Origin of the sequence: Amycolatopsis sp. NBRC 101858 (assembly GCF_030269325.1) — a bacterium.
In the GTDB taxonomy this organism is placed as follows: Bacteria; Actinomycetota; Actinomycetes; order Mycobacteriales; family Pseudonocardiaceae; genus Amycolatopsis; species Amycolatopsis ponsaeliensis.
This window is the reverse complement of record NZ_BSTD01000001.1, coordinates 912,939-968,053: the sequence shown is the minus strand read 5'-3', so window position 1 is coordinate 968,053 and position 55,115 is coordinate 912,939. Positions and strand designations below refer to the sequence as shown.

Annotated in this window: 56 protein-coding genes (1 of these 56 only partly in view); 30 read left to right on the top strand and 26 right to left on the bottom strand. The window is 71.5% G+C overall.

Translation table 11 applies throughout. The features are described from left to right. Window positions 1–5: 5 nt before the first annotated feature. From QSK39_RS04600 to QSK39_RS04585, 4 genes are read left to right on the top strand one after another with little or no spacing between them, the layout of a single operon-like run. Window positions 6–764, top strand: a complete 759-nt coding sequence (locus QSK39_RS04600; RefSeq protein ID WP_285476406.1) for an SOS response-associated peptidase — start codon at window positions 6–8, stop codon at window positions 762–764. Then, window positions 761–1,369, top strand: coding sequence for an alpha/beta hydrolase family protein (locus QSK39_RS04595; RefSeq protein WP_284744387.1), 609 nt, complete (start codon window positions 761–763; stop codon window positions 1,367–1,369). Before QSK39_RS04600 ends, QSK39_RS04595 begins: the two co-directional genes overlap by 4 nt. Window positions 1,370–1,379: 10 nt before the next feature. Continuing rightward, complete coding sequence (locus QSK39_RS04590) at window positions 1,380–2,141, top strand: phosphotransferase (protein ID WP_285476405.1); 762 nt, start codon at window positions 1,380–1,382, stop codon at window positions 2,139–2,141. A gap of 25 nt (window positions 2,142–2,166) precedes the next feature. Then, complete coding sequence (locus tag QSK39_RS04585; RefSeq protein ID WP_285476404.1) at window positions 2,167–2,655, top strand: Pycsar system effector family protein; 489 nt, start codon at window positions 2,167–2,169, stop codon at window positions 2,653–2,655. Between the two features lie 8 nt (window positions 2,656–2,663). On the opposite strand, the gene ybaK is transcribed toward QSK39_RS04585, so the two are convergent. Next, complete coding sequence (gene ybaK, locus QSK39_RS04580) at window positions 2,664–3,140, bottom strand: Cys-tRNA(Pro) deacylase (RefSeq protein ID WP_285476403.1); 477 nt, start codon at window positions 3,138–3,140, stop codon at window positions 2,664–2,666. Window positions 3,141–3,333: 193 nt separating this feature from the next. Between ybaK and QSK39_RS04575 the strand changes: the two genes are divergently transcribed. Both QSK39_RS04575 and rsrA read left to right on the top strand, forming a co-directional pair. Beyond that, window positions 3,334–3,957: a sigma-70 family RNA polymerase sigma factor gene (locus QSK39_RS04575; RefSeq protein WP_350310699.1), complete on the top strand. Its 624-nt coding sequence runs from the start codon at window positions 3,334–3,336 to the stop codon at window positions 3,955–3,957. Then, window positions 3,954–4,274, top strand: a complete 321-nt coding sequence (gene rsrA, locus QSK39_RS04570) for a mycothiol system anti-sigma-R factor (RefSeq protein ID WP_257918242.1) — start codon at window positions 3,954–3,956, stop codon at window positions 4,272–4,274. Before QSK39_RS04575 ends, rsrA begins: the two co-directional genes overlap by 4 nt. A gap of 65 nt (window positions 4,275–4,339) precedes the next feature. Here the strand turns inward: rsrA and QSK39_RS53245 are convergent, their stop codons facing one another. Further along, complete coding sequence (locus tag QSK39_RS53245; protein WP_098515123.1) at window positions 4,340–4,414, bottom strand: 50S ribosomal protein bL37; 75 nt, start codon at window positions 4,412–4,414, stop codon at window positions 4,340–4,342. A gap of 100 nt (window positions 4,415–4,514) precedes the next feature. Between QSK39_RS53245 and QSK39_RS04565 the strand changes: the two genes are divergently transcribed. After that, window positions 4,515–4,727 (top strand): biotin/lipoyl-binding carrier protein, encoded by a 213-nt coding sequence (locus tag QSK39_RS04565; protein ID WP_285476401.1) that lies wholly within the window; start codon window positions 4,515–4,517, stop codon window positions 4,725–4,727. Window positions 4,728–4,729: 2 nt separating this feature from the next. Continuing rightward, the gene (locus QSK39_RS04560) at window positions 4,730–6,250 is read left to right on the top strand and encodes a sensor histidine kinase (RefSeq protein WP_284744380.1); all 1,521 of its coding nucleotides are present in this window, start codon (window positions 4,730–4,732) and stop codon (window positions 6,248–6,250) included. A 314-nt stretch (window positions 6,251–6,564) separates the two neighbouring features. On the opposite strand, the gene QSK39_RS04555 is transcribed toward QSK39_RS04560, so the two are convergent. Both QSK39_RS04555 and QSK39_RS04550 read right to left on the bottom strand, forming a co-directional pair. Then, the gene (locus QSK39_RS04555) at window positions 6,565–6,819 is read right to left on the bottom strand and encodes a WhiB family transcriptional regulator (RefSeq protein WP_072481920.1); all 255 of its coding nucleotides are present in this window, start codon (window positions 6,817–6,819) and stop codon (window positions 6,565–6,567) included. A 274-nt stretch (window positions 6,820–7,093) separates the two neighbouring features. After that, window positions 7,094–8,020 (bottom strand): diacylglycerol/lipid kinase family protein, encoded by a 927-nt coding sequence (locus QSK39_RS04550; RefSeq protein ID WP_285476400.1) that lies wholly within the window; start codon window positions 8,018–8,020, stop codon window positions 7,094–7,096. Between the two features lie 325 nt (window positions 8,021–8,345). On the opposite strand from QSK39_RS04550, the gene QSK39_RS04545 reads away from it, so the two are divergent. Then, window positions 8,346–8,816 (top strand): hypothetical protein, encoded by a 471-nt coding sequence (locus tag QSK39_RS04545; protein WP_285476399.1) that lies wholly within the window; start codon window positions 8,346–8,348, stop codon window positions 8,814–8,816. Here the strand turns inward: QSK39_RS04545 and QSK39_RS04540 are convergent. Beyond that, entirely contained in the window at window positions 8,813–9,295 is a 483-nt protein-coding gene (locus tag QSK39_RS04540) for a GNAT family N-acetyltransferase (RefSeq protein WP_284744376.1), read from the bottom strand. The two genes, QSK39_RS04545 and QSK39_RS04540, sit on opposite strands and share 4 nt — an antisense overlap. A 1-nt stretch (window position 9,296) precedes the next feature. Further along, window positions 9,297–9,887: an acid phosphatase gene (locus tag QSK39_RS04535; protein WP_285476398.1), complete on the bottom strand. Its 591-nt coding sequence runs from the start codon at window positions 9,885–9,887 to the stop codon at window positions 9,297–9,299. 83 nt (window positions 9,888–9,970) lie between these two features. On the opposite strand from QSK39_RS04535, the gene QSK39_RS04530 reads away from it, so the two are divergent. Further along, window positions 9,971–10,444 carry a hotdog fold domain-containing protein gene (locus QSK39_RS04530; RefSeq protein WP_285476397.1) on the top strand — a complete coding sequence of 158 codons (474 nt, stop codon included), beginning with the start codon at window positions 9,971–9,973 and terminating at the stop codon, window positions 10,442–10,444. Here the strand turns inward: QSK39_RS04530 and QSK39_RS04525 are convergent. After that, on the bottom strand, window positions 10,441–11,109 hold the full coding sequence (locus tag QSK39_RS04525; protein ID WP_285476396.1) for a hypothetical protein: 669 nt from the start codon (window positions 11,107–11,109) through the stop codon (window positions 10,441–10,443). The genes QSK39_RS04530 and QSK39_RS04525 overlap by 4 nt on opposite strands. A gap of 137 nt (window positions 11,110–11,246) precedes the next feature. Between QSK39_RS04525 and QSK39_RS04520 the strand changes: the two genes are divergently transcribed. Further along, window positions 11,247–12,857 carry a GMC oxidoreductase gene (locus QSK39_RS04520; RefSeq protein ID WP_285476395.1) on the top strand — a complete coding sequence of 537 codons (1,611 nt, stop codon included), beginning with the start codon at window positions 11,247–11,249 and terminating at the stop codon, window positions 12,855–12,857. Here the strand turns inward: QSK39_RS04520 and QSK39_RS04515 are convergent. From QSK39_RS04515 to QSK39_RS04505, 3 genes are all read right to left on the bottom strand, one after another. Continuing rightward, complete coding sequence (locus QSK39_RS04515) at window positions 12,847–13,281, bottom strand: MarR family winged helix-turn-helix transcriptional regulator (RefSeq protein ID WP_285476394.1); 435 nt, start codon at window positions 13,279–13,281, stop codon at window positions 12,847–12,849. The two genes, QSK39_RS04520 and QSK39_RS04515, sit on opposite strands and share 11 nt — an antisense overlap. Then, the gene (locus tag QSK39_RS04510; RefSeq protein WP_285476393.1) at window positions 13,278–13,691 is read right to left on the bottom strand and encodes an SRPBCC family protein; all 414 of its coding nucleotides are present in this window, start codon (window positions 13,689–13,691) and stop codon (window positions 13,278–13,280) included. The genes QSK39_RS04515 and QSK39_RS04510 overlap by 4 nt, the downstream gene beginning before the upstream one ends. 67 nt (window positions 13,692–13,758) lie before the next feature. Next, on the bottom strand, window positions 13,759–14,364 hold the full coding sequence (locus QSK39_RS04505; protein ID WP_285476392.1) for a dTDP-4-dehydrorhamnose 3,5-epimerase family protein: 606 nt from the start codon (window positions 14,362–14,364) through the stop codon (window positions 13,759–13,761). 360 nt (window positions 14,365–14,724) lie between these two features. Here QSK39_RS04505 and QSK39_RS04500 point away from each other — a divergent pair, with 360 nt between their 5' ends. Further along, complete coding sequence (locus QSK39_RS04500) at window positions 14,725–15,906, top strand: NAD(P)-dependent malic enzyme (RefSeq protein WP_285476391.1); 1,182 nt, start codon at window positions 14,725–14,727, stop codon at window positions 15,904–15,906. Window positions 15,907–15,967: 61 nt separating this feature from the next. On the opposite strand, the gene QSK39_RS04495 is transcribed toward QSK39_RS04500, so the two are convergent. Then, window positions 15,968–17,389 carry a bis-aminopropyl spermidine synthase family protein gene (locus QSK39_RS04495; RefSeq protein WP_285476390.1) on the bottom strand — a complete coding sequence of 474 codons (1,422 nt, stop codon included), beginning with the start codon at window positions 17,387–17,389 and terminating at the stop codon, window positions 15,968–15,970. A gap of 93 nt (window positions 17,390–17,482) precedes the next feature. Here QSK39_RS04495 and QSK39_RS04490 point away from each other — a divergent pair, with 93 nt between their 5' ends. Genes QSK39_RS04490 through QSK39_RS04475 form a run of 4 tightly spaced genes read left to right on the top strand, consistent with a single transcriptional unit; the run spans window position 17,483 to window position 20,821 of the window. Further along, the gene (locus QSK39_RS04490; protein ID WP_285476389.1) at window positions 17,483–18,568 is read left to right on the top strand and encodes an ABC transporter ATP-binding protein; all 1,086 of its coding nucleotides are present in this window, start codon (window positions 17,483–17,485) and stop codon (window positions 18,566–18,568) included. After that, a complete protein-coding gene (locus tag QSK39_RS04485; RefSeq protein ID WP_285476388.1) occupies window positions 18,565–19,248 on the top strand; it encodes an ABC transporter permease in 684 nt (227 codons plus the stop codon). Before QSK39_RS04490 ends, QSK39_RS04485 begins: the two co-directional genes overlap by 4 nt. Beyond that, complete coding sequence (locus tag QSK39_RS04480; RefSeq protein WP_285476387.1) at window positions 19,245–19,937, top strand: ABC transporter permease; 693 nt, start codon at window positions 19,245–19,247, stop codon at window positions 19,935–19,937. Before QSK39_RS04485 ends, QSK39_RS04480 begins: the two co-directional genes overlap by 4 nt. Beyond that, on the top strand, window positions 19,934–20,821 hold the full coding sequence (locus QSK39_RS04475) for an ABC transporter substrate-binding protein (protein ID WP_285476386.1): 888 nt from the start codon (window positions 19,934–19,936) through the stop codon (window positions 20,819–20,821). The genes QSK39_RS04480 and QSK39_RS04475 overlap by 4 nt, the downstream gene beginning before the upstream one ends. Here the strand turns inward: QSK39_RS04475 and QSK39_RS04470 are convergent. Together QSK39_RS04470 and QSK39_RS04465 are read right to left on the bottom strand one after the other, a co-directional pair. Further along, on the bottom strand, window positions 20,811–22,109 hold the full coding sequence (locus QSK39_RS04470) for an erythromycin esterase family protein (RefSeq protein WP_285476385.1): 1,299 nt from the start codon (window positions 22,107–22,109) through the stop codon (window positions 20,811–20,813). The two genes, QSK39_RS04475 and QSK39_RS04470, sit on opposite strands and share 11 nt — an antisense overlap. An 82-nt stretch (window positions 22,110–22,191) precedes the next feature. Further along, the gene (locus QSK39_RS04465) at window positions 22,192–22,794 is read right to left on the bottom strand and encodes a LysE family translocator (protein ID WP_285476384.1); all 603 of its coding nucleotides are present in this window, start codon (window positions 22,792–22,794) and stop codon (window positions 22,192–22,194) included. Between the two features lie 49 nt (window positions 22,795–22,843). Here QSK39_RS04465 and QSK39_RS04460 point away from each other — a divergent pair, with 49 nt between their 5' ends. Further along, complete coding sequence (locus QSK39_RS04460; protein WP_285476383.1) at window positions 22,844–23,215, top strand: hypothetical protein; 372 nt, start codon at window positions 22,844–22,846, stop codon at window positions 23,213–23,215. A gap of 9 nt (window positions 23,216–23,224) precedes the next feature. On the opposite strand, the gene QSK39_RS04455 is transcribed toward QSK39_RS04460, so the two are convergent. Then, complete coding sequence (locus QSK39_RS04455; protein ID WP_285476382.1) at window positions 23,225–24,205, bottom strand: LLM class flavin-dependent oxidoreductase; 981 nt, start codon at window positions 24,203–24,205, stop codon at window positions 23,225–23,227. A 10-nt stretch (window positions 24,206–24,215) separates the two neighbouring features. Beyond that, on the bottom strand, window positions 24,216–24,734 hold the full coding sequence (locus tag QSK39_RS04450; protein WP_285476381.1) for a GNAT family N-acetyltransferase: 519 nt from the start codon (window positions 24,732–24,734) through the stop codon (window positions 24,216–24,218). 89 nt (window positions 24,735–24,823) lie between these two features. On the opposite strand from QSK39_RS04450, the gene QSK39_RS04445 reads away from it, so the two are divergent. Beyond that, the gene (locus QSK39_RS04445; RefSeq protein ID WP_285476380.1) at window positions 24,824–25,870 is read left to right on the top strand and encodes a hypothetical protein; all 1,047 of its coding nucleotides are present in this window, start codon (window positions 24,824–24,826) and stop codon (window positions 25,868–25,870) included. Continuing rightward, window positions 25,867–29,124 carry a CHAT domain-containing tetratricopeptide repeat protein gene (locus QSK39_RS04440; RefSeq protein ID WP_285476379.1) on the top strand — a complete coding sequence of 1,086 codons (3,258 nt, stop codon included), beginning with the start codon at window positions 25,867–25,869 and terminating at the stop codon, window positions 29,122–29,124. Before QSK39_RS04445 ends, QSK39_RS04440 begins: the two co-directional genes overlap by 4 nt. Window positions 29,125–29,199: 75 nt before the next feature. Here QSK39_RS04440 and QSK39_RS04435 read toward each other — a convergent pair whose 3' ends face one another. Continuing rightward, window positions 29,200–32,904, bottom strand: coding sequence for a multifunctional oxoglutarate decarboxylase/oxoglutarate dehydrogenase thiamine pyrophosphate-binding subunit/dihydrolipoyllysine-residue succinyltransferase subunit (locus QSK39_RS04435; RefSeq protein WP_285476378.1), 3,705 nt, complete (start codon window positions 32,902–32,904; stop codon window positions 29,200–29,202). Between the two features lie 300 nt (window positions 32,905–33,204). Between QSK39_RS04435 and QSK39_RS04430 the strand changes: the two genes are divergently transcribed. Further along, window positions 33,205–33,435, top strand: a complete 231-nt coding sequence (locus tag QSK39_RS04430; RefSeq protein WP_285476377.1) for a hypothetical protein — start codon at window positions 33,205–33,207, stop codon at window positions 33,433–33,435. Between the two features lie 44 nt (window positions 33,436–33,479). Here QSK39_RS04430 and QSK39_RS04425 read toward each other — a convergent pair whose 3' ends face one another. From QSK39_RS04425 to QSK39_RS04410, 4 genes are all read right to left on the bottom strand, one after another. Continuing rightward, window positions 33,480–34,022, bottom strand: a complete 543-nt coding sequence (locus tag QSK39_RS04425) for a DUF4291 family protein (protein ID WP_285476376.1) — start codon at window positions 34,020–34,022, stop codon at window positions 33,480–33,482. 212 nt (window positions 34,023–34,234) lie between these two features. Then, complete coding sequence (locus QSK39_RS04420) at window positions 34,235–37,981, bottom strand: ABC transporter ATP-binding protein (protein ID WP_285476375.1); 3,747 nt, start codon at window positions 37,979–37,981, stop codon at window positions 34,235–34,237. Window positions 37,982–38,087: 106 nt separating this feature from the next. Then, window positions 38,088–38,972, bottom strand: a complete 885-nt coding sequence (locus QSK39_RS04415) for an ABC transporter permease subunit (protein WP_284744351.1) — start codon at window positions 38,970–38,972, stop codon at window positions 38,088–38,090. After that, window positions 38,972–39,997, bottom strand: coding sequence for an ABC transporter ATP-binding protein (locus tag QSK39_RS04410; protein ID WP_285476374.1), 1,026 nt, complete (start codon window positions 39,995–39,997; stop codon window positions 38,972–38,974). The genes QSK39_RS04415 and QSK39_RS04410 overlap by 1 nt, the downstream gene beginning before the upstream one ends. A 343-nt stretch (window positions 39,998–40,340) precedes the next feature. On the opposite strand from QSK39_RS04410, the gene QSK39_RS04405 reads away from it, so the two are divergent. Genes QSK39_RS04405 through QSK39_RS04395 form a run of 3 tightly spaced genes read left to right on the top strand, consistent with a single transcriptional unit; the run spans window position 40,341 to window position 43,515 of the window. Further along, window positions 40,341–41,006, top strand: coding sequence for a response regulator transcription factor (locus QSK39_RS04405; RefSeq protein WP_285476373.1), 666 nt, complete (start codon window positions 40,341–40,343; stop codon window positions 41,004–41,006). Next, window positions 40,999–42,357 (top strand): sensor histidine kinase, encoded by a 1,359-nt coding sequence (locus tag QSK39_RS04400; RefSeq protein WP_285476372.1) that lies wholly within the window; start codon window positions 40,999–41,001, stop codon window positions 42,355–42,357. Before QSK39_RS04405 ends, QSK39_RS04400 begins: the two co-directional genes overlap by 8 nt. Before the next feature lie 45 nt (window positions 42,358–42,402). Next, on the top strand, window positions 42,403–43,515 hold the full coding sequence (locus QSK39_RS04395; RefSeq protein WP_285476371.1) for an acyltransferase family protein: 1,113 nt from the start codon (window positions 42,403–42,405) through the stop codon (window positions 43,513–43,515). A gap of 1 nt (window position 43,516) precedes the next feature. On the opposite strand, the gene ald is transcribed toward QSK39_RS04395, so the two are convergent. Continuing rightward, window positions 43,517–44,632, bottom strand: coding sequence for an alanine dehydrogenase (ald, locus tag QSK39_RS04390; RefSeq protein ID WP_285476370.1), 1,116 nt, complete (start codon window positions 44,630–44,632; stop codon window positions 43,517–43,519). 172 nt (window positions 44,633–44,804) lie between these two features. Between ald and QSK39_RS04385 the strand changes: the two genes are divergently transcribed. Together QSK39_RS04385 and QSK39_RS04380 are read left to right on the top strand one after the other, a co-directional pair. Beyond that, the gene (locus QSK39_RS04385; protein ID WP_285476369.1) at window positions 44,805–45,737 is read left to right on the top strand and encodes a zinc-binding dehydrogenase; all 933 of its coding nucleotides are present in this window, start codon (window positions 44,805–44,807) and stop codon (window positions 45,735–45,737) included. Beyond that, window positions 45,734–46,153: a pyridoxamine 5'-phosphate oxidase family protein gene (locus QSK39_RS04380; protein WP_285476368.1), complete on the top strand. Its 420-nt coding sequence runs from the start codon at window positions 45,734–45,736 to the stop codon at window positions 46,151–46,153. The genes QSK39_RS04385 and QSK39_RS04380 overlap by 4 nt, the downstream gene beginning before the upstream one ends. Window positions 46,154–46,199: 46 nt before the next feature. Here the strand turns inward: QSK39_RS04380 and QSK39_RS04375 are convergent, their stop codons facing one another. Next, complete coding sequence (locus tag QSK39_RS04375) at window positions 46,200–47,111, bottom strand: zinc metalloprotease (RefSeq protein WP_285476367.1); 912 nt, start codon at window positions 47,109–47,111, stop codon at window positions 46,200–46,202. A gap of 162 nt (window positions 47,112–47,273) precedes the next feature. Continuing rightward, on the bottom strand, window positions 47,274–48,824 hold the full coding sequence (locus QSK39_RS04370) for a PucR family transcriptional regulator (protein WP_285476366.1): 1,551 nt from the start codon (window positions 48,822–48,824) through the stop codon (window positions 47,274–47,276). Between the two features lie 50 nt (window positions 48,825–48,874). Here QSK39_RS04370 and QSK39_RS04365 point away from each other — a divergent pair, with 50 nt between their 5' ends. Further along, on the top strand, window positions 48,875–49,495 hold the full coding sequence (locus tag QSK39_RS04365; protein WP_285476365.1) for a class I SAM-dependent methyltransferase: 621 nt from the start codon (window positions 48,875–48,877) through the stop codon (window positions 49,493–49,495). Here the strand turns inward: QSK39_RS04365 and QSK39_RS04360 are convergent. Further along, complete coding sequence (locus QSK39_RS04360) at window positions 49,492–49,929, bottom strand: VOC family protein (protein WP_284744341.1); 438 nt, start codon at window positions 49,927–49,929, stop codon at window positions 49,492–49,494. The two genes, QSK39_RS04365 and QSK39_RS04360, sit on opposite strands and share 4 nt — an antisense overlap. Continuing rightward, window positions 49,926–50,264, bottom strand: a complete 339-nt coding sequence (locus QSK39_RS04355) for a PadR family transcriptional regulator (RefSeq protein WP_284744340.1) — start codon at window positions 50,262–50,264, stop codon at window positions 49,926–49,928. The genes QSK39_RS04360 and QSK39_RS04355 overlap by 4 nt, the downstream gene beginning before the upstream one ends. A 58-nt stretch (window positions 50,265–50,322) precedes the next feature. Here QSK39_RS04355 and QSK39_RS04350 point away from each other — a divergent pair, with 58 nt between their 5' ends. Continuing rightward, window positions 50,323–50,709 carry a VOC family protein gene (locus QSK39_RS04350; RefSeq protein WP_284744339.1) on the top strand — a complete coding sequence of 129 codons (387 nt, stop codon included), beginning with the start codon at window positions 50,323–50,325 and terminating at the stop codon, window positions 50,707–50,709. Here the strand turns inward: QSK39_RS04350 and rdmE are convergent. Then, a complete protein-coding gene (rdmE, locus tag QSK39_RS04345) occupies window positions 50,706–52,244 on the bottom strand; it encodes an aklavinone 12-hydroxylase RdmE (protein ID WP_285476364.1) in 1,539 nt (512 codons plus the stop codon). The two genes, QSK39_RS04350 and rdmE, sit on opposite strands and share 4 nt — an antisense overlap. A 164-nt stretch (window positions 52,245–52,408) precedes the next feature. On the opposite strand from rdmE, the gene QSK39_RS04340 reads away from it, so the two are divergent. The 3 genes from QSK39_RS04340 to QSK39_RS04330 all read left to right on the top strand — a co-directional run. Then, window positions 52,409–53,719 carry a bifunctional o-acetylhomoserine/o-acetylserine sulfhydrylase gene (locus QSK39_RS04340; RefSeq protein ID WP_285476363.1) on the top strand — a complete coding sequence of 437 codons (1,311 nt, stop codon included), beginning with the start codon at window positions 52,409–52,411 and terminating at the stop codon, window positions 53,717–53,719. Continuing rightward, window positions 53,716–54,834: a homoserine O-acetyltransferase MetX gene (gene metX / locus QSK39_RS04335; protein ID WP_285476362.1), complete on the top strand. Its 1,119-nt coding sequence runs from the start codon at window positions 53,716–53,718 to the stop codon at window positions 54,832–54,834. Before QSK39_RS04340 ends, metX begins: the two co-directional genes overlap by 4 nt. Window positions 54,835–54,901: 67 nt before the next feature. Continuing rightward, window positions 54,902–55,115 carry the 5' portion of a hypothetical protein gene (locus tag QSK39_RS04330; RefSeq protein ID WP_285476361.1) on the top strand. Its footprint extends 14 nt past the window's final position, so only the first 214 of its 228 coding nucleotides appear in the window; it begins with the start codon at window positions 54,902–54,904; its stop codon lies beyond the right edge, outside the window.

Here is a 55,115-nt window from a genome sequence, read left to right as displayed (position 1 = left end):
TGGTCATGTGCGGCCGCTACGCCGCCACGAAGGACCCGGCGAAGCTGATCGAAGAGTTCGAGGCGATCGACCTCACCGAGGGCCACGCGCGCGCCGACCACAACGTCGCGCCGACGAAGAACGTGGTCACCGTCGTGCAGCGGCACCCGCGTGACGAAGACGGCCAGGTCCTCGAAGACGAGCCCGCCGAGCGTTCGCTGCGGATGATGAAGTGGGGCCTGGTGCCGTTCTGGGCCAAGGACCCGTCGATCGGCTCGCGGATGATCAACACGCGCGCCGAGACGGCCGCGGAGAAGCCCGCCTTCCGCCGCGCGCTGGTGTCGCGCCGCTGCCTGGTGCCGGCCGACGGCTGGTTCGAGTGGCGCCGCACCGGCAAGGAGAAGGAGCCGTTCTACATGACGGAGCCGGACGGCTCCTCGATCGCGTTCGGCGGGATCTGGGAGAGCTGGCACCCGAAGGACGACAAGGACGCGTCGCCGCTGATCACGTTCTCGATCATCACGACCGACGCCGCCGGCCAGCTCACCGACGTCCACCACCGGATGCCGCTGATCGTGCCCAAGTCCCATTGGGACGGCTGGCTCGACCCGGACCGCGAGGACGTCAAGGACCTGCTGGTGCCGACGCCGGACGACATCGTGGCGTCGCTGGAGCTGCGGCCGATCTCGACCCTGGTCAACAACGTCCGCAACAACGGGCCCGAGCTGCTGGAGCGCGTCGAGCCGGCCCAAGAGGGCGCGTTGTTCGACGCGCCGAAGTCATGACCGCGCTCAAGATCGACACCGCGCACGGCCTGGCCCGGGTCTACCTGCACTGCGCCGAAGAGGGCACGGCGGTCCTGATGCTGGGCCACGGCGCGGGCGGCGGCCTGGGCGCCAAGGACCTGGTGGCGGTGACGCGCGCGGCCCAGGCGGCCGGGGTGCACGTGGCGCTGGTGGAGCAGCCGTACAAGGTGGCGGGCCGCCGGGCGCCGGCCCCGGCGAACCAGCTGGACGCGGCGTGGCTGACGATCGCGGACGAGCTGTCGGAGCGCTTCGACGGCCTGCCGTTCGTGTTCGGCGGCCGCTCGTCCGGAGCCCGGGTGGCCTGCCGCACGGCGACGGCCGGGCAGGCGGTGGCGGTGCTGTGCTTGGCGTTCCCGGAGCACCCGCCGGGCCGCCCGGAGAAGACCCGCCAGCCGGAGTTCGACGCGGTCGAGGTCCCGACCCTGGTGATCCAGGGCGAGCGCGACCCGTTCGGGCGGCCGAAGGTGGGCGCGCACCAGGAACTGGTCCTGGTCGACGGCGACCACAACCTGGGCAAGGACCTGGAGACGGTTTCCCGGGCGGCGACGGAGTGGCTGTCGCGGGTGCTGCGCCCGCTGGCCTGAGGCCTCGCTCGTGGCGGAAATCCCCCTCACCGGCGGCAACGTGAGCGCCGGCGTCGTCCGGGTGGGCAACACCGTGCGCCGGCCGGCCGGGCCGTGGACACCGTCGGTGCACGCCCTGCTCGAGCACCTGCGCTCGGTGGGCTTCCGCGGCGCGCCCCGGTCGCTGGGCCTGGACGAGCGCGGCCGCGAGGTGCTCGAGTTCATCCCGGGCGACGTGCCGTGGCCCGACCGGATCGACCTCCTGGAACCGGACGCGGCGGTGGTCGCGGTGGGCCGCCTGGTCCGCGACTTCCACGACGCCGTCGCCGGTTTCGTGCCGCCGCCGGGGGCGTCGTGGCGGGTGCTCATCCCCGCGGACGGAGCCGAGATCATCGCCCACCACGACCTCGCGCCGTGGAACCTCGTGGTGGGTGGCCCCCGCTGGGCGTTCATCGACTGGGACACCGCGGCGCCCGGCACCCGGCTGTGGGACCTCGCCTACACGGCCAACGACTTCGCCCTGCTGACCGGCGGGGTGGCGCAGGCCGCGGCGGCCCGGCGGATGCGCTTGCTCGCCGACGCCTACGACCTGGCCGAGGCCGAACGCCGTGAGCTGGCGAGCCTGCTGGGCCCGCGCGCGCGGGCGATGCACGACTTCCTGGCCGCGCAGGCCGCAGTGGGCGAGGAGCCGTGGACGCACCTTTGGCGCGAAGGCCACGGCACGCACTGGCGGCAGCGGGCCGACTACCTGGAGCAGCACCACGACCTCTGGCTGCGTGCGTTGCTCGCCTGAGCCCGGCCGTCCGTCACTTCCGGACGTGGGCGACGACGAGGTGCACGCCGACCTGTGGCGCACCCTGCAGATCGTGAGCGAGTGGATCCGGACCGCCGACACGAAGGCCGGAGCGACCTTCGCCGTGGGCGGAGCGGTCCTGGCGGTGGCGGCGACCCGGCTGCGCGGATCACCCCCGCCGGACGTGCCGGCGGTGGTGGCGTTGTCGGCCGCGATCACGCTCGCCGCGGCCAGCGTCCTGCTGGCGATCTGGACGGTGGTCCCGAGAGCGCGCCGGCTGGGCACGAAGGCGATCTCGCACTACGGCACGATCGCGGCCTTCGGCTCGGCGGCCGAGTACCGCGCCGCCGCGCTGGCCGTCCTCGGCGAGCCCGATGAGCTGACCGCGAACCTGACCCAGCACATCTGGGTGTTCTCGCGGGCGGCCGAGCGCAAGTATCGCTGCGTGACGTGGGCGATCTGGCTGCTCGCGGGAGCGATGCTGGTCGGCGTCGCCGGGTTGCTGCTGCCTTGAGCCGCAGGTCAGGCGGCGATCGGTGCCACCACCGCGGAGGTCAGCCGGACCAGCTCGCCCGGGGCCACCTCCACCTCCAGCCCCCGACGGCCCGCCGAGCAGAACACCGTCTCGAACCCCGAAGCCGACGCGTCGATCACCACCGGCAGCCGGCTGCGGTGGCCCAGCGGGGAGATCCCGCCCAGCACGTATCCCGTGGCCCGCTGAGCCGCCGCCGGGTCGGCCATCTTGGCCTTCTTCCCGCCCGCCGCGGCCGCCAACGCCTTCAGGTCCAGCTGCCCCGTGACCGGGACGACGCCCACCACGAGGCGGCCGTCCACCTCGGCCACCAGTGTCTTGAACACCCTCGCGCGCTCCAGGCCCAGCGCCTCCACCGCCTCCAGCCCGTACGACTCCGCGCGCGGGTCGTGGTCGTACGCGTGCAGCGTGTGCGGGACTTTCTGCTTCACCAACAACGCCGTCGCCGGGGTGCCCTTGCCAGCCATGGGCCGGAGTCTAGGGAATGCCCGCACCCCCCGATCGGTTGTACGGGACGTGACCACAACCCTCGCCACCACACGCTCTCGCAGCCGCCGCCGCCCTGAGGCACCGGCGCACCGCGGTGTGCCCGGCCCCCGCGTAAACTCGACGTCGCCGTATGCGCGCACGCGCGTCGACGCCGAGCGGGAAGGGAACGGTTTGCCGAGCACGCAGAACTCAGCGCCGGAAGAAGCGACCGAGGCGGAGCGCGCCGAGCGCTTCGAACGGGACGCCATGCCGTTGCTCGACCAGCTGTACTCGGCCGCGATGCGGATGACCCGCAACCCCGCCGACGCCGAGGACCTGGTCCAGGAGACCTACCTGAAGGCGTACGCCGCCTTCGCGTCGTTCAAGGCCGGGACGAACCTGAAGGCCTGGATGTATCGCATCCTGACCAACACCTACATCAACGGCTACCGCAAGCGGCAGCGGCAGCCGGTGCAGCAGCCCACCGAGGAGATCACCGACTGGCAGATCGCCAAGGCGGAGAGCCACACCTCCAGCGGGCTGCGTTCGGCCGAGGTCGAGGCGATGGACAACCTGCCCGACACCGACGTCAAGGCCGCCCTGCAGAAGCTGCCCGAGGAGTTCCGGCTGGCCGTCTACCTGGCCGACGTCGAGGGCTTCGCGTACAAGGAGATCGCCGAGATCATGGACACGCCCATCGGCACCGTGATGTCCCGCCTGCACCGTGGCCGCGCCCAGCTGCGCGACCTGCTCGCCGATGTCGCCCGCGAGCGCGGCTTCGTCCGGGGCGCCAAGGAAGAGGTGGCGGGGCGATGAACGACATGTGCGAGGGCGCGTCCGACAAGGTCCGCTGCGAAGAGGCGCTCGCCGACATCTACCTGCTCCTCGACCGCGAGTGCAGCCCCGAGCGGGACGCCGCGTTGCGCGCCCACATCGACGACTGCCCGCCGTGCCTCGAGGAGTACGGCATCGACGAGCACATCAAGCAGCTGCTGGCCCGCAAGTGCGGCGGTGACCACGCCCCGGCCGAGCTGAAGAGCCGGCTGCGCGCGTCGATCCGCCAGACCGTCGCCACCCGCGGCGGCGTCACCGTGGAACGCACCGAGATCACCCTCGAGCAGCGTTCCGAATAGCGCCCGAGCACGACGAAGGCCCCCACACCGCGGTGTGAGGGCCTTCGTCATGCCGACGCCGGGAATCAGGCGTTGGGCTTCTTGCCGTGGTTCGCGCCGTTCTTCTTCCGGTCGCGACGCTTGCGGGCGCGCTTCGACATGTTCACTCCTCGTCGTCAAAGCTGGTCAACCTCTCAAGTGTGTCATGACGTCCCGTTCTGGTTGGATGGGGTCGTCGGGCGAGCGCCGAGGAGGGTGTCGATGGCCGAGATCAGGGCCGAAATGGTCGGCACCGTGCTGCAGGTCGTCGCGGAGCCGGGCACCGCGGTGAACGCCGGCGACACCGTCCTGATCCTGGAGTCGATGAAGATGGAGCTGCCCGCCGTGAGCGCGAAGGCCGGCACGCTGACCAGCCTCGCCGTGGCGAAGGGCGACCGCGTCCAGCAGGGTGACGTCCTCGGGACGGTCGAGTAACCGTGTCCACCCTCGCCGAACTGCTCGCCGACAACACCGGCCTCCCCGGGGAGGCCGCGGACCACCTGCAGACCGTCGTCGCGGAGTGGCAGCTGCTGGCCGACCTGTCCTTCGCCGACTTCTTGCTCTGGGTCCCGGTGACCGAAGACCTGCAGCCGGACGGCGGCGACTTCGTCTGCGTCGCGCACGCGCGGCCGACGACGGCGCCCACCGCGCACCCCGAGGACGTCGTCGGCACGCGGTTCACCGTGGAGGAGCACCCGCAGCTGGCGAAGGCCATGCGCGAGGCGCGGATCTGCCGCGAGGAGGACCCGCACTGGTATCGCGACCTGCCGATGCGGCGCGAAGCGATCCCGGTGCGGTTCCACGACGACGTCGTCGCCGTGATGAGCCGCGAGACGAACCTGGCCGCCCCGCGCGTCCCTTCGCCGCTGGAAATCGCGTACCTGGGCAGCGCCGGCGACCTGTGCCAGATGATCGTCGACGGCACGTTCCCGCCGAGCGGCACCAACGCCACCGACACGCACACGTCGCCGCGGGTGGGGGACGGGCTGATCCGGCTCGATTCGAGCGGCACGGTCGTGTTCGCCAGCCCGAACGGCCTGTCCGCCTACCACCGGATGGGGCACGAGTCCGACCTGGTCGGCACGCGCCTGGCGCCGCTGACGCGCTCGCTGATCCGCGACCCGTTCGACGCGACCGAGGTGTCGCACCGGATCATCGAGGCCCTCGACGGGAAGCCGTCGAGCCGCACCGAGGCCGATTCGCGGCGCGGCGCGGTGGTGCTGTTCCGCGCGCTGCCGCTGCGCCCGGCCGGGCAGGCGGCGGGCGCGCTGGTGCTGGTCCGCGACGTCACCGAGGTCAAGCGCCGCGACCGCGCGCTGCTCTCGAAGGACGCGACGATCCGCGAGATCCACCACCGGGTGAAGAACAACCTGCAGACGGTGGCGGCGCTGCTGCGCCTGCAGTCCCGCCGGACGTCGTCGGAGGAGGCGCGGCTCGCGCTCGCGGAGTCGGTGCGCCGGGTGACGTCGATCGCCCTGGTGCACGAGGCGCTGTCCATCTCGGTGGACGAGCGCGTCGACCTCGACAAGCTGCTCGACAACGTGCTGCCGATGGTCGGTGAGGTCGCCACGGCGGAGTCGCAGGTCGGGCTGAAGCGGAAGGGCTCGTTCGGGGTGGTGGTCGCGGAGATCGCGACGCCGCTGGTGATGGTGCTGGCCGAGCTGGTGCAGAACGCCATCGAGCACGCCTTCCCGGCGGGCCGGTCGGGCAAGGTCGAGCTGATCGTCGAGCGCTCGGCCCGCTGGCTGGACGTCGTCATCCGCGACAACGGGCGCGGGCTGCCGGCGGGGTTCTCGCTGGAGCGTTCGGACGGCCTGGGGCTGCAGATCGTCCGGACGCTGGTCGAGTCCGAGCTGCGGGGCTCGCTGTCGCTGCGGAAGGTGCACGCCGAGACGTCGTCCACCCGGGTGACGGGAACCGAGGCGGCGCTGCGCATCCCTCTTTCGAGGCGCTTGTAGACCGTCGCGTTTGGACTTGATCACCGCCGGGCATACCCGTTCCGGTGGACGTGATCGGGTGCGGATCGCGGCGGGGAACCGGAACACGGTGAAGGCCCGGCACGTGGTGCTCGTGTGCCGGGCCGTTCAACGTGTGCGGGAGGACTTGAAGTCCTGGTGAGGTTTCAGCGCACCCGTCGCCGGGTGGTTTCGCCTCGGTTGTTAAGCTTGAACCGGGTAGGTATCACCCCAGAAGGTCTGGGCACAACTGTGCCAGCCCGGGTGAATTACCTGTTTGGTTCGGGTGTAGCTTGATGCCGTGTAGCTGAAGAAAGTCAGGCGTTGGTACGCGTGCCGATGTGCGTACGGCGGCGCTTGAGCGCGCGTCGCTCGTCCTCGCTCATGCCGCCCCACACGCCGGCATCCTGTCCGCTGGCCAGAGCCCAGGCCAAGCAGTCGGAAGCGACGGTGCAGCGGTGGCACACGGCCTTCGCCTGAGCTACCTGCGACAGAGCAGGACCGCTGGTTCCCACCGGGAAGAACAGCTCGGGGTCCTCGTCTCGGCAGGCCGCGTCGTGGCGCCAGTCCATGTTCGTGAGCTCCTTCATATGGCGCGGGAGGGCCGCGCCACAGTCGTCAATGGCGGTCGTCTTCTTGGGTGCTTGTGAATGCTTTCACGAAGCACTGCTTTCGACAAGGGTTTCTTGAAGATCGGTGAGTCAGGTCACCCGGCCGAGCGACCCCTCTGACCTGCGGTTTCTCTCCGAAACAGCCGCCCGAAGGGAAGGCTGATGCGCTGAGCGGAGCTTCTGCGTCGACGAACGGCAGCTTGCACTTTGCCGCAGGCGATCAGCGGTCACGTCGTCACACGATTACGCTGAGTGCATTCGGGACGCTGAAGAATTCCACCCGGGTCCGCTGGCCGACGAGGTCGCCGTCCACCTGGAAGTTTACCGGTTCAGCTGCGTCGATGCGGATCATCGGCACGTCGTCGTGACGCACGAGACGTTTTCCTTTTTGGTTGCTCTTCGTAGCCAAAGCACGGCGTACATGCTTGAACACCGTGGGCAACCCCAGACCGTTCAGCGCGAACAGACCCAATCCCGTCTCGAACGAGCAACCCGGGTTGAGGTGGACCGGACGCTCGCCCAGGTAGCTCCACGGATCGGTGTTCGACACGAAAGCGGTCAGCGCTTCGGTGGGTTCCTCACCCGGGACGCGGATGGTCAGGGCCGGCCGGCCCAGCGGCGGCCGGAAGTAGGAGCGGACGGCGGCCCTCATGTAGAGGCCCGCGGTCGTCTGCTTGCCGCGGCGCTTGGCGACCCGGCCGACGACGTCGGCGTCCCAGCCGAGCCCGGAGTTGAAGGTGAACCAGTGCCCGTCGGCCAGGCCGAGCCCGACCCGGCGCGAGCGGTCGTTCTCCAGCGCGTTGAGCAGCTGGTGGGTGGCCTCGACGGGATCCGCGGAGATGCCGAGGGCGCGCGCGAACACGTTGGCCGAGCCGCCGGGCACGACGCCCAGGGCGGGCACCCGCCCGATCTGGGTCGGGTCGCCGTCCGAATCGGCCAGCAGGCCGTTGACGACCTCGTTGACCGTGCCGTCGCCGCCGTGCGCCACGACCAGGTCGATCCCGTCCCGCGCGGCCGAGCGCGCGACGGCCATGGCGTGCCCGCGGTAGTCGGTTTCGACCACGTCGAGCTTGACCTGGCTGGCGAGCGCGTGCGCCAGGACGTCCCGGCCACCGGCGGTGGTCGAGGTGGCCTGGGGGTTCACGACGAGGATTGCGCGCACTACCGCAGGGTAGGTGACGCCCACCGCGCCGAGAACCTCTCGACGGCGCAAGGTGACCGGAAGCACCGGCCGCCGCACCGCTCCGAACCGCACCTGTGACCCTGTGCCGGGCGGCCCTCCTTCGTGTGACGAGTGTCCGCTCGTCGTGACAAGTGCACCCGGGCCGACCGCCCGCTCATCGACGACACCTGAATTCTCAGCGCCCGGGCGGTCCCGCGAAAACGGCCGACCGGGTGGCATACGATCGAATCAGCTCACGCACGGTGACCCGCCCTGGTCGAGTCCACTGTGCTCCCGCAAAGCAAGTCCTCCGGAAGGCCCCGCAGTGAAGCTCTCGCCCGCTCCCCGTGAGGTCCGGCTGGCCGGCGTGGTCACCGCGGTGCCGTCGCTCGCCCTGCTGGTGTTCGGGGTGGTCGTGCTGGTGAACGGCCTGGGTTCGCCCGCGCAGCCGGGCAACAACATCTACGTCGAGGCCGGCACGTTCATCGTGGTGGCACTGGCGTTCCTGGCCGCGTCGGCCGGGCTCGTCGCCGGCCAGACGTGGGCGCGCTCGCCCGGCGTGGTGATCGCGCTGATCGTGGTCGGCCTCGGCTGGTACCTGCTCGGCCCGTCCGGCGAGCCGGTGTGGGGCGTGCCGATCGCGCTGTTCGGCATCGCGGCGCTGGTCCTGCTGTTCCGGCGGCCGTCGCGGGCCTGGGCGTTGGGCCTGCGCGAAGGCGAGACGGAGACGGAAGCCGCCGAGCGAGGCGGCCTGGCCGGCCGCCGCGCCGAGCGCGAAGGCCACGACGAGGACTAGGCCTGGGCGGCCAGGGCCTGCAGCGGTTCGTCGGTGAGGCGGTTGACCGTCCACTCGTCCATCGGGACCGCGCCGAGGGCCTTGTAGAACTCCGTCGCCGGGTTCCAGTCCAGGACCGACCACTCGAGCCGGCCGTAGCCGTTCGCGACGCACTCCGCCGCCAGGGCCGCCAGCAGGGCCTTGCCCAGGCCCGAGCCGCGGTGGGCGGGCAGGACGAACAGGTCCTCCAGGTAGATCCCGTGCACGCCGCGCCACGTCGAGAAGTTCAGGAACCAGACCGCGAAGCCGACGACCTCGCCGTCCACTTCGGCCACGTGCCCGAACAGCTTGGGCGCCTCGCCGAACAGCGCCTCGCGCAGCTGCGGCACCGTCAGGTGGCACTCGTCGGGTGCGCGTTCGTACTCGGCCAGGTCGTAGGCGAGCCGGACGGCGGCCTCGACGTCGTCGGGCCGGATCCGGCGGATGCGGTCGTCGGGCACGTCAGTCCTCCAGGGCGGGCGGCAGGTTGAGGTGTTCGATCTGGGGTTCGCCGCGCTCGTCGCCGAGCACCGCGATGCCGGCCGCGTCCAGTCCGAAGTGGACGCCGGACGTCGCGGGCAGGCCGAGCCAGCGGGCCACCAGCACGCGGCTGAAGTGCCCGTGCCCGACCAGGATCACGTCGCCGGCCTCGATGTCGCCGCGGGCGCGCGCCAGCACGCGGTCCGCGCGATCCGACACCTCCGAAGCGCTTTCCCCGCCGGGGATCGGGTGGGTCCAGACGGTCCAGCCCGGCACGGTCTCGCGGATCTCCGGCGTGGTGATGCCTTCGTACTCGCCGTAGTCCCACTCGGAGAGGTCCTCGGTGACCTCGTCGACGCGCAGCCCGGCGAGCGCGGCGGTCCGCAGCGCGCGGGCGCGCGGGCTCGACAGCACGAGCGACGGCCCGCCGACCAGGCTTCGGAGCGTGCCGCCGGCGGCCAGCGCCTGGCCTTCCCCGGCCGGCGTCAGCGGGATGTCGGTGCGGCCGGTGTGCCGTCCGTTCACCGACCATTCGGTCTGGCCGTGCCGGAGGAGGAAGAGACGGTTCGCCACACGGGCGAATATATCCGGCGGTTTGCGCGGCGGCCGGGCGTCTGGTTGGCTACTGAGCAGTAGCTTAGCTCGAGGAGATCTCCATGCCCGACACGTCGACGTTCGCGCTGTGGCACAAGCTGGCCGCGAAGCCGGGCGGGAAACAGCTGTTCAGCGCGGCGATGTGCCTGCGCGTGCCCTACTTCCGCACGGTGCTGCCGTCGGTGCGCGAGCTGCGCCCCGGCCACTGCGAGGTCACCGCGCCGAAGTGGTGGGGTGTCCACAACCACATCCACACGTTCCACGCGATCGCCGCCTGCAACCTCGCCGAGATCGCGATGGGCATGCTCGCGGAAGCGACGGTCCCCGCGACGCACCGGTGGCTGCCGAAGGGCATGAACATCCAATACGTCGCGAAGGCCGAGACGGGCCTGCGTGCGGTCGCGTCGCTGCCCGCGCTGCCGGAGTTCGGCGACGAGGGGTTCGAGCTCGAGGTCCCGGTGACCATTTCGGACACGAGTGCCCAGCCGGTGGTCACCGGGACGATCACGATCTGGGTGACGCCGAAGAAGCGTTAGAGCGGCTTGTACTGCACGTAGGACGCTTGGTGGAACGCGTTCTCGCCGGACGGTGACGGCAGGCCCAGCCGCTGGTCGACGAGCTTGCCGAGGACGCCGCAGCCGGTGGTCGCGGGCAGGGCGAGGTCCGGGTCGACGGTGCCGGAGAACGCCGTCCGCGGGTTCTCCGAGATGATCCGCGGCGGCACGGCCGGGTCGTCGTGCACCACCGTGTGCAGCGGCATGGCTGCCGTGCCGATACTGCAGTCCTTGCGCAGCAACGGGTGTCGCACCACGGCGTAGACGTCGAGCTCACCGCGGCGCCGGTCGTCGCTGTGGAAGTCGGAGTAGCCGCCGTAGCGCAGCTGAAGCGTCGCGCCGGCCAGGCCGGGGATCCGGGCGGGTGCGTGCCGGAGGGCGCCGAACACCTGGGCGTACTGGCCGTTCACCCGGCCTTCGCTGAAGGTCAATCGCATTTCGCCGAGCGGGATCTCCTGGTCCCCGATCGTCAGTTTTCCTTGCGAGACAAAGGCTTCGCAACGCCACGTGCCCGGGTCGGCGTTCGCGGGCGGTGCCGGGCAGTCCGTGAAGTCGAACGTCGGCAGCTCTTCGGCGGACGCCGATCCGGGCAGGACCCCCAGTGCGGCGACGGCGACCGCGGCCGCCCCCAGTGCGAGAAGTTTCATGGCGGTGAGCCTGCTCGTCCCGCGCGGCCCGGACATCCGGGATCGCCCCCAGGGGAAGACCGGAAATTTCCCTCGACTGGGTGAAACACGTTCTGATTAGTTAACGCTGTTTACTGAATTGGGGCATGCTCGGGACCATGTCTGCCTTCTCCCGCCGCCGGTTCCTCGGTCTCGCCGCCCTGAACTCCGCCGCCGCCCTCGGGCTGACCACGGTCTCGACGCGGCGCGCGGCGGCGTCACCGCTCCCGGAGTACTCGCCGGCGGTGGTCATCGGCACCGGCTACGGCGCCGCCGTCACGGCGTTGCGGCTCGGTGAGGCCGGGATCCCGACGCTGATGCTCGAGATGGGCAAGCTGTGGACCGAGCCCGGCGCGGACGGTCAGGTCTTCTGCTCGATGCTCAAGCCCGACGAGCGCGCGATGTGGTTCAAGGACCGCACCGAGGCGCCGCTCGCGTCGTTCCTCTGGCTCGACCTGGTCAACCGCGACATCGGGCGGTACGCCGGCGTGCTCGACCGGGTGAGCTTCGGCGACATGGCGGTGTACCTCGGCCGCGGCGTCGGCGGCGGTTCCCTGGTCAACGGCGCGATGGCGGTGACGCCGGAGCGGTCGTACTTCGAGGAGATCCTGCCGCGGGTCGACGCCGGCGAGATGTACGGCAAGTACTTCCCGCGGGCGAACGCGGCTCTCGGGGTCGACGTCGTCGACCCCGGCTGGTTCGAGACGTGCCGCTCGTACCAGTACGCCCGCGTGTCCCGGAAGGCCGCGCGCAAGGCCGGGTTCGGCACGGTGTTCGTCCCCAGCGTGTACGACCTCGACTACCTGCGGCGCGAGGAAGCGGGTGAGGTCCCGCGCTCGGCGGACGCGTCGGAGGTCATCTACGGCAACAACCACGGGAAGCGCTCGCTCGACAAGTCCTACCTGGCCGCCGCGCTCGGCACCGGCCACGTGACCATCGAGACGCTGCGCGAGGTCCGCGAGATCCTCCGGCAGCCCGACGGGACGTACACGCTGGCGGTCCGCGAGATCGACGAGCACGGCACCGTCCTGGGCACCCGGCAGGTGAGCACGCAGTACCTGTTCCTCGGGGCGGGCAGCCTCGGCTCGACCGAGCTGCTGGTGCGCGCCCGCGACACCGGCCGGCTGCCCGAACTGAACGAGGCGGTCGGACAGGGCTGGGGCACCAACGGCAACGTCATGTGCGGGCGCGCCAACCACGTCTGGGACACCACCGGCAGCCTGCAGTCCGGCATGCCCGCGCTCGGCATCGACAACCGGGCCGACCCGGTGCACCCCGCGTTCGCCGAGATCGCGCCGGTGCCCGCCGGCCTCGAAACGTGGGTCAGCCTCTACCTGGCGATCACGAAGAACCCCGAACGCGGGCACTTCACCTACGACGCGGCGAGCGATTCGGCGAAGCTGCACTGGACGGCGTCGCAGGGGCAGCCGTCGATCGACGCCGCGAAGGCGCTGTTCGACAAGATCAACCGGGCGAACAAGACCATCTACCGCTACGACCTGTTCGGCGACACGCGCACGTTCGAGAACCGCTTCACCTACCACCCGCTGGGCGGGCTGGTGCTCGGCGAAGCGACCGACGACCACGGCCGCGTGAAGGGCTACCGGAACCTGTACGTCACCGACGGCTCGCTCATCCCGGGCAGCACCGGCGTCAACCCGTTCGTGACGATCACGGCGCTGGCCGAGCGCAACATCGAGCGCGTCCTCGCCGAAGACCTCAAGGGCTGAGCTTCGCCAGCGAGTCGACGAAACCGTCGTCGGCGGCTTCGAAGAACGACGCGTCGGCGGCTTCGACGTCCTTCAGGGCCTTTGCGACCAGGTCCAGGCCGGCCTGGGTGACTTCCAGGCGCTTCGCGCGGGCGTCGGCCGGGTCGTCGGCGCGGGCGAGCAGACCGCGTTCGGCGAGCTTGCGGACGACCTGGCTGGTCATCATCGTGTCCGTGCCGGCCCGCTCGGCCAGCTGCCGCTGGGTCGGTGGCTCGCCCGAGCGGGTGAGCCACCACGTGGTTGTCAGCAGCACGAACTGGACGTGCGTGAGGTCGTGCGGGGCCAGCGCGGCCCGCATCGCCCGCTGCCAGGCCAGCGTCACGCGCCACAGCAGGAAGCCGGGGCTGCGTTCGGGGCCGGGCAGGCGGGACTCCGGGGCGGTCATACCCGGCAGGATGCCTCAGCGAGCCGCGCCAAAGCTTGCATGGCGTCGGGAGTGTCCGACGTGACCTGCTCGCCGAAGCCTTCGGGCCCGTCGATGGTGACGCGGTAGGTGATGCGCGTGCCGCCTTCGACGTCGGTCAGGACGTGCTCGAACCGCAGGTGGGCGTCCGGCAGCCGGGTCTCGTCGGTGAAGCTCCGGCCTTCGGTGACCTCGGTCAGGGTGAACGGGATCGGCGGCATCCCGTCCATCGTCATGGTTCCGCTGGTGCCGACGGCGAAGGGGCCGTCGACGACCACCGAGCGGACGCCCGCGTCCCACTCGGGCCAGCGGCCGGTGTCGGCCCAGAGCGGCCAGATCGCGGCGGCGGGAGCGGTGGAGGTCTCGCTGTGCTCGTACTCGTAAAGTGTCATGTGGGCAGACTATATGCGCGCTTACTAAATGTGCAAGAGGTCGCGGGGACCCCGGTGGAACCGGTGCTCAGTGCGCCGAGCGCAGCTTGTCGTAGTAGGCGACGCAGTCCTGGTAGGACGGCAGCAGCCCCTGCTCCTGGGCCTCGGCCAGGGTGGGGGCGTCGCGGTCCTTCGCCGACAGGATCGGCTCGATGTCCGCGGGCCAGGGCAGGCCCAGCGCCGGGTCGAGCGGGGTGATGCCGTGCTCGCCCGTCGGGTTGTACGGCTCGGAGCACAGGTAGGCCATCACCGTGTCGTCCTCGAGCGCGATGAAGCCGTGCCCGAGGCCCTCGGCGAGGTAGGCGGCGTTGAACCGGTCCGCGTCGAGCCGGACGGCGTCCCAGGTGCCGAAGCTCGGCGAACCGACGCGGATGTCCACGACGACGTCGAGCAGCGAGCCGCGGGCGCAGTAGATGTACTTCGCCTGCCCGGGAGGGGTGTCGGCGAAGTGGATGCCGCGGATCGCGCCGCGCCGGGACACGCTGTGGTTGGCCTGGGCGAGCCGCAGGGGGTGCCCGACCGCTTCGCGCAGGGCCTCCTCCTGGAAGGGGGCGACGAACAGGCCCCGCTCGTCGGGGAACGCCCGGGGGGAGAACTCGAAGGCGTCCGGGACGCTCAGCCGGCGGAATTCCATGGCGTCACCATATCGGGCGGTTAAAAAACCGAACGGACGTCTTGGCAATTGCCGGGAATAGGGGTCCGGTGTGACGTCAGCCGCACCGAGGGGTCCCCTCCCGGACAAGACCTGTCACAATGACTGGACCGCCGCGTCCGCGGCCATCGCCAGACCCACGGCACCGATGGCCGACGTGACGCCTCGCCGACAGGCCGGCGCTACCGCGCTGGGCTGCCGTGCCGGGATCCCCCACGGAATCCCCCTGCAGACCCGTGGTCCCAGCTCGCATGCCCAGGAGAAATTCCAGTGACCCAAGTCCGATCCGCGAGTTCCGTCATTCCCACTGGGGGAATGACGGAAACGACGACAGGAATCCCCATGAGCGACCCCACCGGCGCACCGGCGCCGGTCACCGACGAAGAGATCTTCACCGGGCACGAGGGCGGCAAGCTCTCGGTGGCGGCCACCCGCCCGATTTCCAGCCCGCGTGACCTTTCGATCGCGTACACCCCGGGTGTGGCGAAGGTGAGCCGCGCGATCGCCGAGGACGCGGCCAAGGCCAAGCGGTACACGTGGGCGGACCGGCTCGTCGTCGTGGTGAGCGACGGGACGGCGGTGCTGGGCCTCGGCGACATCGGCGCGAGCGCGTCGCTGCCGGTCATGGAGGGCAAGTCGGTCCTGTTCAAGACCTTCGGCGGGCTCGACTCGATCCCGCTGGTGCTCGACACCACCGACGTCGACGAGATCGTCGAGACGCTGGTGCGGCTGCGCCCGTCCTTCGGCGCGGTCAACCTGGAGGACATCTCCGCGCCGCGGTGCTTCGAGCTGGAGGACAAGCTCAAGCAGGCGCTGGACTGCCCGGTCATGCACGACGACCAGCACGGCACGGCGATCGTCACGCTGGCCGCCCTGCGCGGCGCCAACCTGGTCCTCGACCGGGCGATCGCCGACCAGCGCGTGGTCGTCTCCGGCGCCGGCGCGGCGGGCGTCGCGTGCGCGCGGATCCTGCAGGAGGCCGGCATCGGCGACGTCACCGTCCTCGACTCGCGCGGCATCATCCACACCGGCCGCGACGGCCTGAACCCGATCAAGGCGCGCCTGGCTTCGGAGACGAACAAGGCGGGCTTGCAGGGCGGGCTGGCGGAGGCGCTCGAAGGCGCGGACGTGTTCCTGGGCCTGTCCGGTGCGACGATCGACGAGACGCTGCTCGGCCGGATGGCGGGCGGCGGCATCGTGTTCGCACTGTCCAACCCGGACCCGGAGGTGCACCCGGAGGTGGCGGCGCGCTACGCGTCGATCGTGGCCACCGGGCGCAGCGACTTCCCGAACCAGATCAACAACGTGCTAGCGTTCCCGGGCGTCTTCCGCGGTGCCCTGGACTCGGGTGCGCGGGCGATCACGGAGAACATGAAGCTGGCGGCCGCCGAGGCGATCGTGTCGGTGGCGATGGACGACCTGGGCCCGGACCGCATCGTCCCGAGCCCGCTCGACCCCCGCGTCGCTCCCGAGGTCGCGGCCGCGGTGGCGAAGGCCGCGGAAGCGGACGGCGTCACGGCCTGACGTAGTTCATGAGGGGCACCTTCACGGCTCCGAAAGCCGTGAAGGTGCCCCTCATGGCGTTTCAGCGGCCCAGCAGCTCGGGGAGGCGGTGCCTCGGGACGTCGACCAGGCGCAGGTCCACCAGGTCCTCGGGGACGTCCAGGGAGACGTTCGCCAGGCGGGCGTGGGCACGGGTCAGCACCTCGTCCTGGCCCGCCACCGCGTCCGCGACGACGACCGCGTGCCGGTTGTCCGGCGTGCTGCGCAGGTACCGCAGGGTGTACTTCCCCCGGACCAGCTCCGCCAGCGACGTCTGGGACCGCTCGTCCGCCAGGTCCGGGTGCGCGTTCGGCAGCAGCAGCGCCAGCCGGCGGGCGTTCGTGCCCAGCAGCGTGCGCAGCAGCCACGGCCCCGGGTCCGCTGTGAGGTCCATCGCGACGGCGTCGCCCTCGGGCCCCGAAATCGACCAGTCCACCGGCCGCGTCTCCGGCGAAAGCCCGCCCGCGACGGCGATCTCCTTCAGCTTCTCCAGCAGCGCCGGCTTCGTCCCGGCCGCCTCCACCGACTGCGGCCCATGGGTGTAGATCGCGGACTTCCCCTTGCCGCCACGCATCTTCTTGGCCTTCGCCGTCGGCTGGCAGACATACAGGTCCGCCGCGCTGCCGATCGCCTGCGCCCCGAAGTAGCGGTTGAAATCCGGCAGGATCGCCTCGAACGTCAGCCCGAGCGTGGCCAGCGACCGCTGCACCTGCGCGCCCAGCGCCGGGTGCCGCGGGCTGTAGCCGTACGCGAACAGCAGCCGGCCTTCGGACGGCTCCCGCAGCGCCTGCACCCCGCGCGTCGCGAACAGGCCCATGCCCTCGGGCGTGTACGGCGGATCGCTGAACACCAGGTCGAAGGCGCCGCCGAAAGCCGGCGGCAGGCCGACGCGCAGGTCCGCGTGGGCGGTGGCGATCTCGCGCCCGCCGCGGTCGTCCAGGTAGGCCAGCACGCGCTCGTCGAGGTCGACGACCGTCAGCGACGCCGCCGGGCAGACCGCGTGCACCGCCAGCGACGTCAGGTCGTGGTCGCCGAGGAACAGCAGGTTCGCCGACGCCAGGTCGTACCGCGCGTCCAGCCACAGCGCGCGGCGCAGCACCGTCTCCGGCGTGGCCTGCACGTGGTCGAGCGCGGCCAGCGGCGGCGGCACCTCCGCGACCCACTCGGCGACCTTCGGCAGCAGCTCGTGCGTCGCGACGGCTTCGTCGAGCGGGTCGGCGTAGCGCGGCGCGCTGTACTGCAGGTACGACGCCGCGACGCCGGGGGAGAGCCGCAGCCGGTCGCCGCTGAGGTCGAGGTCGTCGCCCAAGGCGGTGAGGACGTCTTCGACACTGCGCCGTGGCGCCGCGCTCAGCCGCACCAGCTCGCCGAGGTCGTGGTCACCGGTCCGCAGCAGGTCGATGACGCGGTACAGCGGGCGGACGCCGACGCCGTGCTTGGCGAGGACGTCGTCGAGAGCGTTCACGGCCTCAGAGCGTAGTCACCACCTGCCGGAACGCCGTGCCAACCGTCGCCAACTCGGCTACGGTCGAACGGACCTGACATGGGGAGTGGGCAAGTGACGATCGAATTCCGCGACGTGACCAAGCAGTATCCCGATGGGACGGTCGCCGTCGACAAGCTGAACCTGACGGTCGAGGACGGCACGATCACCGTGTTCGTCGGCCCGTCCGGCTGCGGCAAGACGACGTCGCTGCGGATGATCAACCGGATGGTCGAGCCCACCGGCGGCCAGGTGCTGCTGGACGGCAAGGACGTCGCCGAGGGCGACCCGGCGCTGCTGCGCCGCGGCATCGGCTACGTCATCCAGCACGCCGGTCTCTTTCCACATAGGACGGTGCTGGACAACATCGCCACCGTGCCCCTGCTGTCGGGCTGGGACAAGGCGAAGGCGCGCAAGCGGGCCGCCGAACTGCTCGAGACCATCGGCCTGCCGGTCGAGCTCGGCAAGCGGTACCCGGCCCAGCTCTCGGGTGGCCAGCAGCAGCGCGTCGGCGTCGCCCGCGCGCTCGCCGCGGACTCGCCGGTGCTGCTGATGGACGAGCCGTTCTCCGCGGTCGACCCGATCGTGCGCGAGGACCTGCAGAACGAGCTGCTGCGGCTGCAGTCGCAGCTGGGCAAGACGATCGTGTTCGTCACCCACGACATCGACGAGGCCGTCCGGCTCGGTGACAAGGTCGCGGTGATGCGCGTCGGCGGCAAGCTCGCCCAGTACGGCACGCCCTCCGACGTGCTGCGCCACCCGGTGGACGACTTCGTCGCGTCGTTCGTCGGCCGGGACCGCGGCTACCGCGGCCTGTCCTTCCTCTCCGCCGAGGGCGTCGAGGTGAAGGAGATCGAGCTGGTGGAGATCGGCTCGGCGGTGGCCGCGAGCGACGGCTGGCGGCTGGGTGTCAACGCCGACAAGCAACCCCGCGGCTGGCTGCGGCCGGACTCCACAGTGGACGGCGCACTGTCCGAAGACGACCTCGTCGCCGGCGGTTCGCTGTGGATCCACGGGACGCCGATCCGCGGGGCGCTCGACGCCGCGCTGTCCTCGCCGGCCAGCCTCGGCGTGGTCGTCGACGAAGACCACCGCGTGCTCGGCGGCGTCGTCGCGAGACAGGTCCTGGAAGTGATCGAGGCGACGCCCCAGGCGTCATGAGCTTCTTCGACGAGCTCGGGCAGTACCTGAGCAGCGGGAACACCCGCGCCGAGGTGCTCGGTGACCTGGGTGACCACGTCTACCTGGCGCTGCTCCCGCTGGTACTGGGCATCGTCCTGGCGATCGCGGCCGGCTGGCTCGGCCACCGCTGGCGGCCCGCCCGGCAGGTGCTGATGGTGCTGGCCAACCTGCTCTACACGATCCCGTCGCTGGCGCTGTTCGTCGTCATCCCCGGCCTGATCGGGTCGAAGATCCTGGACAGCATCAACGTCGTCGTCGCGCTGACGATCTACACCACGGCCCTGCTGGTGCGCCCGGTGCTCGACGCGCTGGACGCCGTGGCGCCGTCGGTGATCGCCGCGGCCACCGCCGTCGGGTACAAGCCGGTGCGCAGGTTCTTCGCCGTCGAACTGCCGCTGTCGGTCCCGGTCCTCGCGGCCGGGGTGCGGGTGGCGTCGGTCAGCAACATCAGCCTGGTCAGCGTCGGCGCGCTGATCGGCACCGGCGGCCTCGGAGTGCTGTTCACCGACGGCTTCCAGCGCGAGTACTTCTCGCCGATCGTCGTCGGCATCGTGCTGACGCTGCTGCTCGCGCTGGTCGTCGACCTGGTCCTGGTGCTCCTGCGGAACCTGCTGACGCCGTGGGAACGGGCCGGGAGCACGGGGGTGGCCGTCGCATGATCACCGACCTCGTCCACTGGTTCGGCGACCCGGCGCACTGGTCGGGCCCGGACGGCATCCCGCAGCGGTTGCTGGAGCACCTCGGCTACACCGCCTTGTCGCTGGTGATCGCGTTGGTCATCGCCGTCCCGCTGGGACTGTTCGTCGGCCACACCGGACGCGGCGGCGTCGCTTTGGTGAGTGCCGGCAACGCGATCCGCGCCCTGCCGACGCTGGGGCTCGTGACGTTCCTGTTCCTGCTCTTCACCGAAAGCGTCACCTCGACGATCATCGGCCTGGTCGTGCTGGCCGTGCCGCCGATCCTGGCCGGCACGTACGCCGGGCTGCAGGCGACCGACCACGGCGTGGTCGACGCCGCCGAGGGTGTCGGGATGACCGGCTGGCAGCGGCTCTGGAAGGTCGAGGTGCCGATCTCGCTGCCGCTCGTGCTGGGCGGCATCCGCAACGCCGTGCTCCAGCTCGTGGCGACCGCCGCGGTGGCCGCGTACGTCGGACTCGGTGGCCTGGGCCGGTTCCTGCTCGACGGACTGGCCATTTTGGACTATTCCGAGGTGATCGCGGGCGCGTTGCTCACGACGTTGCTGGCGATCGTGCTCGACCTCCTGTTCGCGTTGCTGAACCGCGCTTTGGTGCCCAAGGGCGTCCGGCTGGCGACGGCGGCGGCGACCGGTAAGAAGGTGGCGGCATGAAGCGGCTCGGTCTTTTGGCGGCCGCCTTGGTCTTGGTGGCCGGCTGCGGCAACCCGCTGGCGGGTGGGGGCGAGGGTGGTTCGAACGGCGACATCATCATCGGCGCGTCCGACGTCGGGGAAAGCCTTTTGCTGGCCCAGATCTACGCCGGTGCGCTGAAGAACGCGGGCGCGACGAACGTGACCGTGCGGCCGCCGGTCGGCAGCCGCGAGGTCGTCGTCAAGGCGCTGCAGGACAAGTCGCTGTCGGTGGTGCCGGACTACAGCGGGAACCTGTTGCGGTACTTCGACAAGGAGACGTCCGCGACGACGTCCCAGGACGTCTACGCGCAGCTTCGCCAGAAGGTCCCCGCGGGTTTCGAAGTCCTGGACCAGGCGCCGGCCGAGGACAAGGACTTGCTCGTGGTCGGGGCGCAGCTGGCTTCGTCGGGCATCAAGACGTTCTCGGACCTGGGGAAACGCTGCGGCGAGCTGGTGTTCGGCGGGCCGGGCCAGTGGAGCAGCCGCTGGAAGGACCAGATCAAGAAGCTCTACGGCTGCGAGTTCAAGGAGATCCGCACGACCGACACGGGCGGCCCGGTGACGGTGGCGGCGCTGAAGTCGGGTGACGTCCAGGTGGCGGACCTGTTCAGCACGTCGTCGACGATCCAGGCGAACGGGTTCGTGCCGCTGGTGGACGACAAGAACATGTTCCCGGCGCAGAACATCGTGCCCCTGGTCGCGAAGGGAACGCTGTCGGAGCAGGAAGCCGCGGCGCTGAACCGCGTCTCGGCGGCGTTGACGACCGAGCAGCTGACGCGGTTGAACGTCGAGTTCACCGAGGAGAAGCGCAACCCCCTCGACATCGCCGAAGACTTCCTGGCCCGCAACAACCTCAAGACTTAGCCAGCGCCGCCTCGTGCACGTCGTGGAGGTGGACGAGCAGGTCGTAGGACCGCGCGAGCGCGATGTCCGCCGGGTCGACGGGGAACGCCGTCCCGATGTCGTAGGTCGGGCGGGCGACGTCCAGCCACGTACGCGCCGGGGCCGGGGCGGTCCGCATGTCGAGGTAGTAGTCCCGGTAGCGGACCTGGTCGAGGGTGTGCTCGTTCGACCCGGGGGCGGCGGCGCCGACCGTGAACTTCCGCCAGGTACCGGCTTCGTCCTGCGACAGGAACGAACCGCGGTCGAAGGTGAAGCCCGTGGCGACGTAGTTCGCGCCGAGGGTGTCGCGCAGGAACGAGCCCTGCGTCTTGGGGTACCGCCCGGGATCGCCGGAGACGTAGCCGACGTGGCCGTTGTGGGCCGACAGCAGGATCTTGGCGCCGGTGTGGCGTTGCCACCAGACGACGTTCTGCGCCATGACCTCGTCGCGGAAGCGCTGGGAGTTCGCCACCGAGGCCGGGTCGGCGAGGTCGATCGTGAGGAACTTCGTGGTCTGGGCGATGGACCGGGCGTCCTGCGCCACCCAGTCGTCACCGAGGCTTTGCACCAGCTCGAGAGCCTCCTGGGCCCGGGCCGCGAGCCGCTGCCGCTCCGCGAGCGGCTTGGCGAGGTACGCGTAGACGTCGTCGATCGGGCGCAGGCCGGTGTAGAGCTCGTTCAGCCGGGCCAGCGACTCGGGGTGGGTCCGCTGGACGTAGCCGGTCACCCGGCCGAAGAACTCGTCGTCCACGGTCGGGGCGCTGAGGTCGTCGCCGACGAAGTGGACGGTGCGGCCGGGGTGGTGGCGGTTGTAGTCGCGCATCCACTCGATGAGGTGGACGAACTCCTCGCGGTCCCACGGCGAGCCGGCGAGGGCGGCCTTGGCGACCGTGCGCGCGTCCCCGGTGCCGGTCTGGAGGAACTCGTCGATCTCGAGTCCCGCGGACCAGCTCATTTCGAGGGCGAAGGTGGTGAAACCCTTCTGCTCGACGAGGTAGCGGAAGAGCCGCTCCTTCATGGCGAAGAACTCGTGGGAGCCGTGGGTCGCTTCGCCGAGGCCGGTCACCTGGGCGTCGCCGATCATCGCGCCCAGGGCCCGCAGGTCACCGGTGTCCCGGCCGGGTTCGGTGGTGCGCAGGGGATGCGCCGCCTGCGTCAGGGCGCGCACGGGGTCGGGCTGGGCCGCTTCGGCGGACGCGGGGGCGAAGAGCGTTCCGGTCGCGATCGCCGCGACGGCGAGGACGGCCGTGGTTTTCCGGTTCCTGGTCATGGAAGGGATCCTGGCCGGGACGCGGGCACGCCACCCTGGGGCCGGCCGCCGGCTTCGGGGTAGCGCAGGCGCTACCCCTCGGTCAGTCGAGGGCCAGCTTCACGCCGAGGCCGATGAAGATGCCGCCGGTGGCGACCTCGATCCGGCGCTGGTTCCTCTTCCGGCGCACCCACCCGCCGACGCGGCCGGCGAGCACGCCGACGGCGCCGTCGACGAGGAACTCGAACACGATCATGATCGCGCCGAGGACGGCGAACTGCAGGGCCACGTGCCCTCGTGCCGGGTCGATGAACTGCGGCAGGAACGCGATGGTGAAGGTGACCATCTTCGGGTTGAGCAGGTTGGTCAGCAGCCCGCTCAGGTAGGCGCGGTCGGTTTTGCGTTCGACGAGCGGCTTGCGGTTCCGGATGGCCTGGACGCCGAGGTACACGAGGTAGGCGGCACCGGCGATCTTGACGACCGTGAAGGCGACGGGAACGGCGGCGAAGAGAGCGGCGAGCCCGGCCGCGGCAACGGCGACGTGGATGGCTTCGCTGGTGGCGACCCCGGCGGTGGCGAGCAGCCCCGCTTTCGGCCCGCCGCGCATGCCGCAGCCGAGGATGAAGAGCATGTCCGGGCCCGGGGTGACCATCGCGACGACGGTGGTGAGGACGAAGGCCAGGAGGAGGTGCGGATCGACCGGCATGGCCCGATCCTGACACGGTGACGGCGGGGCGCGAACTCCTTTTCGGTGAGTGCGGGAGTCAGCCGCGCAGGGCTGCTGCGACTCGGCCCGCGTCCTCGATGCCTCGTTCCGGCGGTTCCTCCGGGAGCGGCAGCAGTACTACCGACCCGCTCCCGGCATCGTGGAGCGAGCGCACCGCGGCTACGCACTGGTCGAGGTCCCCGCACACGGCCAGCCGCGAACTCCTTTTCGGTGGCTGCCGGTGTCAGCCGCGCAGGGCTGCTGCGACTCGGCCCGCGTCCTCGATGCCGCGCTCAGGCGGTTCCTCCGGCAGCGGCAGCAGCACTACCGACCCGCTCCCGGCCTCGTGCAGCGAGCGCACTGCGGCTACGCACTGGTCGAGGTCCCCGCACACGGCCAGCCGCGAACTTCTTTTCGGTGAGTGCCGGTGTCAGCCGCGCAGGGCTGCTGCGACTCGGCCCGCGTCCTCGATGCCGCGCTCAGGCGGTTCCTCCGGGAGCGGCAGCAGCACTACCGAGCCGCTCCCGGCCTCGTGCAGCGAGCGCACCGCGGCTACGCACTGGTCGAGCTCCCCGCACACCGCCAGCCGCGAGATCCACTCCGGCCGCAGCCCGGCCGCCAGTTCGTCCACAGTGGATGCCGAGTCGACCAGCTCCAGCAGCTCCGAAGCGAACGGCAGACCCTCGACCTGCACGCGCGCGCCCGGCGTCAACGACTCCGCCACCGTCAACCGAGCCCGCGAAGCGTCGCCCAACGCCAGCCAGTTGTACGTCACCACCGCGTGGTGGTCAGGCGCGCCCTCCGCGGACCGCCCGGCGGCGATCCCGGACAGGGCCGTCCGCACGAACTCCGGCGGGGACGGCTCCGCCAGGATCGTCCCGTCCGCGGAGGAACCCGCCACCGCCAGCGACTTCGGGCGGCGGACCCCGGCCAGGACCGGCGGCACCTCGGCCGGCGGGAACACCAGCTCCACCTCGTCCAGGGCGACGTGCCGTCCGGAGACCGACACCCGGTCGCCCGCCAGCAGCCGGCGGACCGCCACCAGCGTCTCCTCCAAAGCCGCCAGCGGCGAAGCCGGATACGCGCCGATCTGGCGCATCCACGACGCCACCCCGTGCCCCAGCCCGCCGATCAGCCGGCCCGGGTGCAGCTCCGCCAGAGCGGCCAGCTCCATCGCCGCGATCGCCGGGTTGCGGGCCACCGCCGGCAGGACCCCGATGCCCACCTTGATCGTCGACGTCACCGCCAGCGCCGTCGCCACCGTCGCGATCCCCGCCGCCCAGAAGCAGTCTTCGACCAGCCAGACCTCGTCGAGACCCGCGGCCTCCGCCTGGCGGGCCAGCTCGACCAGCTTGGCCGGCGGCTGCTCGCGGTTGATCCGGACGCCGACGGACGAACTCGGTGCGTACATGCGAAGCTCCTCAGATCCGGGAGAACGCCGGCGCGTACTCGAACGCGCCCGCCTGCGTGGGTTTGTAGCCGGTGAGCGTGCGGGCCTGGAAGTGCTTGCCCCAGGCCGGATCCGGCGCCGTGATCGAGAGCGTAGACGCCGTGACGAAGCCGAACCGCCCGTAGTACGCCGGGCTGCCGAGCAGGACGACCACGCCGTACCCGAGCGCGTCCGCCGCGCCGAGCACCGCGTGCACCAGCGCCGATCCGACGCCGTCGGCCTGGTGCCCGGGCAGCACGCCGAGCGGCCCCAGCCCGACGGCCGACGTCGTGTCCTCGCCGACGCGGGCCCGGCTGCAGCACACGTGCCCGGCGAGCTCGCCGTCGCGCACGGCCACCAGCGACAGCGCGTCGAGCAGGTCGCCGTCCGCGCGCAGCTCGTCCACCAGCGGAGCCTCGACCGGGGTGACGCCGGGTTCGCGCCGGAACGCCTCGCTGTGGATCGCGTACACGGTGGTCCGGTCGGCGGGCGTCTCGCGGCGGATCAGCATGGCCGCCACCTTGCCGCGAACCGGCCGCGGGCGAAAGCCGATTTCGCCCGTGCGCCCTAGACTCGGGCTGAGCCGGACGAGGGGGAACAATGGGGATTCGGGAGCTGGTCGATCGCGTCGTCAAGCGGGAGGCCGAGGGCATCGTCGCCGTGCAGGTCCCGTCGGTGGACGCCGGGCCGGTGCCGGAGTTCGCGCCCGGCCAGGTCTACCTCGAGGTCCGGCTGCAGCAGATGTGGCTGACCCGCGCCCGCGAGCTGTGGCGCGAGTACCTGCCCTTCGGGACGATCGTCACCGAGTTCGCCCACAAGGGGAACACCGTCGCGGTGCCCACGGTGCTCAGCAGCGCCGAGCTCGCGCGCCGGTTCCAGGTCACCGGCGCCGACGACGCCGTCGAGATCGCCAACGTCCGCGTCGCCGGGCCGGTCCCGTACGAAGGCGACGAGGTCAGCCTGCTGGTCGCGCTGTTCCGGGCCAAGACCACCGACTGGATCGCGCGCTCGCTGAAGGTCGTCGAAGACGTCGCCTCGGCCGTCGGGTTCGGCGGGCTCGCCGGCGCCGTGCCGCTCGCGTCGTCGCTGATCCGCGGCATCGAGTCGTTCCTCGAATCCCCGGACGTCGAACTCCGCGTCGGCGCCTACCGGTCGTGGCAGCGGGGCTTCGAGCCGCTGAACTACTGCGTGATGCGCCGGCCGCGCACGACGACGTCCGCGGCGGAGCTGGCCTCGCTGCGCGTCTCCGACGGGCGGCTGCACCGGCTCCTCGACGACGGCGTCACCCTCGCGCCCTACACCGAGCACGACTTCATCCTGGTCAGCGTCGAGGCGAAGACCGAGCGCGACGACTACCGCAAGCTCGCCTTCTACTCGCTGTGGGAGCGGACGAAGGAACAGGTGATCGCGGGTGAGCTCGGCGCCGCCCAGCGCGCCTGGCGCAAGACCGCGGGGGCGATCTTCACCGACGACCTGACGCGGCCCCAGCAGGAAATCCTCTTCGCCGAGTACCAGCGGCTGTACGGCGAGTTGGTCGAGCGCTTCTCGGACCTGGAGCTGGCGGAGTACCGCGGCACGACGGCCGAGCCCGCGGCGGCCCCCGTCGTCGACGACCCGGTCGCGATCCTCCGGGCGGCCGGAGCGTGACCGAACCGGCCGAAGCGGACCTGCGGCTGCTGGGCCTGATCCAGCACGTCCACGGGCTCCTGGGCGAGGGCCGCCACCAGGACGCCTACGGGGCCCTGATGAGCGGGCTCGAGCTCGCGGAGGCCGAGTCCGCCGACCGGCTGGCCGTGTTCGCGTTCTACCGGCTGCTGGGCCAGGCCGCCCGCCTGGCGCGGCAGTTCGACGACGCCCGGCAGGCGTACGCCTTCGCTTTCCGGGCCGCCCGGGAGCTCGAGGACCTCAACGCGGTCAGCGCCGCGCTCGAAGGGCTCGGCCTGGTGGAGCTGGCCGACGAACGGCTGCCCGAAGCGGACGAGTACCTGGCCGAAGCGGTCAAGGCGGCCCAGGCGTCGGGGGACGCCGAGGGGTACCGGGCCGCCCTGCAGAACCACGCGATGGTGCTGTCCCGGCGCGGCGACCCGCGGGCCGCCGAGCGGTACGAGGAGGCGCTGGCCGTCCCGGGGCAGGGCCCGGCGCTGCGGGCCATCACCACCAACAACCTCGCCGAAGAGCTGCGCCGGCAGGGCCGTCTCGAAGAGTCCGTCGCGAAGACGCGTGAAGCCGTGACGATGTTCCGCGAAGCCGGCGCGGGCTACGACGAGTTCGTGGCTCTGCACAACCTCGCCCTGCGGGCTCGCAAGGTCGACGCCGAAGCCGCGACGCGGGCCTTCGTCGAGGCCCACGACCTCGTCCACCGGTTGCACGCCGACGTCGACGTCGAGCGCTACACCACCGGGCACGAGCAGATGGTGCGCCGGATCGAGCAGCGGACCGAGGAGAAGTTCGCCGCGGATCACCCCGCCGACGCCGCGCTCGAGATCGGGCTCCTCGCGAAGACCGCGTCCGACGCCACCCAGCAGGGCGAAGAACTGCTGGGCCGGCACCGGTACGCCGACGCCGAGCGCCTCCTCCGGCAGGCCGAGGCGGCGTGGGACCACCTCGGCGCGGTCCACTGCCTGCCGCGGGTCTGGAACGGCCTCGGGTACCTGTACATGGAGACCGGCGACCACGAAACGGCGTGGCAGAACCTCGAACGCGCGAAGCAGTACGCGAACCAGCTCGGCGACGCCCGGCGCGAGCTGACCGCCCTGGTCAACCAGTGCAGCCTGAGCCGGCGGTTCGAGAACGTCCCGCCGCAGCGGGCCCTCGAGCTCCTGGCGCGGGCCCGCGGCCTGCAGGCGTTCGTCCGCGACCGGGAGGCCGAGCGGCTGCCCGGCGTCGAGCTGACGGAGTCGCAGCGCGAAGAGCTCGCGAGCGCCGTCGACGGCGGTGTCCTCGACGGCGTTGCCGCCGGGATCGCGGCCGAGCACGGTGCCGTGGAGCTGGAGGAGCGGTACCTGCGGCGGTTCGCCGCGTCCGGGCGGCGGTCGGCCGAGGACATGCCGGGACGGTTCGCGAGCCGGCGCGCCCGGCTGATGCACTTCCTGTTCCGGCAGGGGAAGAGCGACGAGGCCGCGGAGATCGCCACGCAGCTGGAAGCGGCTTCGGCGGAGACTCCGGACGTCGCGCTGGCGTTCGTCGTCAACACCGTGCTCGGCGGGCTCGCCTTCCGCGACGGCCGGTGGACCGAGGAGACGCTGCAGCGGCTGGAACGCGCCTGCGCGGCCCATTCGGAGCTGCGGCGCGATGCTGTCGAAGTCGGGGAGGCCGGCCGGTTCGGGGTGTACGTCGAGCCGCCGTACGCGCAGGCCGTCGAGGTCGCGATCGACCTCGGGCACGCCGAGCGCGCCTTCGAGCTGGTGCAGGCCGCGAAGTCCCGTGCCCTGCTCGACGCCGTGCGCGACCGGCCGCCGGTCGTGGACGATCCGCTCGCGGCCGAGGAGGAGCAGCTGTGGCAGCAGCTCGTGCGGCTGCGCACGCGCTCCGTCGGCGAGGAGCTCTCGCCGCGCGAGCGCGTCACCCGGCTCTTCACCGTCGACAAAGAGATCGAAGACGTCCGCGCCCGGCTGGAGGACGTCTGGGACCGGCTCCCGGCCGATGTCCGATTGCACCGGCTGGCGACGCCGTCCACCAGCGCGGATGTCCGCGCGCTGCTCTCGCTGCGCGGCGAACGGACGCTGCTCGAGTTCTTCACCGGCGGCAAGGGCGTCTACGTCTTCACGGTGGCCGCCGGGGAGATCAGGGTCCGGCTGGTCGTCCCGGCGGACGACCCGGAGCTGGCCGAGTTCACCCGGCTGCTGAACGAGGACGACCCGCGCGGCCTCGACCGCCTGCTCGCCCAGCCGTTGTACCAGCGGCTGGCGCGGCTCGTCGGGGACGTCCGCACCGACGTGTACGTCGCGCCGCACGGCGTGCTCCACCTGGCGTCGCTGCACCTCGTGCCCGGTGCGGACGGCGGTGTCGAGCCGCGGCCCGGGACGTTCGTGGTGCCCAGCGCGTCCCTGCTGCGCGCGGCGCACAGCAGGTCGTGGGTCCGGCGCGAGTCCCTGGTCATCGGCGGCGACCCGCTCGGCGACCTGCCCTTCGCGCGGGCCGAGGCGGCCGGCGTCGCGGCCCGGCTGGGCGGCGAAGCGCGGCACGGCGGCGATGTGACGTTCGATTGGCTCGCCGGCGCTCTCGACGGCACCGCGCGCCTGGTGCACCTGGCCTGTCACGCCGTCTTCGACGAAGCCCGGCCCGAACGCTCGGGCCTGCTGCTCGCGGGCCCCGAGGGCCGGCCGGACCAGGTGACGCTGGCGAGGCTGGCGTCGCTGGACTGGTCGGGCGCGCTCGTCGTGCTCGGCTCCTGCCAGAGCGGCAAGCACCGGGTCCGGACCGGCGACGAGCTGACCGGCATCGCGAGCACCCTGCTCGCCGCGGGCGCGACGGCGCTGGTCAGCACGTTCCGGCCGGTCCCGGACCTCGGGACGGCGTTGCTCATGCTCTGGTTCCACGACCGGCTCGGCCCGGACGGCGACTGGTCGCTCGAAGCGGTGAGCGCGGCGTTGACCGACGCCCAGCGCCGCGTCGCGGCGGCCAGTGCCCGGGAGGTGCTGACCTGGGTCGTCGAGCGGGTGGCCGCGGGGGAGCTGGACCTGGCGCTGGCCTACACGCTGCTTTCGGTGGCGCACCGGGCGGCGGGGAACGTCGAGGAGTTCGCCGCCTGCCGGCACCGGCGTCAGCAGCTCCGGGAAGTGTCCGCGGACGAAGCGGCAGCGGACGTCGCCCGCCAGCGTGCGCTGGGCCCGGGCTACGCGGAGCGGCCCTTCCGCGCGGCGGCGAACTGGGCACCGTTCTCGATCACCTCGGGCGGCTGACACGCTCCCGAAAGCCGCGAAGGCCGCCTTGGGCGACTGAGTCAGCCAGGGCGGCCTTCACGGACCATCAAGCGATCAGTCGAACGCCTTCGAGATCAGCGCCTTCTGCTCCACCTCGTGCACCTTCGACGAGCCGGCCGACGGCGCCGCCATCGGGCGGCGCGACACGACCTGCAGGCCCGAGAGCAGCTCCGGGAACTTCCGGGGCAGGTTCAGGCCGAAGAACGGCCACGCACCCTGGTTCTCCGGCTCCTCCTGGACCCACGCGACCTCGGTCGCGTTCGTGTAGCGCTCCAGCGCCGCGACGAGCTTCTTCTTCGGCAGCGGGTAGTACTGCTCGATCCGCACGATCGCGACGTCGTGCGCCTCGCGCTTGGTCCGCTCCGCGACCAGCTCCCAGTACAGCTTCCCGGAGGTCAGCAGCACCTTGCGGATCTTCGACGGGTCCGGCGTGACGTCGTCGATGACCGACATGAACCGGCTCTGGCCGGTGAAGTCGGCGGTCGGCGAGGTCGCGGCCTTGTTGCGCAGCATCGACTTCGGCGTGAAGACGACCAGCGGGCGCTGGATGCCGTCGAGCGCGTGCCGGCGCAGCAGGTGGAAGTAGTTCGCCGGGGTGGACGGCACCGCCACCGTCATCGAGCCCTCCGCGCACAGCGAGAGGAACCGCTCGATGCGGCCGGACGTGTGGTCCGGGCCCTGGCCTTCGTGGCCGTGCGGCAGCAGCAGCACGACGTCCGAGCGCTGGCCCCACTTGGCCTCGCCGGAGGAGATGTACTCGTCGATGACGGTCTGCGCGCCGTTGACGAAGTCACCGAACTGCGCTTCCCACATGACCAGCGACTCGGGGTTGGCCACCGAGTAGCCGTACTCGAAGCCGACGGCCGCGTACTCCGACAGCGCCGAGTCGTAGATCATCACGCGGCCCTGGCCGTCGGCCAGGTTCTGCAGCGGCGAGTACTCCTGGCCGGTCTTGCGGTCGATGAACACCGAGTGCCGCTGGGTGAAGGTGCCGCGGCGGGAGTCCTGGCCGGACAGCCGCACCAGGCGGCTCTCCATCGCCAGCGACCCGAACGCGAGCAGCTCGCCGAACGCCCAGTCGATGTCGCCTTCGCGGGACATCTTGTGGCGGCGCTCCATGACCGGCTTGACGCGCGGGTGCGGCGTGAAGCCCTCGGGCACGTTCACGAACGCGTCGCCGATGTGCTCCAGCGTCTCGGTGGTGATCGCCGTCGCCACCTTGGCGGGCACCTGCTGCTCCTCCTCGACCGAGGGGCTCGCCTTCGCCGGGTGCTTCTCCAGCTCCCGGACCTCGTTGAAGACGTGCTCCAGCTGGCTCGAGAAGTCGCGCAACGCGGCTTCGGCCTCTTCGACGGAGATGTCCCCGCGGCCGATCAGCGACTCGGTGTAGGTCTTCCGCACCGAACGCTTCGTGTCGATGATGTCGTACATCGCCGGCTGCGTCATCGAAGGGTCGTCGCCCTCGTTGTGGCCGCGGCGGCGGTAGCAGATCAGGTCGATGACGACGTCCTTGTGGAACGCCTGCCGGTACTCGACGGCCAGCTTGGCCACCCAGTGCGCGGCCTCGGGGTCGTCCCCGTTCACGTGGAAGATCGGCGAGCCGATCATCTTCGCGACGTCGGTGGCGTACTGCGACGAGCGCGAGTGCTCCGGCGCGGTCGTGAAGCCGACCTGGTTGTTGACGATCACGTGCACGGTGCCGCCGGTGCGGTACCCGCGCAGCAGCGACAGGTTCAGCGTCTCGGCGACGACGCCCTGGCCCGCGAAGGCCGCGTCGCCGTGCATCAGGACCGGCAGCACCGTGTAGCCCTCGCCGCCCTTGTCCAGGAGGTCCTGCTTCGCGCGGACGATGCCCTCGAGCACCGGGTCCACGGTCTCCAGGTGCGACGGGTTCGCCGTCAGCGACACCTTCGTCTCGCCGTCGCCGAACATGCGGAAGTACTTGCCCTCGGCGCCGAGGTGGTACTTCACGTCACCGGAACCGTGCGCCTGGCCCGGGTCGAGGTTGCCCTCGAACTCCTGGAAGATCTGGCTGATCGGCTTGCCGACGATGTTGGCCAGCACGTTCAGCCGGCCGCGGTGCGGCATGCCGATGACGACCTCGTCGAGCTCGTGCTCGGCGGCCTTGTCCAGCAGCGTGTCGAGCAGCGGGATCGCGGTCTCGCCGCCTTCGAGGCTGAACCGCTTCTGGCCGACGTACTTGGTCTGCAGGAACGTCTCGAACGCCTCGGCGGCGTTCAGCTTCGAGAGCACGTACTTCTGGACCGCGGGGTCCGGCTTCTCGTGCGGGATCTCGACGCGCTCCTGGATCCAGCGGCGCTCCTCGGGGTCGAGGATGTGCGTGTACTCGATGCCGACCGTGCGGCAGTAGGAGTTGCGCAGCACGCCCAGGATGTCGCGCAGCTTCATCCGCTCCTGGCCGGCGAAGCCGCCGACCGGGAATTCGCGGTCGAGGTCCCAGAGCGTCAGGCCGTGGGACAGGACGTCCAGGTCGGCGTGGCTGCGCTGGCGGTAGTTCAGCGGGTCGGTGTCGGCCATCAGGTGGCCGCGCATCCGGAACGCGTCGATGAGCTCGATCACGCGGGCGGTCTTGTCGACCGGGCCCTCGGGGATGTCGGCGACCCAGCGGATCGGCTCGTACGGCAGGCGCAGGCTGGTGAAGACGTCGTCGTAGAAGCCGTCTTCGCCGAGCAGCAGCTGGTGGATGCGCTTGAGGAACTCGCCGGACTCCGCGCCCTGGATGATGCGGTGGTCATACGTCGAGGTCAGCGTCATGATCTTGCTGATGCCGAGGTCGACCAGCGTCTTCTCGCTGGTGCCCTCGAACGCCGCCGGGTACTGCATGGCGCCGACGCCGATGATGGCGCCCTGGCCGGCCTGCAGGCGCGGCACCGAGTGGTTGGTGCCGATGCCGCCGGGGTTGGTCAGCGAGATCGTGGTGCCGGAGAAGTCGTCCGCGGTGAGCTTGTTGTTGCGGGCCTTCTTGACGATGTCCTCGTAGGCCTGCCAGAACTGCAGGAACGACATGTCCCCGACGTTCTTGACCGAGGCCACGACGAGGTTGCGGGACCCGTCCTTGCCCTTCATGTCGATCGCGAGCCCGAAGTTGACGTGCTCCGGCGTGATCGCGAACGGCTTGCCGTCGATCTGCTGGTAGTGCCGGTTCAGGTTCGGGTAGTCCTTCAGCGCCCGCACCATGGCGTAGCCGATGAGGTGCGTGAAGGAGATCTTGCCGCCGCGGGTGCGCTTCAGGTGGTTGTTGATGACGATGCGGTTGTCGGCCATCAGCTTGGCCGGGACCGCGCGCACGCTGGTCGCGGTGGGGACGCTCAGCGAGGCGTCCATGTTCTTCGCGATGGCGGCCGCGGCACCGCGCAGCTGCTTCGACTCCGGCTCGTCCTTCTTCGCTTCGGCCTTCGGCTCCGCCTTGGCGGCGGCCGGCTTCGGCGCGGCCTTGGGCGCGGTCTTCGCGGGGGCCGCCGGGGCCGGCTTGGTGGCCGCCTGCTTGGCCGCCGACTCCGCGTTCTGCACGGCCTTGGGCGAAGGCTGCGCCGCCTGGCCGTTGGTGGCCGGCTTGGCTTCGGCCTGCTGCCGGGCGTTGTCCGCCTTGGCCTGCGCGTTCTGCGTCGGCTTGAAGTCCGCGAAGAAGTCGTGCCATGCGGCGTCGACTGAACTGGGGTCTGCGAGGAACTGGTCGTACATCTCTTCGACCAGCCACTCGTTGGGGCCGAACTGTGACGCAGGGCTGCTGCTGGACACGGCTTGGGCTCGCCTCTATCCGTCTCGATCTCGATCATGAATCCGCTGATGCGCCTACCAGGCTAACCCCCTCGATGACCGCGTTGTGATGGAACCGGCCTGTGTGAGGCGTGGCGCACTAGGGGATCGGTCACTGACTCGATCAAGATGTGCTAAGGGAACCTTAAGCGCTGTACCCGGTACAGGGTTCGCGGGCTCTTTCGCGGGGGTTCGCCCACCGGTGTGGGCACGTTCACCGCGGCGGGTTCCACTGGGCTGATGTGGCTGGTCGAATGTCCTTCATTCTGGGACCAGGGCCTGGTGAGGCCCCTGGTGACGGAGTCCGGCACGGTCGTGTTGCGGTGCGACTCGTGCCAGGCGGTCTGGCCGACGCTGGCGGACTTCGAGGAGATGGAGTGGGTCGAGCCCGACGAGCCGGACTGGCTGGTCGGAGCCGGCGTCCACGTGCGGCCGGGGACGGTCCGGTGGGCCTCCCGACCGGACGTCGAGGCGGCGGGAATGGGCTCGCTGAAGTGGCGGGCGCTGCCCTGAACATCGCCCGGTGGCAGTCTTTCGTCGGTGAGCGGGCGTCGGTTCTAGCCCGTCGCGTCGATCGCCTTCGCCAGTTCGGCCGGTAGCTCGTACGGCGGCTCGTGCGGGACGAGCTTCACCGCCTTGTGGAGCTGGTCGGTGGCCAGGAGGCCGGAGATGTCGCGCATCACGGGCGTGACGTCGGTGATGGCGGTGATCCACTCGTCCACGTAGTGGTCGGTGGCTTCGCCGGTCAGGCCGATCCGGATCGCGGCGAAGTTCAGGGCCGTGTGGTCGAGGTCTCGCTCCGCGTCCCACTGAACGAGCACCCGGCCGTCGCCGACCTGGGACAGCGCCTGCTCGAAGCCGTCGCGGGTGATGTCGACGGCCAGGATGCGCTCCCGGCCCGGCTCGCTCCCGTTGCCGCTGCCGTAGGCCGCCCAGCGGAACGACGGCACGAGCCAGGTGGTGCCCTCCCGCTCGGCGAACGTCTGCTTCTCGAGCGCGGCGTCGGCGACCGCGGGCGAGCAGGCCTGATAGACCCGGACGGTCGTCCCGGTCTGCGCCGCGCGGACCTGCCGGTCGGGGACCCGCTTCTCTTCGAACATGCCCGCCATGCTCCCAGCACCCCGGCCGCCCGGCCACGAACTTTCGCCTGGAGGGTCGGCTCGCGTACTCAGGGAGTCGGTTCGCGTACCTGGACGGTCGGCTCACCAACCGACCCTCCAGGTACGCGAGTCGACCCTCCGGGTACGCGAGTCGACCCTCCGGGTACGCGAGCCGACCCTCCGGGTACGCGAGTCGACCCTCCGGGTACGCGTCAGCCGAGGGACCAGAGGCGGGCGTAGAGGCCGTTGGCCGCGAGGAGCTCTTCGTGGGTTCCCGTCTCCGCGATCCGGCCGTGGTCCAGGACCACGATGCGGTCCGCGCGGGCCGCCGTGGCCAGGCGGTGGGCCACCACGAACGTCGTGCGGCGGCGGGCCACGTGCTCCGTCGCCCGCAGGACCGCCGCCTCCGTCGACGGGTCCAGGGCCGCCGTCGCCTCGTCGAGCAGCAGGACGTCCGGGTCCACCAGCTCCGCCCGGGCCAGCGCCACCAGCTGACGCTGCCCCGCCGACAGCGACCGGCCGCGTTCGCCCACCGGCTGCAGGAAGCCCGCCGGCAGGGCCGCGACGCCGTCGAACGCGCCCACCGCCCGGACCGCCGCTTCCACCTCGGCGTCGGACGCCGCCGGGCGGCCGTAGCGGACGTTGTCCGCGACCGTGCCGGAGAACAGGTGCGCCTCCTGCGGCACCACGCCCATCCGGCGCCGCAGCCCGGCGAGCTCGTACTCGCGGACGTCCGTGCCGTCGATCCGGACCTCGCCGCCGGTGACGTCGTAGTAGCGCGCCACCAGCTTCACCGCCGTCGACTTGCCCGCGCCGGTCGCGCCGACCAGCGCGATCGTCTCGCCGGCCGCGACGTCCAGCGAGAACTGCTCCAGCGCCTTCCCCTCGGTGCCGGTGTAGGAGAAGTCGACCTCCTTGAACGACACCTCGCCACGCAGCCGGTCCGGCGTCGCCACCGCGTTCTCCGCCGCCGGCACCGACGTCGGCGTCCGCAGCAGGTCGCCGATCCGGTTCAGGCCGACGCGGGCCTGCTGGTAGCCGTCGAACACCGACGACAGCTGCTGGATCGGCGAGAAGAACTGCTGCAGGTACAGCAGGAACGCGAGCAGCACACCGGCCGACAGCGTCCCGGCCGAGACGCGGTTCGCGCCCGCCACCAGCACCGTCGTGGTCGCCAGGTCGGACAGCAGGGCCACCAGCGGGAAGTACGTCGCGACGTACCGCTGCGCCCGCAGCCGCGAGCGCCGGTAGTCGTCGCTGCGCGAAGCGAACGCTTCCGCGGAACGGTCTTCACGCGTGTACGCCTGGGCCACGCGCAGCCCGCTGACGTTCTCCTGCATGTCCGCGTTGACGACGCTGACCCGCTCGCGGGCCTCGTTGTACGCCTTGGACGCCGCCCGCCGGAAGATCACCGTGGCCACCGCCAGCACCGGCACCATCGCCAGCGCGAACAGCGCCAGCCCGGCGTCGGTGACCAGCAGCGCCGCCGTGATCCCGGCCAGCGTCAGCGCGCTGACCACCGCCGTCGCGAGCCCGGTCTGCAGGAACGTCGAGAGCGCGTCGACGTCTGTCGTCATCCGGGTCATGATCTTCCCGGACAGCTCGCGCTCGTAGTAGTCCAGCCCGAGCCGCTGCAGGTGCGCGTAGCTGCGGACGCGCAGCGCGTACAGCACCGTCTCGCCGACCCGCGAGGTCAGACGGGTCTGCGCGAACACCACCAGCCAGTCGGCCGCGATCACCGCGGCACCGATCCCGGCGGCCAGCCAGATCATCCACTCCACGCCCGCGCGGACGCCGTGGTCGACGCCGAACTGGTACAGCCCCGGCAGCGCGATCGACGCCAGCGCGTCCGCCGCCACCAGCCCGATCACCAGTGCCAGTGGCCAGCGGACCGGCCGCAGCAGCCGGGCCAGCCGGAAGCCGGGGTCGGGCGCGGTGACGTCCACATCGGACATCCGCGGCTCGTCGGTCGCGGCCGGGAGCTTGCGCACGCCTTCGATCAGCTCCGGCGTCGGGGGCACGTCCAGGCCGCCGCCCCCGCCCACGAACCCGCTGCTGTTCGGGTTGCCGCTGCGCTGGCGTGCGGCGTCGGCCAGGTCGTCGACCTCGTCCCGGCTGTCGTCGCGCGGCCACAGCGCCCGCGTGATCCCGGCCGGGCCGCGGTCGAGGCCTTCGCAGCGGTGCTTCTCCTCGACGTCGTCGCCCGGGCCCGCGACGAGCTCGCGGAACAGCGGGCAGCGCGCCATCAGCTCGTCTTCGGTGCCGACGTCGACGACGCGGCCCTCGTCCAGCACCGCGATCCGGTCGGCCAGGGCCAGCGTCGAGCGCCGGTGCGCGATCAGCAGGGTCGTGCGGCTCGCGGTGACCGAGCGCAGGGTGTCGTGGATCGCCGCCTCGGTGACGGTGTCGATGGCCGACGTCGCGTCGTCCAGGATCAGGATCCGCGGGTCGGTGATCAGCGCCCGGGCCAGCCCGAGCCGCTGCCGCTGCCCGCCCGACAGCGTCAGCCCGCGCTCGCCGACCAGCGTGTCGTAGCCCTCCGGGAGGGCGCGGATGAACTCGTCCGCTTCCGCTGCGCGCGCGGCGGCGACGATCTCTTCGTCGCTCGCGTCCGGGCGGCCGTAGGCGATGTTGTCGCGGATCGACGAGGAGAACAGGAACGCCTCCTCGAACACCACGCCGATCGCCTGCCGCAGCTGCCGCAGCGGGACGTCGCGGACGTCGAGGCCGCCGACCCGCACCGAGCCCGCGTGGACGTCGTAGAACCGGGGCAGCAGCAGGGAGATCGTCGACTTCCCGGAGCCCGCGGTACCGACCAGCGCGAGGGTTTCGCCCGGGTTCGCGGTGACCGACAGCCCGGCGAGCACCGGGTCGGTGCGCGTGTAGCCGAAGCGGACGTCGGCCAGCTCCACGCCGAGCGGCCCGTCCGGCAGCGGGCGCGCGTCGGGGGCGTCGACGACCTCGGGTTGCGCGTCGATCAGCTCGTACACGCGCTCGGCGCCGGCGCGGGTCAGCTGGGCCTGCACGACCAGGCCGGACAGCATCCGGGCCGGGCCGATCAGCGTCGCGAGGTAGGTCGCGAAGGCGAGGAAGGTGCCGAGGGTGATCGAGCCGTTCAGCGCGAAGACACCGCCGATGCCGAGCACGGCGACCTGGCCGGCGGCGGGCAGGGCCGCGGTGGTCGCCGTCGGCACCGCCGACAGCTTCGCCGCGCGAAGCCGCTCCGCGAACAGCTTGCGCGCGGTCCCTTCGAGCTTCGAGACCTCCCGTGTCTCCTGGCCGAAGCCCTTCACGACGCGGACGCCGGTGACGGTCTCCTCGACCTGCTGCGCGACGTCGGCCGCGCGCTGCTGCGCCGACCACGTCGCCGGGAAGAGGCGCTTGCGGCTGCGGGCGATGACGATGCCGACCGCGGGCGTGACGACCAGCGCGATCAGCGTCAGCACCGGCGACATCCACAGCATCGCCGCGAACGACAGCAGCGCGAAGATCACCGAACCGAACGAGAGCGGGACCTGCATCAGGATCCCGGTGACCAGCTGCAGGTCGGAGATGGCGCGCGAGACGACCTGGCCGGTGCGCAGTGCGTCCTGCTTGCCGCCGTCGAGGCGCGAGACCGCGTTGAAGACGCGCTGGCGCAGGTCGTGCTGGACGTCGAGGGCGAGCTTCCCGCCGAAGTACCGGCGCAGGAACGCGGTGCCGAACGCGACCAGTTGCAGTGCCACCAGGAAGACGGCGATCCCGGGCAGGGCCCCGGTCCGCCCCGCCACCGCGTCGTCCACCGCCGTGCGCACCAGCAGCGGGCTCGCGGCCTGCACGCCGACGCTGAAGACGGCGGCGAGCAGCGAAAGCACGACGACGGCGCGGTGCTCCCAGGCCGCGGCGGACAGCCGGCGGACCCAGCCGACGGTCTCAGCGGGTGGGAGCTCTTGACGGGAGCGGGGCGGAGCGATGGTCACGTTGTCACACTAAGCGCCGCCACCGACAAAATATTTCCCCGAAACCGCGACGGCCCCCGTGGGCGACTCAGTCGAGTCGCTCACGGGGCCGTCACGGACTGCGGAACTACGTGATGTCGCGGCGCTGGTTGCCCGCCCAGCCGAGGCCGAAGAAGACCATCGTCCAGGCGAAGAAGATCAACGCCGAAGCCCACCAGGAGAGCACGCCGGGCGCCGCCGCGGTGTACTGCAGCAGCAGCTGCGCCCCCGTGTTGACGTCGTCGGGCAAGTTGAGCGAGTTGAACCCGAACGCGTCCGCGGCGATGCCGCCGACGATGCCGTTCGCGGTGCCGTTCGGCAGGATCCCGCCCAGCAGGGTCGTCTGGCCCCAGAGCAGGATCACCAGCACGTTCTCCACGATCAGGAACCACACCAGGAACAGCACGACCGCCAGCGGCACGCTGCGCAGCACCGCGCCGAACCCGATGCCGAACAACGTCACCAGCACCGAGGCCAGCACCGTCCCGCCGAGCGCGGCCAGCCACTGGCCCGCCGACGGCCAGCGGCCCGAGTCGACCGACGACATGACGGCGATCGCCGAGACCCCGAAGCTGACCAGACCGTAGATCGCGCCCCACGCGACGTAGGTGAGCATCTTCGCGGCCAGGGCCGTGATCCGGTTCGGCGCGGTCAGGAACGTCGTCGTGATCGTCTTGCTGCGGTACTCGCCGGCCAGCGCGAAGATGCCGAACAGGCCCGGGACGAGCTGCGCGATGTTCACGCCGTGCGCCAGCGCGAGCAGCCCCACCGGCACCTGGTTCGGGTCCAGGCCGATCAGCCGGGTGACCTGCCGGGCGTCACTGTCCGAGCTCAGGAAGTCCGCGAAGTCGTTGGTGATCTTGCCCCACGCGAACGTCAGCCAGAACGCCACCAGCGCCAGCGGGATCAGCAGCACCCACCACGTCTTCAGCGAGAGCGTCTTGCGGAACTCCGCCTTGATCAGGTTGCCCATCACTGCTGCGGCCCTCCCCAGTACTGCTGCTGCTGGTGCTGCGGGCCCGACGGCGGATACCCCGGCGGCGGCGGTCCCTGGTACTGCGGCGGCGGCTGCTGGTAACCCGGCCCGCCGGCGTACTGACCCTGCGTCAGCTGGAAGAACATCCGCTCCAGGTCGGCGTGGTCCTCCTGCATCCCGTAGACCGCGATACCGGCCTTCGCGGCGATGTCACCGATCTGCTGGACGCTCGACCCGGCGACCGCGACCCGGCCGTCCGGCGTCGGCGAAACGGCGGTGATGCCGTTCTCCTGCAACGCCTTCACGAGCGCGCCCGGGTCCGCGGGCTGCACGAGCACGCGCGACTGCTGGCTCTTGCGCAGCTGGTCGAGCGAGCCGTAGTAGCGCGTGACGCCCTGGCTGATGATCACGACCTGGTCGATCAGCTGCTCGACCTCGTTGAGCAGGTGGCTCGAGACCAGCACGGTCCGCCGCTGCTCCCGCGCGTACGAGCGCAGGAAGTTCCGCAGCCACAGGATGCCCTCCGGGTCGAGGCCGTTCGTCGGCTCGTCCAGCACCAGCACCTGCGGGTCACCCAGCAACGCCGTCGCCAGCGCGAGCCGCTGCCGCATGCCGAGCGAGAACCCGCCGGCCTTCCGGTCCGCGGCGCTGCCCAGGCCCACCAGGCCGAGCACCTGGTCCGCCCGCTGGTCGGGCACCCCGATGGCCGCCGCGTACACGCGGAGGTGGTTGCGCGCCGTCCGGCTCGGGTGGAAACCCTCGTTCTCCAGCACCGAACCCACCACCCGCGCCGGGTTCCCCAGCTGCGAGTGCGGCCGCCCGTTGATCGTCGCCGACCCCGCCGTGGGCGTCACCAGCCCGAGCAGCATCCGCAACGTCGTCGTCTTCCCGGCGCCGTTCGGGCCGAGAAAGCCCGTCACCGAACCCGGTTCGACCGTGAAGCTGAGGTTCTGCACCGCGTTCACCGGACCGAACTGCTTGCTCAGGTTCTGCACCACAATCCGGCCACTGCCGTCGTGCATACCGTCCCCTTACGTTCCCGCTGATGCGGCGTCATCCTGCCCTACCCGCGCCGCCCGCGCGCACGGAACGGCCGAACCCGCCGGAAGCGACGTTCGTCACGTTCAGCTACCGGACGCTTTGGCCGTTGCACGGCGCTGACCTGAGGTTTCGCCGTCGGGGTGGTCCGCGGGTCAGATCAACTTGGTAAAGAATTCGCTCGACTTGCCGACCCGGTGCAGCGAAGTCCGGCCCGGACCTCTAAGCTGGGTGTCGGCGGCCCGCTCCCAATGACCCCCAGGTTGGTTGAGCGGGTCGCCGCTTACGTTCCCGGGTCCTCCGCACACCTTGTGGCATCGTGGCGCGGTGCGGATCTTGCTCGTCGAAGATGAACGGCGGCTCGCCGAGGCGCTGCGGGCCGGGCTGAGTGCCGAAGGCTATGCCGTCGATGTCGCCCACAACGGGCGGGATGCGCTCTGGCTCGCCACCGAACACCCCTACTCCGCCATCATCCTCGACATCATGCTGCCCGGCCTGAACGGCTACCGCGTCTGCCGGCGGCTGCGGGACCAGGGCGACTCCACCCCCATCCTCATGCTCACCGCCAAGGACGGCGAGGACGACGAGATCGAGGCCCTCGACACCGGCGCCGACGACTTCCTGCCCAAGCCCTTCTCCTACGGCGTCCTGCTCTCGCGGCTGCGCGCCCTCATCCGGCGCGGCGGCGCCACCCGGCCGGGGGTCCTCAAACTGGGTGATCTCGAACTCGACCAAGCCGGGCGGACCTGTCGGCGCGGCGGCACCGACATCTCCCTCACCGGCAAGGAGTTCGCCCTCCTCGCCTACCTCGTCCAACGGCCGGGACAGGTCGTCACCAAGGCCGAGCTGCTCGACAACCTGTGGGACTTCGCCGCCTCCGCGACCGCCAACCTCGTCGAGGTCCACGTCAGCGCGCTGCGGCTGAAGCTCGGCACCGAAACCATCCGGACCGTCCGCGGCGCCGGCTACCTCGTGACGACGTCCGGTGCCTAGCTTCCTGCGCTCCACCCGGTTCCGCGTCGCGGTCACGGCCTTCGCCGCTTCGGCCGTCGCGCTCGGCGCGGTCTCCGTCTGGTTCGTGCTCCAAGCCGAGGGCCGCCTCCGGAACGCCGCCACCCAGCTCGCCGACGCCCACGCCGACGCGATCGTCCAGCTCCTGAACACCGGCGCCCGCCCCGCCGACCTGACGCTGCTCGTGCGCGACTCGATCTACGAGGTCAAGGACCAGGCCGGCCGGAGCGTCGCGTCCTGCCCGGTCCTGCGCGACGCCACCCTGGCCGCCTACGACACCGACGTCACGCTCGCGCCCTACGAGTTCGACCGCGCGAGCCAGGCGTCCGTCGGCTGCGGCCCCGAACTGGGCGACCTCGACGACCACCTCACCCTGCACGTCGTCCACGCCGACAGCGGAGACAGCAAGTACGACGTCTTCGCCGCCGTTGCGATCGACCCCGAAGGCCAGGCCGCCGTCGACTCGGTCCGGACCGTGCTCACCTTCGGCGTCCCCGCGGTCGCGCTACTTGTCGGCGTCATCGCGTGGCTCGCCGTCCGCCGGTCGCTGCGCCCGGTCGAGGCCATCCGCGGGGAGGTCGCCGAGATCGGCGCGCACGACCTGAGCCGCCGCGTCCCGGCGCCGCGCACCGGCGACGAGATCGCGCGCCTCGCCGGGACGATGAACACCATGCTCGCCCGCCTCGACGAGGCCGTCACGCGCCAGAGCCGGTTCACCTCCGACGCGTCGCACGAGCTGCGCACCCCGCTCGCCTCCCTGCGGACGCAGCTCGAAGTGCTGCTGGCCCACCCCGACCGGCTCGACTGGCGGCACTCCTGCGAGAACGCGCTGCTCGACGTCACCCGGCTGCAGGACCTCGTCGCCGACCTCGTGCTGCTCGGCAAGCTCGACCACGCCGGGCCGGACCGCCTCGAACCAGTGGCCCTGCCCGAAGTGATCGAGGCGGTCGTCGCCGGGCGGGAGAAGATCGACGTCGAGGTGACCGGGACGCCGGTGGTGCGCGGCCACCGGTCTCGGCTCGAACGGCTCCTGCGCAACCTCGTCGACAACGCCCAGCGGCACGCGGTGTCCCGGGTCGCCGTCGAGGTGTCCGCGGCGGACGGGTGGGCTGTGCTGTCGGTCACCGACGACGGGCCCGGCATCCCGGAAGCGGACCGCGAGCGCGTCTTCGACCGCTTCGTCCGCCTCGACGACGCCCGCGCCCGCGACGACGGCGGATCCGGGCTGGGCCTGGCGATCGTCGCCGACATCGCCCGCGCCCACGGCGGCACGGCCGCGGTCGAAGGCGGCAGCCGGTTCGTCGTGCGGCTCCCGGAGCTGAAGACGTCTTAAGCCCGCTTCAGGCTGGGTTCAGCGTCCGGGATCGACGCTGCGGCCATGATCATCTCCTGGCGGCCGCTCGACCACGCCGAATACCGCTCGTCGTCGTGGTTCCCCGGCCTGACCGGCCTGCGCGCGCTCGCCGCGCTGGCCGTCGTGTTCTTCCACTACGGCGGGCCCGTCGTCGACCGGCTGCAGGGCTGGATCGCCGTCCAGCTGTTCTTCGTGCTGTCCGGCTTCCTGATCACCACGCTGGCACTGCGCGAAGAGGACCGCACGGGCCGGGTCTCGCTGCGCGACTTCTACGTCCGGCGCGTCTTCCGGATCATGCCGGTGTACTTCTTGCTGCTCGGCCTGACTGCGCTGGCGGTGACGTTAACCGGCGTTTACCGGAGTAGCCGGCTCGGTGACGCGATGCCGTACTACCTGACCTTCTTCAACGAAGTCGTCGACTACAACACGCCGTACCCGACGTCGTGGTCGCTCGGCGTGGAGGAGAAGTTCTACCTCGCCTGGCCCGCGCTGCTCGTGCTGACGTCGTTCGCTCGCACCGGCAAGACCGCGCTGCGCCTGCTGATCGGCGCGGGCGCGGTGGGCTTCGTGCTCGGCGTGCTGCCGCTGGCGCCGTCCCACCAGTGGGCGAGCCTGTCGGTGCACTACGGCTCGCTGGTCGTCGGGTGCCAGCTCGCGCTGGCGCTGCACCACCCGCGCGGGTTCGCGGTGCTGCGGCCGCTGACCAGCCCGGCCGCGGCGGTGCTGGTCGCGCTCGGGTTCTGCGTGCTGCAGCTGTCGGTCAAGCCGCTGGGACAGGCGCTCGGCGGGAACTGGCAGTTCGTCGTTCCGATCTACGCGGTGGGCGCGGCGCTGCTGCTCGTCGCGGTGCTCGCGCGGGGGCCGGTGCGGCGGCTGCTCGCGAGCCGTCCGCTCACCTACCTCGGCGATCGGTCCTACGCGCTCTACCTGGCCCAGACCGGGGCCGCGGGCGTGACCGGGCTCTTGCTGCCGACCGGCCTGCTCAAGGCCGCCGCGACCGCCGCCGTCGCCCTGCTCTTCGCGTGCGGCCTGCGGCGGTGGGTGGAGCTGCCCGCGATCGCCTTCGGCCGTCGGCTGGTGGCGAAAGGGGAGCGGGCCCCTGCCGTGGAACGACAGGGGCCCGCTCGGGTGAGGTAGGTCAGGCGAGGACGGTCTCCAGCGCCGTGTGCGGCAGGTCGTGCGCGACCGCGACCGGGCCGTTCGTCAAGGCGCCCGCGTGCGTGTTGAGGCCCTTCGCCAGCGCCGCGTCCGCCTGCAGCGCGGCCTTCCAGCCGTGCTCGGCGAGCTGGACCGCGTACGGCAGCGTCACGTTCGTGAGGCCGTAGGTCGACGTCCGCGGCACCGCGCCCGGCATGTTCGCGACGCAGTAGAAGACGGACTCGTGCACGGTGTAGGTCGGGTCGTCGTGCGTGGTCGGGCGCGAGTCGGCGAAGCAGCCGCCCTGGTCGATCGCGATGTCGACGAGCACGCTGCCGGCCTTCATCCGCGACACGAGCTCGTTCGAGACCAGCTTCGGCGCCTTGGCGCCCGGGACCAGCACCGCGCCGATGACCATGTCGGCCTGCAGCACGGACTCCTCGACCGACAGGCGGTTCGACGTCACCGTGCGGATGCGGCCGCCGAAGTCGTTGTCGATCTGGCGGAGGCGGTCGACGTTGGTGTCCAGGATCTCGACGTCCGAGCCGAGGCCCAGCGCGACGCGGGCGGCGTTGAGGCCGGCGACACCGCCGCCGATCACGACGACACGCGCGGGGTGCACGCCGGGGATGCCGCCGGGCAGCACGCCGCGGCCGCCGCTCGGCTTCATCAGCGAGAACGCGCCGACCTGCGGGGCCAGCCGGCCCGCGACCTCGGACATCGGGGCGAGCAGCGGCAGCGCGCCGTTGGCGGTCTGCACGGTCTCGTAGGCGATCGCGGTGGTGCCGGCGGCCAGCAGCGCGTCGGTCAGCGGCCGGTCGGCGGCGATGTGCAGGTAGGTGAAGAGGACCTGGTCGGCGCGCAGCCGGGGGTACTCCTCGGCGATCGGCTCCTTGACCTTGAGGACCAGCTCGCCCTGCGCCCACGTCTCGTCGGCGGTGGCGAGGATCTTCGCGCCGGCGGCGACGTACTCGTCGTCGGAGATGGACGAACCGACCCCGGCGCCCGTCTCGACGAAGACGTCGTGCCCGCGTCCGACCAGCTCGTGCACCCCCGCGGGGGTCAGCGCGACCCGGTACTCGTGCTTCTTGATTTCACGGGGAACGGCGATACGCACGGTCGGCCTCCTGGGTCGGTCTGCGTCCGGAATCGGTGCGGTGGTGCCACTCACGGTGAACCACCCGGACGGCGGTGTCATCGTGCTGGGCGAACATTTCTTCGCGGCATTCGTGGTGCTGAGCGGACAAGGCCGTTGACTTCGACCGCGCTGGAGGTTGCAGCGTGCAGGCATGAGAGCTGTGTGGTTGCGGGAGTTCGGCGGGCCGGAGGCGCTGGAGCCGGGGGAGGCGCCGGACCCGGTCCCCGGACCCGGGCAGGTGCTGGTCGAGGTGGCGTTCGCGAACATCACCTTCGTCGAGACCCAGGTGCGCGCCGGGACGGGACCGTTCCGTCCGGTGCTGCCGGTCGTCCCGGGCAACGGCGTCGGCGGCGTGATCAGCGCGGTCGGCGAGGGTGCGGACCCGGGGCTCGCCGGGCTGCGGGTGGTGACGTCGACCGGCGGTTCGGGCGGGTACGCCCAGCGCGTCGCGGTGGACGCGGCGGCGGTGTTCGCGGTCCCGGACGCACTGGCGCTCGACGCGGCGGTGGCGCTGCTCGCGGACGGCCGCACGGCGACGGGTCTGGTCCATGCCGCCAGGGTGCGGCCGGGCGATCGAGTCCTGGTCGAGGCGGCGGCGGGCGGCGTCGGCGGCCTGCTGGTCCAGCTGGCGAAGGCGGCGGGCGCATCGGTGGTCGCCGCGGCGGGCGGACCGGCGAAGGTGGCTGCGGTGGCGGGCGCCGACGTCGTCGTGGACTACCTGCTGCCGGACTGGACGTCGTCAGCGGGCGAGGTCGACGTGGTCTTCGACGGCGTGGGCGGAGCGATCGGCACGGCGGCGTTCGGCCTGCTGCGCCCGGGCGGCCGGATGGCGGTGTACGGCCTGGCGGGCGGTTCGTGGGCGGAAGTGTCCGAAGAGGACGCTGCCGCGCGCGGGGTGTCGCTGGTGCGCTCGATCGGGAGCCCGGCCGAGATGCGGGGGTTCACGGAGTCGGCGTTGTCGGAAGCCGCGGCGGGACGTCTGGTGCCGGTGATCGGCCAGCGGTTCCCGTTGGAGAAGGCGGCGGACGCCCACGCGGCGATGGAATCCCGCGCGACGGTGGGCAAGACGCTGCTGGTTGCATGAGCGGGTTCGACGTCGATGGGTTCCTCGCGCTGCCGCTCACGGCGCGGGTCGCCACGGATGGACCGACCGTGCGGCCCACGTGGTACCTCTGGGAGGAATCCGCTTTCTGGATTCTCAGCGGCCCGTGGTCGCGGCTGCCGCAACGGATCCGGATGCGGCCACGGATCGCGCTCGCCGTCGACGTCTGCGACCTCGGAACCGGGATGGTGCGGCAGGTCCTGGCGACCGGCGACGCGGACCTGCGTCCCTTCGACGTCGCCCGCGGGCGACGGAAACTCGTGCGCTACCTCGGTTCCGACGAGACGCGCTGGGATCCGAGGTTCCGCGCGTACCTGCACGACAACCCGGGCACGGTCTGGGTGCACCTGCGTCCGTCCAAGCTGGTCGCGAAGGACCTCAGCTACCGGGTGCCTTGAAGGGCACCCTCATGGACATCATGAGGGTGCCCTTGAGGGAAACCCGTCAGGCGCGGTAAGCCGACCAGGAGCTGTTCATCCGCGTCGTCTGGCCCGCGGTGAACTCGTACATGCAGCCGTCGTAGCTGTAGTCCATGAAGTTGTGGATCGGGTCGTTGCCCGCCGCCGAGCAGGTGTTCTTGCTCGCCGGGCAGCCGGATGTCGCCGTTGCTTCGGCCGGCGTGTCCGAGACGTAGTCGCCCGAACCGGAGCAGCCGCCCTGGAACGTGTGGTACAGCCCCATCCAGTGGCCGATTTCGTGCGTGGCCGTGTCGCCCTCGTTGTAGTTCGTCGCCGAGCGGCCCGGGAGGGACTCGTCGAGGATCACCACGCCGTCCATCTTCGGCGCCGACGTGTAGTTCCACGGGAACGTCGCCCAGCCGAGGAGGTCGTCGCCGAGGTTGGCCGTGTAGATGTTCAGTGCGTTCTTGCCGCCCTTGCGCAGCGCGTTCTTCATGTTGCGCTCGGCGGACGTGCCGTCGGTGATGCCGTTGTACCAGGTGGAGTTGTTCGTGTAGTCCGTGCTCACCAGCGAGAAGCTGTAGCCGCTCTTCGCGTACGCGCTGTTGAGCACCGAGATCTGCTTGGTGATCGTCGCGGCCGGCAGGTTGCCGGTCGAGCCGCTGGTGATCACGTGGAAGTACACCGGGATCGAGACGGCCGCCGCGGCGAACGCCGTGCGCTTCCCGGCGAGCTTGCTCTGCATGTCCGCCTCGACGCGGGCGGCCTCGGCCGGGGACAGGCTGTCGGCGTGGCCGTCCTTGCTGCGGTCCGCGCTCTGGGTCGGGGTGAAGCAGTCGCCGGCGGGCGCCGCTACCGCGCTCCCGGTCGTGGTGCCCGGGACGACCAGGGCGACCAGCGAGAGCGCGGACACCGCACCCAGCTTGACGGCCCTGCGAAACCGCTCCGAACTGCTCATGGCCACTCCTCTGCGACGACCCGGCTACCCCGGGTGCTGCGAAGAAGGTGCGTCAGGCGGTCACCGGAATCCACCACCTTTCGGCTGGAAAAGACAATCGGTACGTTCGGCGCGATCCATGCGGAGTAGTGCATAGGTCGCGGGATGGGCCGAACGGCGCAGTCAGCTCCAGCGCAGCGCGACGAGCTGCGTGATCAGGGCCAGCCGGACGTCCGGGTCGTCGAGGTCCAGCGGCACCAGTTCCAGGAGCTTGCGCATGCGGTACCGCAGGGTGTTGGGGTGGATCCGCAGCTCGCGCGCCGCCGCGCGCGGGTCGCCGGGGTGACGCAGCCACTCGTACAACGTCTCGACGTAGCCGGCCTTGCCCGTCTCGTCGTGGGTGCGCAGGGCACTGAGCGGGCCGAGCTCCGCGACCTTCGCCCCGGCCGCCGCGGTCGCGCCGCGGTGCAGCGTCAACACCGTCCAAGCTTCGTCGAAGGTGATCACGCGCTCGTCGAGGAGCTCGGCGCGCAGCAGCCCGAGGGCTTCGTCGGCCTGGTGACGCGAGGCCGAGAGGTCGCCGATCTCGCCCGGGGCGCCGGCCGCGGCCCGCGGGGCACCGCTGCGACGAGACGGTCCCGTCTCGACGAGCGCCTCGCGTAGTTCCTCCCACCCGCCGGGGCCCGGCCGGTCGGGGACCACGGCGTAGAGCAGCCCGCCCAGCTCGGTCGCCACCGGACGGCGCCCGATGCCCTGGGAGATCCGCTCGAGCAGCGCGAGCCGCAGGCCCTCGGCGTCCCGGCCGTCGCCGCCGGTGACCTCGATGACGACCACGCGGTGCGGCTCGTCGGACAGGTCCAGCTCGGCCATCGCCTTGCGCGGGTTCGCCCGGCCTTCGAGCACCCCGCGCAGCAGTTCGGCCGACGCGCGGCGCTGCGCGTCGGTGTGCGCGCGGCGGCGCAGCAGGTGCAGCGCGACGACCGGGGCGGCGTCGGCGAAGGCGGCCGCGCGCTCGTCGGACACCGGCCCGGCGACGACCGCCCACATCGAGCCGAGCAGCTCGCCGCCCATCCGGATCGGCACGATCAGCCGCGGCAGCGTGCCGTCGCGCTGGGCCGGGACGAAGATCGTCTGCCGGCCGCGCGACAGCTCTCGGAACACCCCGCGCGAGCGGAACCGCGCGAGGACGTCGTCGGGGATGCGCCGGCCCATGATCGTCGCGACGCGGGCGGGGTCGGTGAGGTCCTGGCGCGCGGAGTAGGCGAGCACGCGGGAGTTGGTGTCCTCGATGGTCACCGGGGCGTCCACGACGGACGCGACGGCGTCGGCGAGCCGGAAGAGGTCGCCGGAGCCGGGATCGAGGTCCTCGGACTCGTCGGCGAGCGCGTCGAGGACGGTCCGCAGCAGCCACACGAGCTGCGCCCACGACGTTGCGGCGTGCACCTGGACGAGCGCGACCCCGCTGGCCTTCGCGGCGCGCTTGACGGCGGGCTTCGCGGCCAGCGGCGGCTTGAGCAACACGGCGGCGGCGCCCTGTTCGGCGCTGCGTTTCACCAGCTCGGCGGCATCTTCGGGGCCGGAGGTGGCGACCCCGAGCACGAGATCCCCGGCGGCGACGGCTCCGCCGGGTTCGGCGATGACGACGTCGGCGACGGCAGGGGAGTCGTCGGGCACTTGGAGCGCGTGGAGCAGCGTCGGCCCCACCCGGTCGACCACGCTGCGCACCGACACCACGGGCTCATTCTGGCCGAGAAACCCCTGGACGGCTCGGTAGGGTCGGAGGGGTGAGCGACGCCCGGCGGATCGTCGAATCCGGCTACGACCGCTCGGCCGAGCGGTACCTCGAGTGGAGTGCGCGGATCGCGGACGACCCGCGGCTGCGGTTCCTGGGGGAGCTGACCGACCGGCTCGACGACGGCGCCGACGTGCTCGACCTCGGCTGCGGTGCGGGCGTGCCGTGCACGGCGTTGCTCGCCGAGCGCCACGACGTCCTCGGCGTCGACCTCTCCTCGGCGCAGCTCGACCTCGCGCGGCGCAACGTCCCCGGCGCACGGTTCGAGAAGGCGGACATGGCCGCGGTGTCCTTTCCGGACGGCAGCTTCGACGCAGTCACGGCGTTCTACTCCGTGCTGCATGTGCCACGCGAAGAGCAGGGAGCGCTGTTCGCGCGGATCGCGCGCTGGCTGCGGCCCGGCGGCTGGTTCCTGGCCGCCCTCGGGTGCAGCGAAGCGAACGGCATCGAGGACGACTGGCTCGGCACGCCCATGTTCTTCAGCTCTCACAACACGGCAGGGAACCGGCGGTTGCTGGCGGCAGCCGGGTTCACCCTGGTCGTCGACGAGCCGGTGACCATGCACGAACCCGAAGGCGCGGCCACCTTCCACTGGGTCCTCGCGCGCCGCTAGACCTCGTGCGGCTTGCGGGCGTCGATGTCCTCCGGGGTGTACTGCTCGCGTTTGGTGGTGAGCGCCCAGCGGTGCCCGTCCGGGTCGACGACCCGGCCGTACCGCTCGCCGAAGAACATCTCCGTCACCGGCGCCTCCACCGTCGCCCCCGCGAAGACCGCCCGGCGCGCGAGGTCGTCCGGGTCGGGGGTCTCCAGCGTCAGCAGCAGCGGGGTCCCGCCGATCGTCGACGGTGCCAGCGCGTCCAGCGACGCGATCTCCTGGCTCACCAGCAGCCGTGCGTCGCCGACCGCCAGCTCGACGAACAGCACTGTGCCATCCGGCAGGACCGTGCGGAACAGCTCCACCGCGCCGAACGCCTTGCCGTAGAAGGAAAGCGCCGTCTCGACGTCCTTCACGAACAGGTGCGGCACCAGGCCGAGCGGGCGGCTCACGCCGACTCCGGGCGGGCCAGCAGGTCGGCGTCGCCGGCCGCCGCGACCAGCCGGCGCAGCAGCGATGCTTCGCGCGACGCGGCTTCGCGGCCGGCCGGCGTGATGCGGTAGTAGCGGCGCCGGGAGTCTTCGCCGGGGAGCTCCTCGGCCAGGCCGTCGGCGGCCAGCCGGGTCAGCGTCCGGTAGAGCGTCCCCGGTCCGAGCTGGACTTCGCCGCCCGTGACCTCGGCGACGAACCCCATGATCCCGTAGCCGTGCGCGCGCCCGCCCGGCCCGGCGGCCAGGGCCAGGAGCACCTGGAAAGCCGCGGGGGTGAGCGGGTTGCCGTCGGCCATGGGCGCAGCCTACACTCCGCCCTGGTTATATCCACCGTGGATATAGAGAGGCGGGGTCATGCCCATCCAAGGGGTCAGCAAGGTCGTCGTCGGGGTCGAGGACCAGGCGCGCGCGAAGAAGTTCTGGTCCGAAGTGGCCGGGTTCGCCGTGACGACCGACGTGCCCTACGACGACCAGGGCCGGCGGTGGGTCGAGGTCACCGCGCCGAACGGGACGATCCTCGTGCTCAGCGAGTCGCCCGAGGACCGCCGCCGCTTCGGCGAGAACGACCGGCTGCCGACGTCGAACTTCTTCTTCCACGCCGACGACATCGAGAAGACGTACGAGGAGCTGTCGGCGAAGGGCGTGGAGTTCCCCGCGAAGCCGGAGAAGCAGCCGTGGGGCTGGTGGTCGATGTTCGTCGACTCCGAGGGGAACCGCTTCGCGCTGCAGCAGCGCGACTAGCGCGAAAGGACCGCGGTCAGGACCCGCCACAGCTCGCCGGCCGGGTCCTCGACCGGCCCCCGGGAACGCCACGCCACGACGCCGTCCGGCCGCACGAGCGATGTGCCGCCCGCCGAAAGGCCGAAGCGTGACGCGACGTCGTCGAGAGTGTGGCACTCGAGGCGGATGCCGGTTTCCGCCGCGACGTCGGCCGCGGCGTGCTCCCAGCCCTCGCCGGCGCACAGCAGCACCCACGAGTGCCCCAGCAGGTCCACAGTGGACGCCGCGCCGGGCGCCCGGAACCCCGGCCGTCCGGTCGGCGCGTGGATGTCCTCGACGCGCGCGCCGTCGTCCGGCTCTTCGGAGAGCACCGCCGTCGAGCGGTAGCGGAACCCGAGGATGGCGTTCAGCATGTCCTCCGGCTCGGTGATGCCCGAGACGTCGAGGTCGGGGTGCATCCGCTGCTTCATGTTGTGCAGCGACGTGTCGATGATCATCCGCGCGATCGGGCGCCGCTCGGCCTCGTACGTGTCGAGCAGCGCCGGGCCCGCTTCGCCGCGCAGCACGGCCGCGAGCTTCCACGCGATGTCCGCGCCGTCGCCGACCGCCGTGTTGCCGCCCTGGCCGCCGGTCGGCGGCGTCACCTTCGCCGCGTCGCCGACCAGGAACACGCGCCCGGCGCGGAACCGGTCGGCCAGCCGCGCGGCGATCTCCCACGAGCCCGTCCAGACGATCTCCGGCTCCAGGTCCGGCAGGTCGGTGGCCGCGCGGATCATCGACACCAGCCGGTCGTGGCCGAAGTCGGCCGGGCTCTCGCCGCGGTCCGGGAAGTAGTCCGGCGCGAAGACGTACCGGTTCGGGACGTCGGTGTTGACCAGCCCGGCGGTGAAGTCGCCGTGCTGCAGGTAGAACAGGTCCGTCACGCCGGCCTGCACGCGGTCGCCGAGGTCGGCGTCGAACACGACGCCGAGGCAGTGGCTCAGCGCGTCCATCCCGGTGGTCCCGATGCCCAGCCGCCCCCGGATGCCGCTGCGCCCGCCGTCGGCCGCGACGACGTAGTCCGCGCGCACGACCGTCTCCTCGCCCGAGTCGCGGTGGCGCAGCGTCGCGGTGACGCCGTCGTCGTCCTGGGTCAGTTCGACCAGTTCGGTCCGGAACCGGACCCGGGCGCCCGCCTTCTCCGCGTGCGCCAGCAGGATCGGCTCGACGACGTCCTGCCCGGCCATCCCGGCGGGCATCGTCGTCGACGCCGAGACGTCGAACTCGCTGCCGTCCTCCACGAGCCGGTGCAGGACGCGGCCGGCCAGGCTGGTCGCGACGGTGATCCGCAGCCCCTGCGACGCCCGCGGGCTCACGTCCAGGACCTCGCGGTCGATTCCTGCCCAGTGGAACAGCTCCATCGTGCGCCAGTTCTGCCCGGCGGCCCGGGAGTGGACCGACGTTCCGGCGTGCCGTTCGACCGTCAGGACGTCCACTCCCTCCCTCGCCAGGAACAACGACGCCGACAGCCCGCCCAGTCCGGCCCCCACGACCAGCACCTGCACCCGCTCCACCATGATTTCCTCCCAGTCCGTAAATCTCCCTGTATGGATATCTTAGCTACAGAGATATCTCTGAGGCAAGTGGCGTAGGCTCCCAGGAGGTGGGAACGGTTGGGTACTCCGTTCGGCCCAAGTAGCTTCGAGCCGAACGAACCCCTTGAGCCGCAAGGAGAAACCCCATGAGCGCGGACGACACCTCGGCGTGGTCCTTCGAGACCAGGCAGATCCACGCGGGCGCCGCGCCGGATCCGGCCACCGGCGCGCGGGCGACGCCGATCTACCAGACGACGTCGTACGTCTTCCGCGACAGCCAGCACGGCGCCGACCTGTTCAGCCTCGCCGAGCCCGGCAACATCTACACGCGGATCATGAACCCGACGCAGGACGTGCTGGAGCAGCGCGTCGCGTCGCTCGAAGGGGGCGTCGCGGCGCTGGCGTTCGCGTCCGGCTCGGCCGCGACCACCGCGGCGATCCTGAACCTCGCGGGCGCGGGCGACCACTTCGTGTCCAGCCAGTCGCTCTACGGCGGCACCTACAACCTCTTCCACTACACGCTGCCGAAGCTCGGCATCGAGGTCACGTTCATCGACGACCAGGACGACCTCGAGCAGTGGCGTGCCGCGGTCCGGCCGAACACGAAGTTCTTCTTCGCCGAGACGCTCGCCAACCCGGGCAGCAACGTCCTGGACATCCGCGGCGTCGCCGACACCGCGCACGAGGCCGGCGTCCCGCTGCTGGTCGACAACACCATCCCCACGCCGTACCTGGTGCGCCCGATCGAGCACGGCGCCGACGTCGTGATCCACTCCGCCACCAAGTACCTCGGCGGCCACGGCACGACGATCGCCGGCGTCCTGGTCGACGGCGGCACGTTCGACTTCGGCAAGGACCCGGGCCGGTTCCCGGGCTTCACCGAGCCGGACCCGAGCTACCACGGCCTGAAGTACTGGGAGGCGCTCGGCCCGGGTGCGTACGCGGCGAAGGCGCGCGTGCAGCTCCTGCGCGACACCGGCGCGGCGATCGCCCCGCTGAACAGCTTCCTGATCCTGCAGGGCATCGAGACGCTGTCGCTGCGCGTCGAGCGGCACGTGTCGAACGCGCAGGCGCTCGCCGAGTGGCTCGAGCAGCGCGACGAGGTCGAGAAGGTGTACTACGCCGGCCTGCCGTCGAGCCCCTTCTACGAGGCCGGGCAGAAGTACCTGCCGCGCGGCGCGGGCGCGGTCCTGTCGTTCGACCTGCGCGGCGGTGTCGAGGCGGGCCGGAAGTTCGTCGACGGCACCGAGCTGCACAGCCAGCTGGTGAACCTCGGCGACGTCCGCAGCCTGATCGTGCACCCGGCGTCGACCACCCACAGCCAGCTTTCGGCGGAGGAGCAGCTCGCCAGCGGCGTGACACCGGGCCTGGTCCGGATCGCCGTCGGGCTGGAAGGCATCGAGGACCTCAAGGCCGACCTGGAGGCCGGATTCCGGGCGGCCAAGGCGGAACTGTGACGGCTGGGCCCGTCACCGGCGCCTGGCGGATCGGTGATCCGCCGGGCCGCCGGAAGTTCGTCACCGGCCCCGGCGCGCTCGCGCTCGAGGCCGGTGGCGTGCTGCCCGCCTTTTCCCTCGCCTACGAAACCTGGGGGACGCTGAACTCCGACGCGTCCAACGCGGTCCTCGTCGAGCACGCGCTGACCGGCGACAGCCACGCGGCCGGGCCGCTCGAGCCGGGGCATCCCAGCGCGGGCTGGTGGGACGGGCTGATCGGGTCCGGGAAGGCCCTGGACACCGACGAGTTCTTCGTCGTGGTCCCGAACGTGCTGGGCGGCTGCCAGGGGTCCACGGGCCCGTCGTCCCCGGATCCGGACGGAACGCCGTGGGGCAGCCGGTTCCCGGTCGTGACGGTGCGGGACCAGGTGGCGTCGGAGGCGGTGCTGGCCGACCACCTGGGCATCACGCGCTGGGCGGCCGTCGTCGGCGGGTCGATGGGCGGGATGCGCGCGCTGGAGTGGGCGGTGACGCTGCCTTCGCGGGTGGCGTCGGTGCTGGTGCTGGCGTCCACGGCGCGGGCGTCGGCCGAGCAGATCGCCTGGGCCGCGCCGCAGCTGCACGCGATCCGCAGCGACCCGTTCTTCCACGGCGGCGACTACTATTCGGCGCCGGAGGGCCCGTTTCGCGGACTCGGCATCGCGCGCCGGATCGCGCACGTCACCTACCGCAGCGAGCCGGAGCTGGCCCAGCGGTTCGGCCGGGAGTACCAGGGCGAAGAGGACCCGTTGCGGCGCGGGCGGTTCGCCGTCGAGTCCTATTTGGACCACCACGCGGACAAGCTGGTCCACCGGTTCGACGCGAACAGCTACGCGGTGCTGACGGAGTCGATGAACACCCACGACGTGGGCCGCGACCGCGGCGGCGTCGCGGCGGCCCTGGGCCGGGTGACGGCCCGCGCGGTGATCGGCGGGGTGGACAGCGACCGGCTCTACCCGCTGTACCAGTCGGCGGAGCTCGCCGCGGGGATCCCGGGAACGGCGGAGCCCTCGGTGGTTTCCTCGCCGTACGGCCACGACTCGTTCCTCATCGAGACCGGTCAGATCGCGGCGTTGACGAAGGCACTGCTGGGTTAGTACGTCCGCGTACGTACGGATTCGAGCCGCTCCACGCCGGACGACCCGGCCGCGTCGCCGCGGAACCATGACGGCCGACAGTCGCATCGAGGTGCGCGACGGCGTGCTCGTGGCGCACATCTTCACGGTGGCGCTGGTGCTCGGCCCGCTTCAATTCCTGCCGAAGGTGCGTGCGCGCAGGCGGCTCCACCGGGCGCTCGGCCGGGTCCACCTCTTCACCGGTGTGCTCCTGTCGGCACTGGCGGCGATTCCCGTTGCCTGTGGTCAGGGCGTTTCCTCAC

Excerpts from the sequence above, each read along its gene's own strand:
- QSK39_RS04600 (WP_285476406.1), top strand. The coding sequence starts at position 6 with ATGTGCGGCCGCTACGCCGCCACGAAGGACCCGGCGAAGCTGATCGAA.
- QSK39_RS04595 (WP_284744387.1), top strand. The coding sequence starts at position 761 with ATGACCGCGCTCAAGATCGACACCGCGCACGGCCTGGCCCGGGTCTAC.
- ybaK (WP_285476403.1), bottom strand. The coding sequence starts at position 3,140 with ATGGCTGGCAAGGGCACCCCGGCGACGGCGTTGTTGGTGAAGCAGAAA.
- rsrA (WP_257918242.1), top strand. The coding sequence starts at position 3,954 with ATGAACGACATGTGCGAGGGCGCGTCCGACAAGGTCCGCTGCGAAGAG.
- QSK39_RS04565 (WP_285476401.1), top strand. The coding sequence starts at position 4,515 with ATGGCCGAGATCAGGGCCGAAATGGTCGGCACCGTGCTGCAGGTCGTC.
- QSK39_RS04555 (WP_072481920.1), bottom strand. The coding sequence starts at position 6,819 with ATGGACTGGCGCCACGACGCGGCCTGCCGAGACGAGGACCCCGAGCTG.
- QSK39_RS04530 (WP_285476397.1), top strand. The coding sequence starts at position 9,971 with ATGCCCGACACGTCGACGTTCGCGCTGTGGCACAAGCTGGCCGCGAAG.
- QSK39_RS04525 (WP_285476396.1), bottom strand. The coding sequence starts at position 11,109 with ATGAAACTTCTCGCACTGGGGGCGGCCGCGGTCGCCGTCGCCGCACTG.
- QSK39_RS04520 (WP_285476395.1), top strand. The coding sequence starts at position 11,247 with ATGTCTGCCTTCTCCCGCCGCCGGTTCCTCGGTCTCGCCGCCCTGAAC.
- QSK39_RS04515 (WP_285476394.1), bottom strand. The coding sequence starts at position 13,281 with ATGACCGCCCCGGAGTCCCGCCTGCCCGGCCCCGAACGCAGCCCCGGC.
- QSK39_RS04510 (WP_285476393.1), bottom strand. The coding sequence starts at position 13,691 with ATGACACTTTACGAGTACGAGCACAGCGAGACCTCCACCGCTCCCGCC.
- QSK39_RS04505 (WP_285476392.1), bottom strand. The coding sequence starts at position 14,364 with ATGGAATTCCGCCGGCTGAGCGTCCCGGACGCCTTCGAGTTCTCCCCC.
- QSK39_RS04500 (WP_285476391.1), top strand. The coding sequence starts at position 14,725 with ATGAGCGACCCCACCGGCGCACCGGCGCCGGTCACCGACGAAGAGATC.
- QSK39_RS04485 (WP_285476388.1), top strand. The coding sequence starts at position 18,565 with ATGAGCTTCTTCGACGAGCTCGGGCAGTACCTGAGCAGCGGGAACACC.
- QSK39_RS04480 (WP_285476387.1), top strand. The coding sequence starts at position 19,245 with ATGATCACCGACCTCGTCCACTGGTTCGGCGACCCGGCGCACTGGTCG.
- QSK39_RS04475 (WP_285476386.1), top strand. The coding sequence starts at position 19,934 with ATGAAGCGGCTCGGTCTTTTGGCGGCCGCCTTGGTCTTGGTGGCCGGC.
- QSK39_RS04470 (WP_285476385.1), bottom strand. The coding sequence starts at position 22,109 with ATGACCAGGAACCGGAAAACCACGGCCGTCCTCGCCGTCGCGGCGATC.
- QSK39_RS04465 (WP_285476384.1), bottom strand. The coding sequence starts at position 22,794 with ATGCCGGTCGATCCGCACCTCCTCCTGGCCTTCGTCCTCACCACCGTC.
- QSK39_RS04455 (WP_285476382.1), bottom strand. The coding sequence starts at position 24,205 with ATGTACGCACCGAGTTCGTCCGTCGGCGTCCGGATCAACCGCGAGCAG.
- QSK39_RS04450 (WP_285476381.1), bottom strand. The coding sequence starts at position 24,734 with ATGCTGATCCGCCGCGAGACGCCCGCCGACCGGACCACCGTGTACGCG.
- QSK39_RS04445 (WP_285476380.1), top strand. The coding sequence starts at position 24,824 with ATGGGGATTCGGGAGCTGGTCGATCGCGTCGTCAAGCGGGAGGCCGAG.
- QSK39_RS04425 (WP_285476376.1), bottom strand. The coding sequence starts at position 34,022 with ATGTTCGAAGAGAAGCGGGTCCCCGACCGGCAGGTCCGCGCGGCGCAG.
- QSK39_RS04415 (WP_284744351.1), bottom strand. The coding sequence starts at position 38,972 with ATGGGCAACCTGATCAAGGCGGAGTTCCGCAAGACGCTCTCGCTGAAG.
- QSK39_RS04410 (WP_285476374.1), bottom strand. The coding sequence starts at position 39,997 with ATGCACGACGGCAGTGGCCGGATTGTGGTGCAGAACCTGAGCAAGCAG.
- QSK39_RS04395 (WP_285476371.1), top strand. The coding sequence starts at position 42,403 with ATGATCATCTCCTGGCGGCCGCTCGACCACGCCGAATACCGCTCGTCG.
- QSK39_RS04385 (WP_285476369.1), top strand. The coding sequence starts at position 44,805 with ATGAGAGCTGTGTGGTTGCGGGAGTTCGGCGGGCCGGAGGCGCTGGAG.
- QSK39_RS04380 (WP_285476368.1), top strand. The coding sequence starts at position 45,734 with ATGAGCGGGTTCGACGTCGATGGGTTCCTCGCGCTGCCGCTCACGGCG.
- QSK39_RS04375 (WP_285476367.1), bottom strand. The coding sequence starts at position 47,111 with ATGAGCAGTTCGGAGCGGTTTCGCAGGGCCGTCAAGCTGGGTGCGGTG.
- QSK39_RS04355 (WP_284744340.1), bottom strand. The coding sequence starts at position 50,264 with ATGGCCGACGGCAACCCGCTCACCCCCGCGGCTTTCCAGGTGCTCCTG.
- QSK39_RS04350 (WP_284744339.1), top strand. The coding sequence starts at position 50,323 with ATGCCCATCCAAGGGGTCAGCAAGGTCGTCGTCGGGGTCGAGGACCAG.
- rdmE (WP_285476364.1), bottom strand. The coding sequence starts at position 52,244 with ATGGTGGAGCGGGTGCAGGTGCTGGTCGTGGGGGCCGGACTGGGCGGG.
- QSK39_RS04340 (WP_285476363.1), top strand. The coding sequence starts at position 52,409 with ATGAGCGCGGACGACACCTCGGCGTGGTCCTTCGAGACCAGGCAGATC.